Raw genomic sequence first — 57,671 nt, forward strand, 5'->3', positions numbered from 1 at the left:
TGCTCGGCGACCCGGTCGATCGGGATCAGCGTGCCGTCCAGGATCGCGTACGCCAGCAGCCGGATGCGTCGCATCGCGGTCAGGTCGGCGGCTGCCGAGCTGAGCAGGGCAATCGCTTCCTGGACGTAGCGCCAGGCAGTGGCGACGCCGATCTCGAAGCCGGCGGCAAGTCGGGTATAGGTGTCGCCGTTACGCAGATGGGCCAGGGCGAGCAGCGCCTGCCGGCCGGGCTCAAGGCGCCGCCAGTGGGATCGGCGCTGCTTGCGGTGGTCGCGGATGCGTTCGGCGAGGTGGTTCAGAGTGCGGCTGGACAACGGAATCGTGGCGGGGTAGGACAGCATGGCGAGGCTCCCGGTCGGGCTTCGAGTCTTGCTCGACAGCTGTCCTACCTGGAGCCTCGCACCCATCGATCACCGGGCCTGCCACACCAACCCTGAGCTGCAAAATCAGCTTGGAAACGGCTCGGTGTTGTCGATGGCGCTGGCGGCGGTGACGATGACAGCGAGAAGGAGGCCGAGGGTGTCGGTGATGATGCCGCGTTTGCGGCCGAACTTTCGGAGTCTCCGCTAGACCACAACGCTCTCACCAGCGACAGGACCGGCAGAGGTGTCGCAGAAACCCGATCACCTGTGGAACCCGGGACTGAGCGATTGAATCAATAATCAGCATTGATTCAATCGCAAGACACTGGCACGATGGTTGTCTATACGGCCTACGGGAGTCGGCCGCGCTGATCATCGGAGCCGAGGGCAACGGCGACGAATCGAACCCAGACATTCCTGATTACCTGCAGCTGGTGGCCGGCGGCAGCGTAGGTCTTTTGGCCTTCTGCAGAATTGGATTCTCCGAGTCGCCTCCAGTTGCCCGATGCTGCCGTCTATCGCACCGTGACGGCAGCAGAGAGGAAGCCCGATGAGGCTTGTCCACCGCCGTACCGTCCCACCGTCACGTCTACGTCGCGGAGCCATCGCGGCCACTGCTCTCGTCGTCGCGTCCACCGGGGTCGTCGCGGGTGCCACCCAGGCCAGCGCCGCGGCCGGGTGCCGCGTCGACTACACCATCACCAGTCAGTGGTCGGGTGGCTTCGGCGCCAACATCGCCGTCACCAACCTCGGTGACCCGATCTCCGGCTGGACACTCAAGTTCTCCTTCGCCGCCGGGCAGACCATCACCCAGCTGTGGAACGGCACCGTCAGCCAGTCAGGCGGCAACGTGACGGTCACGAATGCCTCCTACAACGGCAACCTCGCCACCAACGCCACCGTCACCCCCGGCTTCAACGGCACGTGGAACGGCAGCAACCCGGTCCCCACCTCGTTCACCCTCAACGGCACCACCTGCACCGGCAGCCTCCCACCCACCACGCCGCCACCGACCACGCCGCCGCCACCGACCACGCCGCCACCGACGACCCCGCCACCGACGACCCCACCGCCCCCCGGGGAGTCGGTCAAACCTCGTGTGATCAACATGACGGATCTCGGTGCCGACCCCGACGACCTGCAGTCCCTGGTCCGGATGCTGGTGACCGTCAACGAGGTGGATCTCGAGGGCCTGATCGGGACGACGGGCTGCTGGCGCACCACCCAGAGCTCGTCCAACATGGCCAACCTGCTCAATCCCAGGCTGAACGCGTACGGTCAGGTACTTCCCAATCTCCAGAAGCACGCCGCTGGCTTCCCGAGCCTCGCCTACCTGCAGTCCATCTCGAAGCTCGGCCAGACCGGCTACGGCATGGGCAGCGTCGGTGCCGGTAAGGACAGCCCCGGCTCAGAACTGATCATCGCCGCAGTGGACCGGCACGACCCCCGCCCCGTGTGGGTCAATTTCTGGGGCGGTGGGAACACGCTGGCCCAGGCGCTGTGGAAGGTGAAGAACACGCGAAGCCAGGCCCAGGTGGACCAGTTCGTCAGCAAGCTGCGGGTGTACGACATCCTGGGGCAGGACGACGCCGGAGCATGGATCACCAAGAACTTCCCCAGCCTGACCTACATCCGCGCCAAGAACCTGGTCTACAGCTGGCAGCCCTCCGACAGTTGGCTGGACACCAACGTTCAGAACCACGGGCCGCTCGGGGCACAGTACCCGGACAGGAAGTACGCGACCGAGGGCGACAGCCCCGCGTTCATGCACCAGCTGACCAACGGCCTCACCGACCCCGACCGCGTGGACTGGGGCGGCTGGGGCGGACGTTTCGGTCCGGCCGAGAAGACCGGTGTCCGCGGCATGTCGTGCGCCGGCAGGCTCAGCAACGAACCGTCGTACGACCCGTACTACATGTACAGCGACGCCTCGGACGGTGGCAGCTCGATCAGCCGCTGGGGCACCGCCATCCACAACGACTTCGCCGCCCGGATGGACTGGACCATCACCGGCACCTACTCCGGCGCGAACCACCACCCGACCGCCGTGGTCAACGGTGACAACACCAAGCGAGTCCTGCGGATCTCCGCCGCTCCCGGTTCCAGCGTCAGCCTCAGTGGGGCCGGATCCAGCGACCCTGACGGCAACGCGCTGACCTACTCCTGGTCGTACTACGACGAACCCAGCTCGCACAACGGAGCCGTGACGATCAACAACAGCTCCAACGCGAACGCGACCGTGCAGGTTCCGTCCAACGCGGGCGGTCGCGACATCCACATCATCCTGCAGCTACGCGACAACGGCTCACCCAACCTGTACTCCTACCGCCGCGTGGTCATCGACGTGCGATAGCCACGGACCTACTCGCATCTCCTTGGACGCGTCCTGCGGCAGAGCCGTACCAGCGATCCGCTGGTAGCCAAGGAAGGCAGCCTTAACTGACCTTTGTGGGTTGTGGCTTCGTCGCAGGACGTCCTGCAGGGCCCCGGCAAATTCGTGATGTCAGGCCCTGGGTTTGGTGGAGAGTTGGTTGCAGATCTTGAATGGTTCGGGTTCGTCCGATGTGGTCTTCTTGACGGCGTTGGTTGGGGTAGTACTCCAACGTCACTTGACTTCGGCGTTGGGCGTGGCGCGGGCATGAAGACGGCCATCGCGTTGATCATCGATGGTTTGTGAGGACAACCGAAGATCACGCGATGGCCGTGGGCCACAGCTTAAACCCCGCCGGGTGGCGGGTCATCCTCGACGAGGCGGTGATGCGTGTCGCTGACCGGTTCGTGCGGGCGGAGCCACGCCGGACCGCCGGGCAGTTCGTGGAAGGGCTGCTGTCGGGCGTGGAACGAAAGACCTGCTGGTCCATCGCCGAACGGACGGGCCACGCTGATCCGCAGGCGATGCAGCGGCTGCTGCGCACGGGGTGTGGGACGCCGACGCCGTCCGCGATGACGTTCGGGCCTGGCTGATCGCGCAGCTCGGCCACCCTGACGCGGTGCTGGCCTGCGACGAGACCGGTTTCCTGAAGAAGGGCGTGTGCTCGGTCGGGGTGCAACGGCAGTACACCGGCACCGCCGGCCGCGTCGAGAACAGCCAGGCGGGGTGTTCCTCGCCTACGTTTCACCTGCGGGGCGGGCGATGATCGACCGCCGGCTCTACCTACCCGAGACGACCTGGTGCGAGCGGTCCGAGCGTCTCACCGCCGCCGGCGTCCCCGACGAGGTCGGGTTCGCCACGAAGGCGGCTCTGGCCCGGCAGATGATCGCCGCCGCGGTCAACGCCGAAATCCCGTTCGCGTGGGTGACCGGCGACGAGGTCTACGGCGCCGACCCTGGCCTGCGCGCTGACCTCGAACACTGTGGGATCGGCTATGTCCTGGCCGTCGGCTGCGACCGACGCGTGGCGGTCAACGACGGCCGCACCCTCATCCGCGTCGACGACCTCGCCGAGCGGATACCCACCCGCGAATGGCAGCCCCGCAGCTGTGGGCCGGGCGCGAAAGGTCCCCGCGACTACCTGTGGGCCTGGATCACCACGGCCACCCAACCTGGTGAACACCGGTGGCTACTCATCCGCCGCAACCGCACCACCGGCGAACTGGCCTTCTACCTCTGCTGGTCACCCCGCCCCGTCCCGCTGAACACCCTCGTGCGAGTGGCCGGCTCCCGTTGGAGCATCGAGGAGCCGTTCCAGACCGGCAAAGGCCAGGTCGGCCTGGACCACTACCAGGTCCGCAGCTGGACCGGCTGGCACCGATTCATCACCCTGGCCATGCTCGCCCTCGCCGTCCTGACCATCCTCGCCGCCACCGCACAGCAACCCGACACCGACGCGGAGATCATCGCGCTGACCATCGCCGAGATCCGCCGACTCCTCAACGCCTTCGTCCTCGCCACATCGCTCCCACCAGAGCACACCCTGTCAAGCCCCGGGTTTGGTGGAGAGTTGGTTAGCTGGTTTTCAGGGGTGCGGTGACCGGCTGGGTCATCGCGTGTAGTGCCTCGTGTTCGGCGGGCGGGACGTGTCCGAGTTCGCCGTGCAGGCGCCGGTTGTTGTACCAGTCGATGTACTCGACGGTGGCCATCTCCAGGTCATCGAGCCCGCGCCACGGACCTCGGTTGCGGACGAGTTCGGCCTTGTAGAGGGAGTTGAACGCCTCGGCCATCGCGTTGTCGTACGAGTCGCCCTTGGACCCGACCGAGGCGACAGCGCCGGCCTCGGCGAGCCGTTGGCTGTAGCGAATCGCTCGATACTGCCCTGGACTCCCCTGTCCGAGTGATGGACCAGTTTGCGCAGGTCAGCGCCCTGATTCTCGCGACGCCAGATCGCCATTTTCAGCGCGTCGAGGGCCAGATCCGTGTAGAGGCTGGTGGCGACCTGCCAGCCGACGATCATGCGGGAGTGCACGTCGAGGACGAACGCGGCGTACACCCAGCCCACGCTGGTGCGCACGTAGGTCAGGTCGGCGACCCACAGCTGGTTCGGATGTTCTGCGGTGAAGTCCCGTTTGACCAGGTCACCCGGGCGTCCGGTCTCGGCTGCGGGCCGGGTCGTGCGCGGCGACTTGTCACGCAGCAGCCCGCGCAGCCCGGACTCGCGCATCAGCCGCTCGATGGTGCACCGGGCCACTCGCACACCGCGTCGGCGCAGCTCGTGCCAGAGCTTGCGAGCGCCGTAGACGCCGTAGTTCTCCGCGTGGATCCGCTCGATCATCGCGGTCAGCTCCTCATCCCGCCGGGAGCGGGCGCTGGCCGGTCGGGTCTTGGCGGCGTAGTAGGTCGACGGTGCGATCTGTGCCGGCGTGTCTTCGAGCGCCTGCAGGACCGGCTGGACACCGTGTTCGACCTTCTGAGAGGCCGGTTCGCAGTACTACGTCCGTTTCGGGTTGAGGGTGAACACGCCGGGTTGGTCTTCGGTGAGGACGTGGTGGTTGACCATGCGTTTCAGCTTTGCGCGGGTGCCTTCGACGTTCTTCGGTAGGGGTTCGACGCCGAGTGCGAGGCAGATGCCTTTGGCGCGCATACCGGTGGGTGCGGTGCTGAGGATGTGCAGGATCTGCTGGTAGGGGGCGCTGGCGATGGTGGGGTCGTCGGCGGTGAACTCGGCGGCGGCGAGGGTTTGCAGGGTGGTGCGGGTGGTGGCCAGGTCGGCCAGTTCGTTGTCGAGGCGGGCGAGTTCGCCGGTCAGCGCGGTGATCTGCTCGCGGAGCCGGTCGGTGTGCCGGCGTGTGGTGGTCTCCCGTTCGGTGATCAGGTCGAGAACGGTGGGGAGGTTCACCGGTGCCGCCAGGAGGGTGTGCTGTTCCGGTCAGCCGCCGCACGATGTTCGCCGTCGAGGCCCACAGGGTTCGGGACACCGCCGATTCGGGTCGGCTTTCGTACTCGCGTGTGAGGCGGCGGTGCAGCATCAGGGTGCCGTTGACCTGCTCGACGATCCACCGCTTACGGATCGGTACGAACCCGGGACGGGTGTCGGAGCGTTTGACGACCTCGACGTCGATGCCCAGGATGGCGCCGTGCAGGGCGAGGTCCTGTTTGAACCCGGCGTCGACCCAGGCGCGGCTCACCGTCGGAGTGTGTTCGACGACCTTGTCGAGCAGCCGGATACCGATGGCGTTGTCAGTGACCGACGCCGCGGTCACCACCACCGCGATGATCAGTCCCAGGGCGTCCACGGCCAGGCCCCGCTTACGCCCCGACACCTTCTTCGCCGCGTCTTTGCCGGTCGTCGCGGCCGGGACGTGGTTCGCCGCGCGGATCGACTGGGTGTCCAACACGACCGCGCTCGGATCCTCCCGACGGCCGACTTTTTCCCTGGCCTGGCAGCGCAGCAGATCGTGGATCACCTGGTCGGTGCCGTCGTCGCGCCACAGGGCGAAGTAGTAGTAGGTGGCCGACTTCGGCGGCAGGTCGTGCGGCAGGTACGTCCACTGACAGCCCGTCCGATTCTGGTAGAAGATCGCGTTCACGATCTCCCGCAGGTCGTAGTCACCCTCACGACCAGACACCGACACCGCGACCCGCTTGGCCTTCCACGCCTGCAGAAACGGTCCAATCAGCTCCCACTGCTCGTCGCTGACGTCACTGGGATACGGTTTTCGATCACCCATGACCGGGCTAACGCCACAGCCGTCGGACGGTCACGACCAGAACTCACATTCAACGCATCGACCGGCCACTATCAGCAGCTAACCTGCCGGAAGGTCACCAACCGGACGCAACGCATAGATCAGCTCAAGTTACTGCGGACCGGCCTCTGAGAGTCGACGAAGTCGACCTTCATCGCGACGGACGGTCCAGCTCCGCCGCGAAGAAACTCGCCGCGGACTTCAGGATCTGGTTGGCCCGCCGCAGCTCACGATTCTCCCGTTCCAACGCGGCGAGGCGTTCCGCGTCGCTGCTGGTGGTGCCCGGACGGTCACCGGCGTCGGTCTCGGCCTTCTTCACCCACGTGCGCAACGCCTCTGGATGAATGCCGAGCTGCCCGGCGATCCGGCGGATCGCCCCGACCGCGGACGCCGGATCCCGGCGGGCCTCGACCGCCAACCGGGTCGCACGCTCACGCAGCTCATCGTTGTACTTCTTCGGTGCCGGCATCGCTGGTGTTCCTCCCAGGTTTCGATGTCTCCATCAAACCCGGTGCGGGACAAACTGCGGTCCTTCAGCGAGGCCCGCAGCCCGTCGAGGAACTCCTCGACGCCGACACGCAGCACGACCGACAACGCTGTCCGGCCGTCTACCCCGGCGGTCTTGGCACCCTTGTTGCTCCGCACCCGGTTCCACGCCACCAACAGGAATGCGGGATCGGTGACAAGAACAGGTCGCCGAACTGGCGACGATGATCATCACGAGCCCAACGGTGCAGCTTGGCCTGGATCTCCAGTACCCGATCCTCAGCCCGTAACAGGGCCAACTCCGGATCGTCGGTGTTCACCGGCGACATCCCTCCTGGCATTCCAGCATCCGCCCTGCCTGACTTGCTGGCCCCCGCACAGATGTTGGGTATCGACCCAGGACGGCGTCCGTCGGAGGCGATGCTCCGCCGGTTGCTACAGGCCCTGGATCCGGACCAACTGACCGCGGTGATCGCCGCGTGGCTGAGCACCCGCAGCCCCGCGACGGGTACGAGGCGGGCGATCGCCGTCGACGGCAAGAGCATTCGCGGGTCCCGCGCCGCCCACAGCACTGCCCGACACGTCCTGGCCGCCTGCGACCAGGCCACCGGCGCCATCCTGGCCAGCACCGACGTCAACGGCAAGACCAATGAAATCACCTGCTTCCAGCCGTTGCTCGACCAGATCGACGACCTCACCGGTGTCGTGGTCACCGCCGACGCCCTGCACTGCCAACGCGAGCACGTCGCCTACCTCGCCCAACGCGGCGCCAACTGGATCCTCACCGTCAAAGGCAATCAGCCCCACCTGCACGCCCAACTCGCAGCCCTGCCCTGGCGAGCCGTCCCCAACGCCGACCGCGCAAGCGACCGCGGGCACGGCCGGCGGGAGATCCGCAGCCTGAAGATCCTGTCCATCTCCACCGGCATCGACTTCCCCCACGCCGCGCAGGCGCTGCAGATCCGACGCCGCCGACGCCGCCTGGACCAGCCGAAACGCTTCACCACTGAAACCATCTACGCGATCACTGACCTGCGTGCGCACCAAGCCAAGCCCGCACATCTGGCCGGCTCGGCCCGCGGCCACTGGTCAATCGAGAACAAGGTCCACTGGGTCCGCGACGTCACCTACGACGAAGACCGATCCCAGATCCGCACCGGCACTGGACCACAGGTCATGGCCGCCCTCCGCAACGCCGCCATCAGCGCACTACGCCTGACCGGCATCACCAACATCGCCGCCGCCAACCGCCACCACGCCCGCGATAGCCATCGACCGCTGGCTCTGCTCGGCATCACCTAACGACTTTGCCGGGGCCCTGGGTCCGGGACACAGACGGAAGCATCAGCGGAAACTCCCCTAAAAAGCTGTTTGTAGGAAGCGCTGATGCTTCCGTCCATCTACCGCCCAGACCACCACCCCCGACCACCCACGTGTCACGCCACCAAAGATGATCTGCAGGACTCCGAAACGGAGTGACGACGGGAAAGGCAGAATCGAGTGACAGCAGGACGGTGGATCCTTCGCATATGGGTTAACCGGTTGCACCCTGCAGCGAACACCCGGCCCGGTGCGTGGTGTTATCTAGGAAGTCCGATGGACCGACCGTTCAAGTTTTTGGGTGCGGTGGCGGCGCTGCCACTGACGGGGGCGTGCGGAAGAGCCGTGGTCGGGGCCGAGGTAAGTTGGACGAGGTACGTCCTACCGGCCTGAACGAGGAAATCAAATGTCCCGTTCGTCTGCGTGCTGGTCACGATGGTGCCAGTACTGTCGACGACGGTGACATTCTGCCCCGGCCATGGGTTCCGGACGGTGATGGTTCCGGTGGCACCGCTTTCCAGAGCGACAGTCGTCAATGTTCCGTTTCGGATCTGTACGTGGGCCTTCCCCCGGTGCTGGATGTAGACGGTGCCGTCGACGTTCCATCCGTTCGGCCAGCCGGGTGCAACGCGCAACGTGCCGTCGTAGTGCTGCACGAGGCCCTCACTGATCGCTGCGGCGATGACACCCTGCTCTTCAAGGTAGGGCGTGGTGGGCTGGGCGTTCCAACTGGCGAACCCGTTGGGGAAGACCTGGTATTTACCGATGTTGGCGAGCATTGCGCTGCGCATGTCGTTGCCAAGCCCCAGGCGCGCGGCGTGGAGTGCGTCGTAGCTCCACGTGCTGCCGGTGACGTAGCTCCGATTGCTGAAGGTCCGTTTGGCCAGGTCGGACAGGTGGCCGGCGTCGCCGATCAGGTTGTACGGCCAGACCGGTTCGAGTTCGACGTTTTCCTGGTTGTGCTTGGTCGCGGTAGGTTCGGCCGACATCGCGAGCATGTTCCTCCCGGCCGCGTCTGAGGCCGGGGTCAGCACCTGCGACTTGGTGGCGATGTCGGTACGCGGCAACGGACGGATCTTCGGGATGGCCGAGTTGAGCCGACTGACCAGGTCGGCGTCCACACCCAGCGTCTGCGCGGCCGAGACGACGACCGGGAAGAGGGCCTGCATAGCGGCGACGTCGTTGATCGGGTCGTTGACGTCCCACTGGTTCTCGTGGGCATTGGAGAAGGTGTGCAGCAATCCGTCGGAGCCTGTCGTGGCGTGCGAGAGCAGGAATCTCGCGGCACCAGCCATGATCGGGTAGTGGGCTGACAGGAACGAACGGTCATCGGTGGTGAGGTAGGTCTGCCAGATCCACAGGCCGATCTCGGCTCCGGTCGTCACGTTGCGGGCGTTGTAGTTCGGCGCGATCCGCGAGTCACACGAGGCGTTGCTGGCCGCGTTGCTGCCGCCGTAGTAGCCGTTGCCGTTGAAGCGCATGGTCTCCGGCACGCAGAGGCCCTCGCGGCCCGGGAAGTGAGCCCCGGTCCACGCGGCGATGTTGGATACGTTGGTGCGGTAGAGGTTGAACACCGGGGTGTTCTGCGCGAACGCTCCGGCGGAGAGGTTCGCCTGGACCATCATGCGGGTGTTCCAAAACCAGTATCCGGCCGGATACCAGGGCTGTGAATCCTGATCGAACACGAACAGGTTGGCCACGCCGGCCTGGCTGCCGGGCAGGGCGCCGCGGTTTGTCGCGGCGATGTTGTACAAATACAGGGTCCGCATGTTCTCGAAGTACTCGCCGGACCCGTCACCGGAGGAGATCCTGATGAGGCCGACCGTGGCCCAGTAGTTGTGCCACCAGGACAGGTGGCCGGCGGCGAGGTCGCTGGCGCTACGGGTCAGATCACTGCCGAGCAGCGTACGAGCGGTGGCGATCGGGTCGCCGCCTGTCCAGGTCGGGGAGACCGCGATGACCCGGAACGAGCCGTCGCTGTTGGGCCGGAAGTTGACCTGGGCGGTCGTCGAGTTGGGTGTGGACGCGGTCACGTTGCGGCCACCGGCGCTGATACCCGCCATCGCACCGAAGCGCTGACCGGAGGCACCGGTCGCGGTGTTGTCGGTCCAGGTTTGCGAGAGAGTGGCCACCGACCCGGAGGCGGTCGCGGTGGGTGTACGGCCGCTCCACAGTTCCACCCGTGCGGTCTGCGAGGTGTTCGGGTCCGCGCCGGTGACGTCGACGACAAGCTGCGCGGTGTCCGCTCGCACATAAGCGGTCAACGACATGCCGCCGCCTGACTGGCGCAGCGTCCCGTCGTAGAGGTCGAGGTGACCCCGGAAGTCGCTGGCGTTGGTCAGTCTGCTCAGCCCGGGGATCACCACCCGCCCCGGTGACTTGCGGTCGGGAAACGTATCGGCGCGATTCAGTTGGGCGGTGAACCCGTTGGCTGACCACGCGGCAACCCCCAGCGTGCCGTTACCCAGTGGCGCGAACTGGCTACTGGCGCTGCCGGGCCGGTTGAACACGATATTTGACCGGCGTACGACGTTGGGAGTGTCCACCACGAACCGGCCACCCTGCCACGCGGTCGTCGTTCCGGTCGGTGGCGGGGACGTCGGTGGCGGGGATGTCGGTGGCGGGGATGTGGTCGGGGCCGTGGTTGGGGTCGACGGGGGCGGGTTTGACGGGATGGAACCGGTACAGTGTGTGCCGTTGAGTGTGAAGCTCGCCGGAACCGGGTTGCTCGACGTCCATGAGCCGTTGAAGCCGAAGCTGACGTTACCTCCGGTGGGAATGTTGCCGTTCCAGCTGGCGTTTGTCACGGTGACCTGCGCGGCGGACTGCGTGTACGTACCGCTCCAGAGCTGGGTGATGCTCTGCCCGGCGGCGAAGGACCAGGCCAGCCGCCAGCCACTCACGGGGTCACCCAGGTTGTCGATGGTCACGTTGGCGCCGAAGCCACCCTGCCACTGGTTGGTGACCGTGTAGGTGACTTTGCAGCCGGCGGCGTGGGCGGCCGCTGTCGTCACGACGCCGGTGGTGCCGACGGCGGCGACTGTCGCCGTGGCCAGCCAGAGGCGCGATCGTGCGAAGTGCATGGAGATCCTCCGGTGCATCAGGCTGAGAGACAGAGCGGCTAGCAGGTGGAGTTCGTCTGGGTGAGCAGACCGAGCCGCCAAGGCAGCAGGTTGTACGAATCGGTCGCAGCGGGATCCTTGCCCTGGTACAGGTACCGGATGTTGCAGGGGCTGATGAGCATCGTCTGGTCAACGCCGGCGCGGACCATCTCTCCGTGGCTGATGTCCTTCGTCCAGGCGGTACCGGCGAAGGTGGTATTGCTGACACCGGCGAACGGATTGGCCTGCGTATCGGCCAACGCGGACCATGGACCGGTGATCGCCGGTGCGGTCCAAGACCGGAAGTAACGCACGCCGGCAGCGCCGATCGCTTCAACAATCAGCAGGTACTGGTTGCCACCGGAAACTCTGTATACGTTGGCGGCTTCCCAGAGCGGGTACCGGGCCGCGTCCCGCATGGCGATGACCGTATTGCTCATTCCGTTCGGGAACTGCGCCAGGCTGGTCTCGGACCGGTACAGGTGCCCGTTGTCGTCAGACGAGAACAGGTGACACTTGACGCTGTCACAGATCACCCAGAAATCTACCCAATGGCCGTTGCCGATGTTGTCTCGGATGATCTGAGGCATGCCGCCGGCGTAGAAGCGTCGTGGCGCGGTCCAGCCCCGCGGGTTGCTGATGTCGGTGTTGGTGGAGTACGCGGCGTTGTCACCGACCTGGTAGACCAGGTACCAGAGTCGCTGCGGCGCGAAGTAGAACACGTGCGGCGCGGCCTTGTATCCGGTGCCGATCGCAGTCGTGTCCAGGAAGTGGTGCTGCGCTGCGGCAGCCTGCGACCAGTCGGTGAAGTTGAGATACACCATGCTGTACGAACCACTCTGGTTCGTCGTAGTGGCGATGACGTGCCACCGCCCGTTGTGGTATACCACTGACGGATCCTTTACCGCACGAATGTTGTGCGAGGCGTCTGACTTCGGCCCGATCAACACGCCACTGGAACTCCACCGGAAGCTGTTCGGCAGGCCGCCACCGGGCGGCGGCGTGGTCGTCGGGGGTGTGCTGGTGGGTGGCGTCGTCGTGGGTGGCGTGGTGGTCGGTGGCGCCACGGTGGGGACGACGGCTCCAGTGCAGGGAGTGCCGTTCAGGGTGAACGATGCGGGTGCCGGATTACTTCCGTTCCAGGTGCCGTTGAACCCAGGGGTAACGGTGGCGTCCGTCGCCAGCTCGCCGTTGTAGGGGGCATTCGTGATGGTCACGTTGCCTCCCGACTGGCTGACGTTGCCGTTCCACAAATGAGTGATGGTCTGCCCCGAGGTGAAGGTGAATCTCAACGTCCAGCCAGAGATGGAGTCGCCGAGATTGGTGATGGCGATGTTGGCGCCGAAGCCGCCCGACCATTGGCTGGTAACGGTGTAGGCGACCCGGCACCCAGCTGCGGTGCCGGCTCGGGCGGCTCCTGCCACGGCAGCTGTGGCCACGACGACGAGCGCAATAGTGGCAATGGCTCCACGGCGCAGGTGGGACGGCGACGAACTGGAACGGTGGGTGAACCTCATCGGGATCCTCTCCGCTGCCGCTCATGGAGAGGCGGCAGGCTGGCGCAGATGGGTGCCGCCTCGGTGGAACCGGGCCGCCAGGCAGGCAAGCGGCGTGCCGCTCACCATCGCCTCCCAGCTGAAAGTCAAGGGACTGTCTGCGTCCGCCGCCGTTGCCCTCGGCCGAACGCTCTCCCGCTGCCGCTCCCGCAGATATCGATGACCATCGTCGCACTCGAGTGCCGAAGATGCAAACAGAGTTAGCACTGCATATGTATTCAGTGGCCGCTTCGCCCTTTCTGAGGCCCAAGGGCTTTGCGTAGTCGCCTATGGGCGTTTCCGGCCTGGGCTTTCGCTCGGGTTCCGCAGCTTGTAGTTAAACGATCGTCGGAATCTGGGCACGGAGCAGGGAAGATCGATGCTCGGCGTGAGGGGTCGTGTGTCCACGCCCTCTGGACTGCCCTTCCCCTCGTAGCGTGGAGGCCAGAACTTGAGGGATAGAGGTTCATGGCTGAGACGAGACGCCGGTTCGATCCGGAGTTCCGCGCGGGCGCGGTTCGGATCGTGCGGGAGACCGGGAAGTCGATCGCGCAGGTAGCTCGTGATCTGGGGATCAACAGCGGCACCCCGGCCAACTGGGTTCAGCAGGATCGTGCCGCTCGTGGCGAAGCCGCTGCCGGGCAGTTGTCCGAGGACGAGCGGGCCGAGTTGGCGCGGTTGCGGCGGGAGAACGCGGAGCTGGCGATGGAGCGTGATATCCTCAAGCGATCCGTGGTCCTGTGGGTCAAGGAAGCGACGGGCCGGTGAGCGTGGCCGCCTTCATCGCTTCCCAGAGGACCGAGCACAACGTGCCGCACGCGGTGACCTGTCGGGCACTCGGGGTGTCCGAGTCATGGTGCTACAAGTGGCGGGACCGTCGGCCGACACCCCGCCAGGACCGTAGGGCCAGGCTGACGGAGGCGGTCCGGCGCGTCTTCGACGCCTCGGGCGACACCTACGGCAGTCCACGCGTCGGCGACGAGTTATGCGAACAAAGGGTGGCGGGTGTCGGACAACACGGCCGCCGCGCTCATGGCCGAGCTGGGCCTGGTCGCCAGAGCGAAACGACGCCGGCGTGGGCTGACTCGGCAGGGCAAGCGGCCAGCCGCCCCGGACCTGGTCAAGCGTCAGTTCACCGCGACCGCGCCGGACGTGGCCTGGTGCGGCGACATGACCGAGATCATCACCGGCGAGGGCAAGCTCTACCTCGCCACCGTCACCGACCTGTACTCCCGGCGCATCCTCGGCTACGCCATGGGCGACCGGCACGACGCCGGCCTGGTCGTCGCCGCGCTGAACATGGCCGCGGTCACCCGCGGCGGCGACGTCGCCGCAGTGATCTTCCACAGCGACAGAGGCAGCGAATACTGCTCGGCCGACTTCGCCCAAGCCTGCAACCGGTGGAAGGTACGCCAGTCGATGGGCCGGGTCGGCTCGTGCTTCGACAACGCCGTCGCCGAGGCCACCTTCTCCACCATCAAGGTCGAGTACGTCCACCGCCACCAGTTCCGCACCCGCACCGAGGCCCGACTAAAGATCGCCACCTGGATCACCGACTTTTACAACCGTCGCCGCAGACACTCCGACTGCGACGGACGCTCACCGAACGACTACGAGCGATCGACAATCCGCGTCCTGGAGGGCCAGGCCGCATAACCGAGTCCTCCACGATTCCAGGGGATTGACAGTTATGCGCCAAGGCGGCGTAGCGCACCACGCTGCCGTCGGCGTTAGCCCGCGACGTGAACCGCAGATACATGACTACGAAGAAACTACATCACCCATGACTACACAGAATGTGAACCGCTAATCGTGTTACTACACCTTCTGTCGGCGTACGTGTTCGGATGCTCAGGTAGGTACGCGTGGCTCTGTCGCTGATCTTGTGACGGCAAGTACAGTAGCCGGCGCGATGGGCTGCGTCGGCGGGGAGTGTTCTGGTTCAGGCTGCGGCGTGGATCGCTGGTGCCGGTCGGGTGAAGGTTTTGCGGTCGCGGATGAGTGCCCAGAGGACGTCGACGCGTCGTCGGGCGAGAGCGAGGATGGTTTGGCGGTGGTTCTTTCCTTCGGCGCGCTTTCTCTCGCAGTAGGCACGCGAGGTGGGGCATTCGCGGGCGGCGGTGAACGCGGCCATCCACAGAATGTGCCGCAGCCGCCGGTGAAAGCGGCGAGGCGGGCGATGATTCCCCGAAACCGTTCCGGAGTCGCGGGAAACAGGCGCCAAACCTGCGTGGGCGGCCAACTTCGCCGGGCTGTCGTACTCGGTCATGCGGTGGTGTGAACGAGTAGTTCGGCGGTCAACAGGGGGCCCATGCCGGGCAGGCTCCCGATGATCTGCGCGAGGGGATGCTGGTCGAGGTGTTCGGCGATGAGGTCGTCGACGGCGGCGATGCGCTGCTCGATGGACAGGATCTCGGTGGCCATCTGCCCGACGACCACGGCGGCGGCCCGTTGTCCGGGCAGGGTGACGGTCTGTTGCCGGGCGGCGGCGACCATGGCCTCGGCGACCTGGCTGGCGTTCTTGACGTGGCTGCGGCGGAGCAGGGCGGTGATGCGGTCGACTCCGGCGTGCCGGATCGCGGCCGGTGTCTGCCAGCAGGCGAGGACCATCATCGGGGCCTTCCGGTTCAGGTCCACGGCCCGTTCGAGGGCGGGGCTGATCCCGGTGAGCAGCTCCTGCAACCGAAACAGGGTGGCGACACGCTGCCCGACAAGGTCGGCGCAGTAGCTGGTCAGGACGGTGAGTTCGGCCAGGAGCCGGTCGGAGGGTTCCAGGATCGGAAGGTCGGGACGCAGGCGGATGGTCTGAGCACTGACCACCGCGTCGCGGGCGTCGGTCTTGTTCTCCCCGGCGAACGCGGCAGCCATGTGGAAGGAGACCGTGCCGGAGACGTAGCGGACCTGAACCTGGCGCCGCCACAGCAGGGTCAGCAGCAGCGCGGACAGGCCGGTGGTGACGTCGACCGCCCAGCACACCGGGCGGCCGTGGGTCGAGACCTCGGCCATGACGGTGAGCAGTGAGGTCTCGTCGTTGGCGACCCGGCGGGAGTAGACCAGCCGGCCGTCGCCGTCGACAGCGGCGACGTGGTGGTGGGTCTTGCCGATGTCCACGCCGATCCACAGCTTCGCCACCCTCGCACTCCTTCACTTGATCGGTCTTCTCAGTCGGGCCCGTCGTCTGTGGGTTCGGGTTTGCCGGCACCTTCTCACTACCGGCCCTACGGCGACCGGAAGCCCTACGTGGTGGCCGAGAACATCGCCGCACTGCACGGCCCGACCGAAGGCACGGTGACGCTTCCGCGTCACCTTGACTGGTCCGGACACGCCGAGTACGACCTGAACCGGGCCGCACGCCTGGCCAACATGTACAAGGTTGTGCCACCGAGGCCAGCACCGTCGAGGATCTGCACACCTGGCTCGACGCCGACCTCCTCCGGCGGCTCTGGCCCATCCTCTGGCTGCCACCCCAGCTCCGCCAGCGCTGGGAAGAAGCTTCCCCGAACTCGCCGCGACCCGCAGCAACACGGCGTAGCGGTGGACCTCTTCCACGGCCGCCCCGCTGACAGGGCCCGCAGATCGAACAGCAGATGACCGCATAACGAACGCACCTGGTGCCGCAGATCGAAAGCCGAGGTCCCCGCAGATCGAAGGTTCGTCCGTTATGATGACGCCGTGCCCACGCCGCACCTGATCCCCCGCCGCACCGCCGCGCAGATCAATGCCGCTCTGGCGGACACTCGCGTCGTCTTGATCAGCGGAGCGCGCCAAGCAGGCAAGAGCACCCTGGTCCGCCTCGTTGCCGGCGATCGTCTGGCCGAACGCCGCGATCTTGATCGGGCCCAGGACCGGGCGGCGGCCATCGCCGATCCCGTCGGGTTCGTGGACTCCTCCGAACTCCTGGTCATCGACGAGATCCAACGTGCTCCGGAACTGCTGCTGGCCATCAAGTCGGCAGTCGACGAGGACCCCCGTCCCGGCCGGTACCTGCTCACCGGATCATTACGGCTGTTCGGCATGGTGGCCGCTCCGGACGCGTTGCCCGGCCGGATGGAGACCGTCGAACTCTGGCCGTTCTCCCAAGGCGAACTCGACGCAGCACCGGACGGATTCGTCGACGCCGTCTTCGCGTTCGGCCCCGACCTGCGACACGAGTCGGACGTGACCCGCGCCGACTACGCAGCCCGAATCGTGCGCGGCGGCCTGCCCGAGGCCACCACCCGTACCGACCCGCGCCGCCGCCGACGGTTCCTCGACGCCTACGTCCAAGCGCTCATCGACCGTGATGTCCGGCAGCTGTCCGACATCCAGCACAAGGGCGAGCTACGCAAACTGGTACGCCTGCTAGCGGCCAGATCCGCGACCATCATCGCCGCCAACTCCCTCGAATCCGCCCTCGGGCTGAGCCGGCCGACGATCGCCCGCTACCTCCAAGCCCTGGAAGAGATCTTTCTGATCAAACGGATCCCGGGCTGGTCCCGCAACCTGGGCACCCGGGCCACCTCCGCGTCGAAACTGATCTTCGTCGACTCGGGCATCGCCGCCAACGAGATCGCGACCGACGCCCGGGCACTGCTCCGGCCGGGCGCACCGTTCGGCCCGCTGCTCGAATCATTTGTCCTTTCCGAGCTGTCCCGGCAGCTCACCTGGTCCGAGCAGTTCGTCGACCTGTCCCACTACCGTGACCAGAGCAGGTACGAAGTCGACGCGGTACTCGAAAACAGAGCCGGTCAGGTCGTCGGGATCGAAGTCAAAGCAGCCACCACCGTCGGACCCGACGACTTCCGCAGCCTACGCCGACTGGCCGACCGCCTCGGCAATGACTTCGTCGCCGGCATCGTCCTCTATACCGGAACCGCCACGCTGCCATTCGGCGACAGACTCCGTGCCATGCCGGTCAGCGCCATATGGCAGGTTTCCGCCTCGACAGCAGACTGACCTGACAGCATCAGCGCTCCATCGAGCCCGGGGCAGGCGTACGGCACGGCGGCCCATGACGGCTGGTCGCCGGACGCCACCGGTCTGGCTCCTGGCCAACCGACGCTGCAGCGGCTTGAATGGCGGTGTGCAGGTCGGCAAGCACGGGCGGAGCTGGCGCGTCGGCACCGCCGCCGACGTGAGTTGGATCGCCGGTCACACCACTGCCGGCGTCTCGATCACCACCGCCATCCCACCGGTCTTCGACGCCTACGCCACCACGTACCAGGCCGACGAGGTCACCGCCGCCACCTATGAGCACGCCCTGGTCGAGGACCTCATCACGCACACTCCGGACCAGCCGTGGTGGCTGGCCTACCTCGACACCGGCGCCCACGACGTCGTCTTCCCTCAGGCCCCGAGGGTGTTCCTCTACTGGGACTGGCCGTACGTGCTGGTCGAGGCCGGTCCCGAGCAGGCCCTCACCTGGCGCACCGGTGGGCACATGCGCCACGGCCGCGGAACGCTACCCGATCTGTTCTTTCCCGCCGACCGGTCATGGCTTGTCTCCGCGCTCTGGGACGACACCTGGACCTGCGTCGGCGGTCCGACACCCGTGATCCACGCCCTCGAACGCAACCACGTGGCCAACGCCCGCCAGGTCCGACCCGGCGAAGACGCGCTGCCACCAGGACTGGTCCGCGAGTAACGACCAACGCCGAAGTGGAAGTCGCCCTCCGCCAAGGCCGCTGGCCTTCGGGATGTGTGGCGGGATGGTGCCAGTCTTCGTACTCCGGTAGCCGATGGCGGCGTTCGACGGCCGTGGCGGTCAGGTACCCGTCGTAGCCGTCGCCGTGGCGTGTCACCGTGCCCTGACCGACGTCCAGGATCGTGTCGGTGACCCGGCTGAGGAACTCCCGGTCATGGGTGACCGCGAGCAGTGTGCCGCGGTGCTGCCGCAGGCGCGCCTCAAGCCAGCCCACGGCCTGATCACCGAGGTCGTTGGTCGGCTCGTCGAGCAGGAGCAGTTCCGGCTGTGCCCCTGATCTGGCTGATTGACAAGGACATGCCGGGTTGACCATGCGGCCGCGACGGCCGAACGCCGAGCGCAGGTGCTCCCGACCCGGTGCGGCGCCGCCTCGTCGGGCTACGTTCCCCGAGACGGCGCCGCAGAGCCCCACACCGCCCGGGTCACGCTCGCTTCGTGAAGGCGGAACGCGCCCACAGGTAGCCGACGAGGGCGATCGCCACGCACCAGGTGACGGCGACGGCCGCGTCGGTGGTGTCGGGTGCGCTGTCGAGCAGCCCGCGCACGGTCTCGATGATCGGCGTGAAGGGTTGGTACTCGGCGAACTGCCGCAGGCCCGGGCCCATCTTCTCCGCCGGGACGATGGCGCTGCTGAAGAACGGCAGCATGACCAGCGGCACGGCGGCCATGCCCGCTGTCTCCGGCGACTTCGCCGACAGTCCCAGCGCGACCGTGAACCAACCCGCCGCGAACGCGAGCAGAACGACGACGCCACCCACGGCGAGCCAGTCGGTCAGACTCGCCTCCGGGCTGAACCCCAGCAGGAAGGCCACTCCGACGAGCGCCGCGATGGCGATCACGTTGGTCAGCACGCTGGTGATGACGTGGCCGGTCAGCACCGCGCCGCGGGAGATGTCCATGGCCTTGAACCGGTTGATGATGCCCTTGGTCATGTCGGAGTTCACCGCCGTCGCGGTGGCTCCTAGCCCGTAGCAGACGGCCAGCAGGATCAGGCCCGGCGTCGCGTAGTCGATGTAGTCCACGCCGACGCTGAAGGCGTCACCGAACATGTACACGAACATCAGCATGATGATGATCGGCATCAGGACGGCGTTGAACACCGAGGTCGGGTTCCGGGTGAGGTGTTTGAGGTTGCGGCGCAGCATGACCAGCGAATGGGACTGGGCGCTCATTTCGTGTCGACCTCCGTGGCGTGGCCGGTCAGGGCGAGGAAAACGTCGTCGAGGTCCGGGGTGCGCACGGAGCACTCCTCGGCGCTGAGGGAGTGCTCGTCGAGCCGGTCCAGCAGGGCCCGCAGTGACTTCGTGCCGCCGTCGGCGGGCACCCGCAGGGCCAGCGCGTCGTCGTCTCGGGTGGCCTCGGGGAAAATCCCCGCGGCGGCGTAGAGTTCGGCGGCGGTGGAGAACCGCAGCCGTACGTGTGTTCCGGGGATGAGGCGCTTGAGCTCTTCCGGCGTGCCCTGGGCGACCAGGCGGCCCTGGTCGAGCACCGCGAGGCGGTCGGCGAGTTGGTCGGCCTCCTCCAGGTACTGCGTGGTGAGGAAGATGGTCGCGCCGTCGTCGACCAGGTCACGCACGATCGACCACATGGTGCGGCGGCTGCGCGGGTCCAGGCCCGTCGTCGGCTCGTCGAGGAAGATGATCCGCGGATTGTCGACCAGCGTCATCGCCAGGTCGAGCTTGCGGCGCATGCCCCCGGAGTAGGTGGAGGTCGGCTTGTCCGCCGAGGCGGTCAGCTCGAACCGGTCCAGCAGGTCCGCGACGATCCGCTCGCCGTCGCCGGCGACCCCGCGGTTGAGGTCCACCATGAGCTGGAGGTTCTCGCGTCCGGTCAGCAGCTCGTCGACGGCCGCGAACTGGCCGGTGACGCCGATGGCCGCGCGGACCGCCCTGGCGTCGGTGGCAAGGTCGTGGCCGGCGACCCGCACCGCGCCGCCGTCGGCCTGCACCAGCGTGGTCAGCACGTTCACCGTCGTCGTCTTGCCCGCGCCGTTGGGGCCGAGCAGACAGAACACCGTGCCGGCGTGGACGTCGAAGTCGACGCCGTCGAGGACGATCTTGTCCTTGTACGCCTTGCGCAGGCCGGAGACCGAGATCGCCGGGGTCGTCACGTGGTCACCTCCGAGGTGGCCTCGGCGGCGTCGAGCGCCGCGATGATCTTGTTGGTCATGTCGGCGACGGTGGGACCGGGTGCGCCCTGCCGGGTACGGACGGCCGCGTCGAGGGCGACGACGACAGTGCGGCGGAAGTTGTCGGCCTCGGCCGGCGCCTGCTCGGCGAGCAGGCGCATCGCCTCGGTCAGGGCGGGCAGAACGCGGTCGGCGATCTCGGCCACCGACCTGCCGCCCAGGTCGATACCCCTGGACTGCTCCGCGAGCACGTGCCCGACCAGGCCGGTTGCCGAGGCCAGGGCGATGGACCCATCGGTGGCGATCTTGTGGGGTGAGCCGCCGGCGGCTCCGGCGGCCGACAGCAGCGTGACCGCACCGTACGCGGCCGTACGAAGCGTGAGTTTGTCCTGGGTGGAAAGGTTGACGTACACGGTGGTGAGCTCCTTGATGTTGACGTTGACGTGGGCAGGTGGCGACCGCCGGGTGGCGGCCACGGATCACCGGGCGGGTCTCGGCTCCCGACCGGGGAGGCCCACGTCCGGGGGCGGACAGGATCTTCCATGACAAACCTCTCTTCATCGGGCACGGATTGGCCCGGACGTGCCACTGGATCGGAGTCAGGGCCGCCGGTTACGGCAGGGTGAGTTCGTAGCGGAGACGCCGCCCGAGAGGGCGGAAGCCCAGGTGTCGACGCAGGGCGACCAGGTCGGAATCCTCGGCGGTGCGAGCCTCGATCTCCTCGACGTGTGGGTGGATCTCGCGCAGTCGCGTGAGCAGAGCGGCGTTGACCCACAGCCCCAACCGCCGGCCGCGATGACCGACGAGCACGGCAGGGCCGTACTGGCGGGCGCGAACCTGCGGCAGTGCGCCTGTCATCGCCACGACATGGGCGACCACCCCGCCGTCCGCCTCGGCGGCGCTCACCACTGCGGCACCGGGCCTGCTCGGATGCCGGAGCAGTTGCTCGACGCTGGTCGCGCCGCACGGATTCCCGGTCCAGTGACGCAGTCGGTATCCGGGGTGCTCGACATCGACCAACTCACCCAGCCAGGCATGGTGGACGTCGCAGTAGGTGAGCAGATCATGGCTCCCGGATCCGGTGCGCCGAAATCCGTGCCGCTCACAGAACGACTGCGCGGCGGAACCCGGGCCGGTCTCCACGATCAACCGCCGGCCCACGGCGTGTGCGCCGACGGCGGCCAGCAGCCGCGATCCGATCCCTCGACGACGCCACTGCGGCTGCACGTACAGGTTCAGCTCGAGGGTGTCCGGCTGCGGAGCGGTCGGTGCCGGCAGCTCGTACTCGAACGGCATGATCGGACGTAGATCGGCGACCCCGGCCACCGAACCGGGCGACGTCACAGCGTGCCAGCGTGGGGTGCCGAGATGATCCGGCGCCGCCACGAGGTCGATCACGCTTTCGCTCATGCGTCCACCATCGCCCGGCCCACCCGGCCGAACAACGCAGAAGATCGCATCGCCGCATTAGCCAGTGGTGATCGATCGACGACAGAACCCGCGACGGCCGACGGTCCGAGCCACGCCCGCGCCGCCCGGTCTCGTCACGGCCGTAGACTGCCCAGTCCCAGGCCGCAATGATCGAAGGTAGGGCCGTCTGGTGGAACTACGGGACATCGAGATCTTCCTGACGCTGACCGAAGAGCTTCACTTCGGTCGCACGGCCGAGCGTCTGCACGTGTCCCAATCGCGGGTCAGTCAGTCGATCAAACAGCAGGAACGCCGGATCGGCGGGGGCCTGTTCGAGCGTACGAGCCGCGCCGTTCGACTCACCCCGCTCGGCGAGCGGCTGCGCGACCGCCTCCGCGCCGGCTACGGCGAGATCATCTCCGGCATCGAGGAGGCCACCGCCACCGCACGCGGCCAGGCCGGCACGCTGACCATCGGCACCATGGGCACGCACTACCAGTCGGTCGAGGCCGTCCTCGACCTGTTCCGGCAGCGGCACCCGCAGTGCGAGCTGCGCCTGCGCGAAATCCTGCCGACCGACCCGCTCGGGCCGCTGCGGGCCGGTACGGTCGACATCGGAATTCTCTGGCTGCCCATCCGCGAGCCCGACCTCACGGTCGGGCCGGTCCTGCACCGCGAGGAGCTGGTGCTGGCGGTGGCCGCCGGTCATCCGCTGGCCGGCCGGGGCAGCGTCGAGCTGGAGGATCTCGGCGATCATCCGGTGGTCTACCCCGAGGGACCCATTCCCGACTACGTGTGGGAGGCGCACACCCCGTCCACCACCCCGTCCGGGCGGCCCGTCCGGCGCGGACTGGGCATCGCCACCCTCGAGGAAGCCTTCCAAGCGATCGCCGGCGGCAGCGTCGTGTCCCCGATCGGATCGGACGTGGGAACCACCCGGCAACGAGGCGACATCACCTTCCTGCCCATCACCGACGGACCGGTGCTGCACTACGCGCCGGTGTGGCGCAAAGGCGGAGAGAATGCCCTGGTACGCGCCTTCGTTCAAGTCGTCACGAAGGCGCAGCAAACGACGTAGCCGGACCTGGCCCCCTTCAGTCGATCTTCAACGATTCGGCGATCGCGTCGGCGACGGCTGGATCTTCGGCGACCGCGATGACCACGACCCGCCGATCCACCACCACGACCCGGCGCGCCCGGCCGTCGGGCAGGACGTCTGCGCCTCTGTGCACGACGTGGCCGGCGGTCTGGCGCTCTTCCGTCGCGATCGCTGCGGCGGAGTCGAGGGCGAGATCCGCAGAGAGCCTTATCTCGGCGTAGTCGACCCGGGGCGTCGGCGTCAGCGCACAGCCCGCGACCGCCTCGACGTCCACGACGTACGTGTCCCGAACCGGCGTACCACATCCGATGGCGTTGCGTGACCAACCGGCAGGAACCTCGATCCGTACGCCCTCGCTCGCGACCTCCTGCACGCCCGAGGGCTGGCTCACGCGAGCGGTTGTCAGTGCCCAGGTGACCAGGAACAACACTGCCGTCGCCGCGAGGGCGACCAGCACGATCCATGGACGACTGCGCAGGTTGACGCCGACACTCATCGCCGACTCCTCCCCGGCTGACCATGTGGCACCGTCGAGCTTGGGTGGTTCCGCCGGAGCCACCCGAACCGCCTGATGCCGGCTGGCTGGTTGTGCTACGCCAGCAGAGTCTCCCGCATCCGGGCGCCCAGGTTGATGCCGCCGACCACGTGATGGCCGGTTGGATCGTGGACGGCGAGGGTGTTGTTGCGGCGCATCACCTCGCGGACCGGAGGCGGCAGCCGGGGCGGGTCGTCGATGGCCGCGAGAACTCGCCCGGCGGCCGCGATCAGTCGGTCGGCCAGGGCTGCGGCGTCGGTGTCCACCCGTACCTGGTGGTACTCGCAGCCGACGACGGTGAGGTCGAGCAACTCGAACACGCGGGCCAGGAGCAGGTCCGGGTCGGTCACCCGGCCGAGCCGTGGCGCGCGGCTGCCGACCACCGCGACGGCGGCGGTCACCTGCGCGTACGGGTGGAGGCCACCCGGCAGCGCGAACAGTGGCCACCGCAGCGCCGGTCCGGCCTCCTTCCACAGCGGCCGGTAGTTCCGGCGATGCACCGAGAGTCGCCGGCCCGTGCGTCGGTGCACGTCGTGGGCCTGGGCCTGCAGGTCCGCGTGAGCCTCGTCGGCGGCCTCGCACACCATCCGGGCGGCCACCGCCAGGCCGTCGTCGTCGCCGAGCATCCGGGTGATCGCTTCGACCTGTTCCGGAAACCGGACCGGCGAGCCGGCGCCGTACCGGTGCCGGACATCCCGCAGCAGTTCCTGCTGCCGCCCTGGATCGAGCTGGACCCGCTTGCTACCCAGCAACCGCCGGAGCCAACGCATCTCGCCTCGTTTCAGCCGCCGCAGAACGCAGCAATGCTAGTGCGCCGGACGCCGCCTGCACCTCGTGGGGTGCGGAGCTGGCTCGCCCTGCCCGCGGTAACGAGCCGTAACTGCCCGACGAGGTGGTGCGAAGGGCGCGAGCTGCGCGTCCGGGGCTGCTCTTTCCACCCTCGGTCAGTACTTGCTCTCGGCGGACGGGCCCTGACGAGGTCCGTAGGGCGCCGTCTCCAGCCACCGGCCGAGCGCCGGGACCACCGGTGCCAGGGTGGCGCAGCAGCGCTGCCGGATCCGCATCGCCCGCCCCGGCCGCAGGTGACGCAGCGCGGCCCCGGCCGCGTCCCGGTTGTAGCGGGCCGCCGCGTGTCGTCGCGCGGCGTACCTGGGCACCGCCGTCGGATCGGCGTCCGCCGCCGCGACCGCCTCGGCCGCAGCGACGGCGTCGGTTATCCCGCTGTTCATCCCGCGGGCGCCGAACGGTGGGAACAGGTGCGCCGCCTCCCCCGCGAGCAGCACCCGGTGGTGCCCGTCGGTGAGCCGGTCGGCCACCACCTGGTGAAACTGGTACCGGGCGACCCACAGGATCCGATCCCGGTACCGCTCCGGCACCACGGCGGGCAGCCAGCGCCGCGCCGCCTCGACGCTGTCGAAGGTCTCCGGGGCGTCGGTGTCGCGGCACTGGAGGTCGATCTGCCAGCCGCCGGCGAAGGGCACCTGAAGCACGGTACGACCGTCGAGGGCCGGATGTTCGTAGCGGAAGATCCGGCGCGGCGGCATCGGCCGGTTCGGATCTTCGGCCAGGTCGACGACGACGTGGAAGCCGCGCGGTCGGGGGCCGTGCAGCCGCACCCCGAGCGAGCGGCGGACCGCCGAGCGGGCACCGTCGGCGGCGATGACGTACCCGCTGCTCCACCGCCGACCGTCCCCGGTTTCCAGCGTGACCGCCTCCGGCCCGGTCGAGACCGTGGTCACCCCGGTGCCCCACTCGAACCGGACCCCGGCCCGCTCGCAGGCCGCCAGGAGCAGGCGTTCCGTCTCCACCTGACGCAGGCTGGCGAACGGGGGCAGCCCGCCGGAGTGCGGCGGATAGCTACGGGAGTAGACCAACCGCCCCCGGTAGTAGGTCTCGCGGGTCGGCCAGACCACGGCCCGGTGGGCGATCTCCTCGGCGAGTTCCGGGTTGAGCCCGGCGAGCAGCCGCAACGTCCGGTTGTGCACGAACAGGGCGCGGCTGCCCGGGCGGACACGGTCCACCGGCTCCGCTTCCAGCACCGTGGCCGGCAGACCCGCCGCCCGCAGCGCCAGGGCGGCCGTGAGGCCGGTCGGACCGGCGCCTACCACGATCATCGGCCACGCTCCGCGCTGGTGGAGCCGGGCTGCGCGCCGGTGAGTTCGCGGATCCGCTCCCGCAGCCGCCGTTTGTCCACCTTGCCCACCGCGGTATGCGGAAACGACTCGACCACCTCCAACCGGTCCGGCAGCTTGTACGCCGCCAGCCCTCGGTCCCGCAGGAACGCCACCATCTCCGCCAGGCCGGGCGCCGCACCACGTGGTCCTGGCACCACGAAGGCGCAGGTCCGCTCGCCGATCAGCGGGTCCGGCATGGCGACCACGGCGCACTCCCGCACGGCCGGATGAGCCAGCAGATGGTCCTCCACCTCGTCCGCGGCCACCTTGTCGCCACCCCGGTTGATCTGGTCCTTCACCCGGCCCTCCACCACCAGGTGCCCGCTGGGCAGCAGCCGGACCAGGTCGCCGGTGCGGAAGAACCCGTCGGAGGTGAAGGCGCTGGCGTTGTGTTCCTCCGCCCGGTAGTAGCCGCGCGGGGTGTACGGCCCCCGGGTGAGCAGCTCCCCCACCTCGCCGTCGGGCACCGCGGCACCGCTGGCGTCGACGACCCGGATCTCGTCGTCGGGAGAGAGCGGCCGGCCCTGGGTGGTGGCCACGGTCTCCGGCGGATCGTCCAGGGCGGTCTGGCAGAGCAGCCCTTCGGCCATGCCGAACGACTGCTGCACCTTGCAGCCGAGGGCCGGGCCGAACCGCCGGGCGGCGTCGGCACCGAACTTCGCGCCGCCCACCTGGACCAGCCGCAGGCTGGACAGATCCGCCCCCGCGATCCCGGCCATCTCCAGCCAGAGCAGGGCCAGCGGCGGGACCAGCCCGGTCACCGTCACCCGCTCCCGCTCGATCAGCGGGAAGACATCCTCGACGCTCGGCGTCGGAGCGAGCACCACCCGACCGCCGACGTGCAGGGTACCGAGCACGCCCGGGCAGGCCAGCGCGTAGTTGTGCCCGATCGGCAGCACCGCCAGGTAGCTGTCGGCGGCGGTCAGGCCGGCGTTCTCGGCGCTGATCCGAAGGTTGTAGCCGTAGTCCTGGTGGGTTCGGGGAATCAGCTTCGGCAGGCCGGTCGTCCCGCCGGAGAGCAGGAAGAGCGCCACGTCCGCCGGATCCGGGGCGGGCAGCGGCTCGGGCTCGGCGTCCACCGTGTCGAGGGCCACGAACTCCGCCGGCTCACCCACGACGAAGACGTGCTCCGGCCCGGTCACCCGACGGGCGAGTTCGCGGTGGTCGAAGCCGAGGTAGTTGTCCGGAATCACCAGCGCGGTCGCGTCACTCATGGCGCAGAGGTGGGCGAGTTCGCTCTCCCGGTGGGCGGGCAGCGCGAAGACCGGGAGCGCGCCAAGCCGGAACAGGGCATGGCACAGCGTCACGAAATCGATCACGTTGGGCAGTTGGATCACGACCCGGTCCCCGGGGGACAGGCCGGCCCGGCGCAGGCCCGCGGCCAGCCGGTCGGCCCGCCGGTCCAGCTCCCCGTAGGTCATCCGGCGGGCCGGCTCGACAAGTGCGACCCGGTCGGCGTCGGCCCTGGCCAGGGTCCGCAGCCTGGTGCCGAGCGGCTCCGGCCGCCAGTAGCCCCGCTCGGTGTACCGCCGGGCGAACTCCGGCGGCCAAGGTACGCACCCGGCCAGCATGTTCAGCTCCCCCCGGTCGTGGAGACGTGCCGGTCCAGCCAGTCGACAAGCGGTCCCAGCGCGTCCCAGCCGTCCCGGACGAGGCGTACCGCTGCCTCGCCGTCGATCCCGTCCGACACCCGGTGCACCCGGTCGGCGGCCAGCGACCGGTACCGCAGCAGCTCCACCCGGGGATGATCGGCCGGGCAGTCGCGCGGTTTGGTCTTGAGCCGTTCCCCGATCAGGTTCCAGTCGTCGGCGGTGAGTTCGTCGACGATCCGCTGCAACGCGGCGCCGGAGCGGCCGTCGTCAACCGCCTCGCGGTAGCGCTCGACCTGTTCGGAGGAGAGGCCGTGGTAACCGCCGCCCAGCCGCAGCCCTTCGGCGTCGAGCTGCAGGTAGTAACCGACGCTGTCGGCCGAGCCGGCGGTCAGTCCCTGGTACGTCTTGTACGGCGACTTGTCCTTCGCGAACCGGACGTCGCGCTGCGGTCGCCACACCTTGACCGCGCCGTACTTCTCTCCGAGTTCGGCGGCGAGCGCCTCCATCGGCTCACGAACGCACGAGTCGTACGTGTCCTTGTGCCGGTGCCAGTGGTCGCGGGTGTTGTGCTTCTCCAGGTCCTGGTAGAAGCGGAACGCCTCGGCCGGGAAGCCGTCGAACGTCTTGACGTCCGCGCTGCCCTGCTGTCGTCTGCTCATCGCTGGTTCACCTCCGTCGGGTCAGGCCCGCGAAATGGGCCACGAGTTCGTTTGCCTGTTTCCGGTTGAGCCGCGGGTCGCAGGCGCTTGTGTACCGGGGCTGCGCGACCCGCGCCGGTGACACCGGCGTGTCGGCCGGTGCGGCGACGCACTCGGTCACGTCTTCCGGGGTCACCTCCAGGTGCAGCCCGGCCGGGTGCAGCCGGTGGGCGGCGAGGATCCGGACGAAGGCGGTCACCTCGTCGTGGATCGCCTCCACCGGCCGGGTCTTCCCGCCGGTACGCAGCCGGTACGTGTTGCCGTGCATCGGGTCGCACAGCCACACCACCGGTACCCCGTGCCGGCGGACCGCCAGCACCACCTCCGGCAGGATGCGCCGGATCCGCTGTGAGCCGAGCCGGACGATGAACGACACCTTGCCGGGTCGACCCTGCGGGTTCAGTACCCGGCTCAGTCGGACCGCCTCGGCGGCGGTGATGGAAGGTCCGATCTTGACACCGACCGGGTTGCTCAGCTCCGCCGCCCAGCGCACGTGCCAGCCGTGCGGTGCCCGGGTCCGGTCGCCGATCCACAGCAGATGCCCGGAGGAGGCGTACCGACCGGCCCTTCCGGGTCGCTCCAGCGCGGTCTCGTAGTCGCGTAGCAGCGCTTCGTGCGAGGTGAAGACCGGGGCGGACATCTGACCCACGGCACCGGCCGGGTCCGGCCACTCCACGTCGGGCACGGCCCGTCGCCGGAGCTGGCGCAGCACGACTGCGGCGCAGTCGTACCCGGTCAGCATCCGGTTCGGATCCGGGGTACGGGCCACCCGGTTCGCCTCCGGCCGGTTGACCAGGTCCCCCCGGTACGCGGGCAGCACCGTACCGTCGGGCAGCCGCTCCCACGCCGACGAACGTGGTTTCGCGTACTGACCGGCGATCCGCCCGACCGGCACCACCGGCAGCCCGGAGCCTCGGTGCAGCAGCGCGGCGAGACTGGTCAACTGGTTCAGCCGGGCGGCGATCGGCTCCGGGGCGGCCTCGGTGAACCGTTCCGCGCAGTCGCCGGCCTGCAACACCAACGCCTCGCCCCGGGCCGCCCGGTCGAGCCGGGTGGCGAGGATCTCGCACTCCGCTTCGGGGACCAGGCCGGACCGGCTGGCGAGGATCTCCCGGACGTTCGCCACCACCGCCGGATCCGGCCACTGCGGCTGTTGCAGCGCCTCCGGCTCGACGAGGGATCCGGTCACGGCGCGATCCGTTCGCCGGCCCAGCCGTCCCCGGTGCGCCGGTACCGCAGCCGATCCGGCGCACCGGCCGGGCCGCCCTGCCAGAACTCGATCTGCTCCGGTAGCAGCCGTAGCCCACCCCACTGCGTGGGCCGAGGTATCTCCTGCCCCGCGAAGCGCCGCTCGGTGGCCACGATCCGGTCGGTCAGCGACTCGTCGAGCACCGACCGTTGGTCGGTCGACCAGGCCAGCAGTTGCACCGGCCGGGGAAGCCGGGTGTAGTACTCGTCGCTGGCCAGCGGGTCCAGCCGCTCCACCGGCCCGTTGACCCGGACCTGCCGGGATGTCTCCAGCCAGCCGAAGCAGAGTTCGGCGTACGGGGAGACGGCGAGATCGGTCGCCTTTCGGCTGCGGTAGCTGGTGAAGAAGACGAAGCCGGTGTCGACGTAGGCCAGGTCGACGTAGCGCGCCGTGGGGCGTCCGTCCGGCCCGACCGTGGCCAGCACCACGGCTGCCGGGTCGGTGGGACATCGGGCGACCCAATCCGCGCGCCAGTCCTGGAACCGTCGCAGCGGGTCGGCTCCGATCCACTGGGGATTCTCCGCCTGTTGCCTGGGTACTCGCCGTTCGACTCGCACCGTACCGTCCTCCTGTGTTTATGCTCCCGGTACCGGAAAGGGGGCAGATACTTGGATTCCCGGAATCAAGACCTGGTCCTGCGCCTGCGGGACCGGCATCAGGACATCGTCGAGCCCCAGACCTTCGAACTGCTGGGGCAGGAATGGGATCTCCTTCCCGGGGTCTACGCGCCACACCTGACCCCCTCCGCCGCCCTGTACGCCGAATGGCTCAGCTACCCCACCGGCGGATCGTTCTGTGAAATGGGCTGCGGTACCGGCTATCTCTCCGTCATCGCCGCGCAGCGCGGCTGCGCGTCGGTCACCGCGCTCGACATCAGTGCCGCGGCCGTGGAGAACACCCGGCGCAACGCCGAGCGACACGGCGTGGCCGACCGGGTGGCCGTGCGGTGCGGCGACATGTTCCAACCGCTGGCCGAGGACGAACGCTTCGACCTGATCTTCTGGAACTCCAACTTCGTCGGTACCTCCCCCGGTGAGTCGCCGGACGACCAGCTGGACCGGGCCTTCTTCGACCCGGGGTACGCGGCCCACACGGCGTTTCTGGGTACCGTCGGGCGGCACCTGGCCCCCGGCGGCCGGGTGATGCTCGGCTTCGCCGACCTGGGTGATCCGGCGATGCTCGGCCGGATCGCCGCCGAACACGGCTGGCGGCCGGTGACCCGCCGGTGTGCCGTCGGCGAGTACCCGGACGGCGAACTGCGGTACGAGCTGATCGAGCTGCTCCACTCGTGAGACCGCCGGCGCTGAGCCACCCGTCCGCACGGGTGGCTCGGCGCGGTCGGCGGTCATCGCCGGCTGAGCCGCAGCGCCAACGGACCCAGCAGCAGCGTGGCACCGAGCACCCAGGCCAGGGTCTGCAGCACCGGCACCAGGACCGGCCCTCCGGAGGAGAGACCGACCAGCGCGGCGTGCGCGCAGCTCAACGGATTGGCCCGGATCACCGGCTGGGCCCACCCCGGGAACGCCGACAACGGCACCAAACAGGTGGATACCAGCAGGAGCAGGGTGACCGGCGCGTTCAGGGCACTCGCCGCCGCCTCCGCGCTGCGGGCGGTCAGGGCCACCACCAGGGCCAACCAGAGAAAGATCAGCGCGAACAGCAGCACCACCAGCAGGAAGCCGACAGCCGCCGCAACGCCCTGTTCGAACCGGAACCCGAGGAGGTAGCCCACCGCGACGGTCACCACGGTGACCAGCACGAACTTGACCACGTCGCCGGCTATCCGGCCGAGCAGTGGGGACATCCGAGCGATCGGCATGGTCCGCAGCCGCCCCTGGAACCCGCCGTGCACGTCGGCGTGGAAACCGACGGCCGTGCCCACGCAGCTGTAGGCGACGCTGAACAGCACGATCCCCGGGGCCAGCCGCGCGATGTACGGCTCGTCGGTCGCCCCGCCGACCACCTCGCCGAACATCACCAGCAGCAACACCAGCAGGATCAGCGGAAAGGTGATGGCGTCACCGAGTAGCCGTGGGCTGCGCAGGAACCGGCGCAGGTTCCGACCGGCCAGGACCGACGCTTCGTACCCGACACTCATCGAGCCCTCCTGAATGCGCGCGCGGCGGCCCACGAGAAGATCACCAGCAGCCCCGCCAGCCAGGCGACCGCCGGCCAGACCTGGCCCCAGGACGGCGTCGTCGAGGCGAGCGACCGCAGGGCCTCGATGACCACCGAGACCGGGGAGTACCTGATCACCGGCTCCAGCCAACCGGGGAAGGCGTCGGCCGGCACGAACGCGGTGGAGAGCATGATCAGGGCCAGGTACGGCAGGTTGAGCGTCGCCGCCACGGCCTCCGGATCGGTCGAGGAGAGGCCCACCGCGGTCGTCGCCGCGGTCAGGGTCAACGCGAACGCCACCGCGAGCAGCACGAAGCCGAGTACGGCCAGGGCTCCACCCTGGAACCGGAACCCCGCGACGTACCCGGTGGCACTGATCACCACCACCGCGAGTACCGCCCAGACCGCGTCCGAGGCGAGCCGGCCGACCACCACCGCCGCCCGGTTGACCGGCATCGACAGGCACCGGGTGAGCATCCCCGAGGCCCGGTCGGCGGCGGAGGCGGCGCCCGACGTGTTCGCCACCGTGAACATCCACTGCGCGACGATCGCCGGCGGCAGGAACTGGGCGTAGTCCAGCCCACGCTCGGCGAAGAGCCGGCCGAAGAGCAGCAGGAACCCGAAGACGAAGATCACCGGGAACACGCCGAACACGACAAGCATCTCGGCGTTGGCCCGCTGCCGCAGGTTCCGGCCGGCGAGTGCGGAGCCCTGGGCGGCCAGGTTTCCGATGCCGTGCTCGGTGCCGGTCGCCGCCGTCATACCCCGGACCTCTCCGCGTTCGGCCGCTGCGTCCCGTCCGAGGTGAAGGCGAAGAAGACCTCGTCCATCGTGGGTTTGCGCAGGGCCACGTTCTCGGCCTCGATACCCGCCTCCTCCAGCAGCCGGACCACGTCGGCCAGCGTCCGGGCACGAGGCGCCGGCACGACGAGCGCGCCGCCCCGCTCGGCGACCTCGCCCAGACCGGAACGGAGTGCGGCGGCGGCAGCCTCCTTCTCGGGAACGGGGACCTCGATCTCGCACACCTGGCCGCCGACCCGCTCCTTGAGTTCGTCGGTGGTCCCCTCGGCGATCACCTGCCCGTCGTCCAGCACCACCACCCGATCGGCCAGCCGGTCGATCTCTTCGAGGTACTGAGAGGTCAGCAGGACCGTGCTGCCACCGTCGCGGAGCTGGCGGATGAGCTGCCACATCTCCTCCCGGCTACGCGGGTCGAGCCCGGTGGTGGGCTCGTCGAGGAAGAGCACCGGCCGCTCGACCACCAGACTGGCGGCCAGGTCCAGGCGACGGCGCATCCCTCCCGAGTAGCTCTTGACCGGCTTGTCGGCCGCCTCGGTCAGGTGAAACCGGTCGAGGAGTTCCTCGGCGCGCTGGCGGGCCCCGGTCCGGCCGAGCCGGAGCAGGCGGCCGAACAGGACGAGGTTCTCCCGTCCGCTCAGCACCTCGTCGAGGGCGGCGAACTGGCCGGTCAGGGCGATCGACTCGCGGACCTGCCGGGGCTGTGCCACCACGTCGTGGCCGGCGACGGCCGCCCGGCCGCCGTCCGGCTCGACAAGCGTGGTGAGGCAGTTGATGACCGTGGTCTTGCCGGCTCCGTTCGAGCCGAGCAGGCCGAGCAGGGTTCCGCCGGGCACCGTGAAGGAGATGTCCGCCACGGCGACCTTGTCGCCGAACTCCTTGCGGAGGTGTTCGACCTCGATGCCGGGTTGTGTCACCGCTTCGTCCTCTCCGGGGCCGCCGGCCAGCGCGGGGGCCGGCACCGTCGTTGGTCTCAGCTCTCCTGGTTGGACATCGGCGTCTGCTGGTGGAACAGCAGCTTCCAGCCGTCCGCCTGGCGCTGCCAGAGGCTGGACATGTAGAGCCGGAAGGTGCCTCGGCCGCTCACCTCGGCGATCGCCCGATAGGTGATCACGGCGGTGTCGTCACTGACCGGCACGATCCGCTGCTCGTCGAGGGTGAAGCCGGTGAACGGCGAGGTGTTCCCGTCGATCTCGGCGACCAGGTCGTCACCGGTGGAGATCCCGTCGTGCTCCACCACGAGGGTCTGCTCGGTGACCAGTTGGCGATAGAAGTCGCCGTTGGCCGACGAGATCGCCCGCCACCCCTCCTGCTCCAGGGCGAAGAGTTCCTTCTCCAGATCCTGAGTGATCGTTGTCATGATTTATCCTTTCGATAGTGTTTCCTGGTCTATTTCACCGAAAGTTGCTGGCGAAACCCAATGAGCCGTTTTGATCTGAGTTGATCACGGTGTCGACGGCCACGCCGTCGCCAGTGGAAAGCGTGGTCGCACGTCCGCCAGGACCGCCCGGACCGCCGCGACCGGCCGTTCGGTGACGTAGAAGTGGTCACCGTCGATCACCTGGGCGCGGAAGTCGCCACTGGTCTGCTCCCGCCAGGCCGCCGCCTCCTCGGGGCTCACCTCCGGATCACGGTCGCCGCAGATCGCGGTGATCGCGGTCCGCAGCGGTGCCGCCGTGGCGGGCCGGTGCCGCTCGATCAACCGGTAGTCGGCGCGCAGGCTCGGCAACACCATCTCCCGCATCCCCGGCTGAGCGAGCAGGGACTCGTCGGTCCCGCCGAGCCGGCGCAGGTCCGCCAGGAGCGCCTCGTCACCACCGGAGTGGACGGCGGTGGGACGCTGCCGATGCGGAGCGGGGCGGCCGGAGACGAAGAGCCGCAGCAGGGGACGCCCGATCCGCTCCTCCAGCCGTCGGGTGACCTCGACGGCGACCGCCGCACCCATGCTGTGTCCGAAGACGGCCATGGTCGGCCCGGCCATCGACGCGAGCGCAGCCGCGATCGGGTCGGCCAGTTCCGGCATGGTCACCGCGCACGGCTCGTCGGCGCGGTCCTGCCGGCCCGGGTACTGGACCGCCATGAGCTCCACATCCCTCGGCAGCAGCCGTGCCCATCTATGGTAAAAGCTCGCGGCCCCGCCGGCATGGGGAAGCGCCACCAGTCGTACCCGCGGCCGCCCACCCGGCGCGTCCGCGGTGGTGAGCCGGCGCAACCAGCGCTGACCAGTTGTGATCATCACGGGACTTCGACCTCCTTCACGGACAGCGGTCGCGGTGCGGGCCCGTCGAGCGACTCCGGCGGGCCGAGACGGCGGCTCGCGTCCCGCCAGGCTCCGGCGACGGCGAGTTGGGGCTGCCCGATCGGGAGCGGGTCGGCACCGTCCCGGGCCGCGCGGTGCAACCCGGCCAACGCCCGGCCGGCCGCCGCCGGCCACAGCTCCCCCACGATGCTCCGGTAGCTGGGTGCCTCGGCCGGCCCGAGCGGGCTGGCACTGGGATAGTCCAGGTGCTCACCCGGACTCTCGTCCAGCCGACTGCCGGCCTGTCCCTGCTCCGGGAAGTGCGGACGCGGGCTCCAGATGAGCGGGCCGTGGGTGTTCAGGAGGGTCAGGTTCCCGCCCGAGGCGCCGACACTGATTCGGTGCAACAGGTGGGCGTGATTGTCCGGATCCCTCAGGTGCAACTGGTTCTGCACCCGCAGGGTCACCGGCACCCCGTGCACCTCACCGACCAGGGTGGCGAACCCGCCAGCCGACGGCACCGACTCCGCGAACGACCACGGACGGAGCCCGCCCAGCGCCAGCCGCAGGATGTCGAACAGGTGATAGAAGACCTGGAGCCCACAGGTCGCGTCGAGATGGAGCAGCGGCTGCTTGTCGGCGAGCGCCCGGGTCACGGCGATGAACCGCCGGACCGGCTCCACCTCCACGTAGTGGGTGCTGACCTGGTACATCACCCCGGCCCGGCGGGCGGTACGCAGGGCGGCGGTCAGCTCGTCCTGATGCACCGGCCCCTCCTGGAGGACATGGATGCCGCGCCCCATCAGCCGCTGCGCGAGTTCGGTGCCGGCACCGCCGTTCACCCCGGCGTAGACCGCGACCACCGCGAGGTCGACCTCCGGGGGGAGATGGTCCGGATCGGTGTAGAGCGGCACCCCGGACCGCTCGGCGCAGGCCACCGAGCGTGCGCTGCCACGGGCCAGCACACCGGCCAACCGCAGCGACGGCTCGGCACGTTCCAGGGCCCGCAGGTAGACCCGGCCGAAGCCGGTTCCGCAGACCACCACGTTCCCGGTCACAGCGCACCCTCCTCGACCATCGCCGGCCGGTCGACAACTTCCAACTGGCGTACGCTCGGCGCGGCCGCCAACCGCTGCATCACCCGGGCCGGATCGAGCACCTCGCCCGCGTGGTGCGAACCGGGCGGCACCTCGCCGGCGAGCACCGCCCGGACGGTGAGCACCGCCGCCTCCGCGGTCAACCGGTAGCTGTCCGCCGCCCGCAGCGCCAGCGTCCGGGTCACCGGGCGACCCTGCGCGGCCCCGTCGAGTTGCAGGACGATGAGCTGGTACGTCGACCTGCCGAAGGTCTCCAACTCGGCCGCCCGCACCAGTCGGTCCGCAGCCGGGTCGATCTCTGCCGGGTCCACGGTGCTCAGTGCCCGCAGCGCCTGCTCCCCGTCGAAGACGTGGTACCAGCGCACCTCGGCGAGCCCGAGCGTGGCCGCCAGCCGCTCGGCCTCGGCGCTGAGGAACGGATGCGCGGTGACCCGGCCCGGGAAGTACGGCAGCTCGACCCGGTCCAGCGGGGTCAGGGCACCCGGCACCCGGCGACCGCCCCGCCACGCGGCCAGCGACCGACCGGCTCCCTCGACCATCCCGGCCACGTAGTCCCGCGCGGCGCCGGGAGTGAAACGGTCCCGCCCGCCGGTGTAGGCGGTCAGCCGGTCGAGCCGGTCGAATCCCGCAGCGGCCAGCGCCCGGGGCAGCACGAAGGTCAACCCCGGCGTCATCCCCGCGCCGACCACGACGCGGCGGCCGGTGGGCAGGCCGGGGTACCGGTGTTCGCCGGCCGCACCGACGTAGTCGGCCCCGGCGGCCACCGCCGCCCGCACCACGCCGGCCTCGGCCCGGTACGCCGGGGCGGTGCAGTCGACGACGACCGCGCAGCCGGCCGCGAACTCGGCGAGGCGGTACCGGTCGGCGGCGTCCACGAGGGCGGTGGCCTCCCGGGGTACGCCGGTCTCCCGGGCGACCTCGGTCAGCGGCCCGGGCCGCCGACCGCCGAGCCGCAGCCGGACATCCGCCGACGCCAGCAGCTCGACCACCGCCGACCCGACCGCGCCGTAGCAGCCGAGCACCCCGACCACCGGGCTCGTCACGGCGCCTCCCGATGCACCTCGGCCAACACGTCGGCGACCCGCCGGACGTGCGGTGGCCGCAGGCAGGAGAAGTGGTCGCCGGGGACATCCACCACGGAGAGGTCGCCCAGACAGACGTCCCGCCAGTAGTCGGTCATGTCCCGCCGCAGCCAGGGCAGGAACCCGGTGTCCTCCCGCTCCCGCAGGAACGTGATGTCCCCGGCGTACGGCGTGGCCTCGTGTCGGGTCACCGCACTCATGCTGTGCCGGTAGAGGTCGTAGAGACCGCCCAGTTCGACCGGGACGCTCGCGGCCTCGGACCGACCGGCCAACAGCCGCTCCACGGCGGCCAGTCGGCCCGGCTGAGGCGTCTGCCGCAGCGCCGCGAACTTCGCCGCGGCCCCGGTCAGTGCCGGGTCACCGGTCAACCCGTCCAGCGCCCCGCTCGGGACCCGGCCGGGGGTACGCGCCAGGACCTCCTGGAAGGCACGGGCGGTCGCCTCGTCATCCGGGTAGCCCAACTCCTCGGTCTCCAGGTCGAGCAGCCGGGCGAAGACGTACTCCAGCACCAGCTCGTCCTCGATGGTGTGCGGCAGGCTGTAGCTGCTGATGATGGTGAGGCTGGCCACCGTGGCGCCGGACTCGGTGAGTTGCCGGGCGACCTCCAGCGCGAGCAGGCCGCCCATGCAGTAGCCGACCACGTGGAACCGGGCGGCGCCGGTCTCCAGCAGCCTGCGGGTGTAGTCGCCGGCCCGGCGCTCGACCAGCCCGGCCGGGTCCTCGCTCTGGTACGGGTCGTCGCCGGTCACCGCCAGACCGACCACCGGTCCGGACCCGCCCAGCAAGGGCACCAGGTTCCGGTACGCGGCCAGCGTCCCGACCCCGTCGTGCACCAGCACCCGCACCTCGTCACCGGGCGTGTCGACCAGCGGCAGCAGGGGAGAACTCCGCTGCGCCGGGGTGCTCTGACCGTCGACCGGGTGTCGCCCGGCCCGCAGGTGCTCGGCGAGGGCGGCCACCGTGGGCCGGTTGAGGACCACCCGGAGCAGGGTGTCGTAGGGAACCTCGCCCGCCTCGGGCACCTCCTCCCGGAGCCGGCCGGCCAGCCGCGCGGTCAGCAGGGAGTCGCCGCCCAGCTGATAGAAGTCCTGCTCCCGGCCGACCCGGGGCACCTGGAGCAGGTCCGCCCAGACCGCGGCGATCCGCTGTTCCAACTCGTCGGACGGGGCGGCGTCCACCGGCTGGGCGGCGGTGCCGTCCCGGACGACCCAGTCGGTCAGCGCCGCCGGATCGACCTTGCCGTTACCGGTCAGCGGCAGCGCGTCGACGACCTGCACCTGCGCGGGGAGCATGTATTCGGGTACCCGCTCGGCGCAGTGGCGCAGCAGGTGGTCCGGGCGGACGTCCGCCCGGTCCGCCTTGAACCGGGCGGCGAAGACGTGCTGGCCGAGCGGTTCGGTCACGTCGCCGGCACCGGGCAGGTCGAGCAGTAGGTCCGCGCCGGCGTCGGTGAGCAGTCCTCGCCACTGCGCCACGTCCAGGAAGGTCTGGTCCCGACCGCGCCGCAGGTCGTCGTAGTCCCATCTGGCCGGATCCTTCTCCGGCATCATGAACTCCATCGACGTCATGATCTGCACGTTCTCCCGGGTGGTCTCGATGAAGACCAGCCACCCACCGGGAGCGAGCAGTTCACGGAGCCGGTCCAGCACCACCGCCGCGTCCCGGGAGTTGTGCAGCACGTTGGCGCAGAGCACGACGTCGAAGCTGTTCGGCAGGTAACCCTGGGCCCTCGGGTCGGTGTTGATGTCCAGCAGCCCGTACGACGCCCGGTCACCGAAGCGCTGCTGTGCCTCGGTGAGGAAGAACTGGGACACGTCGGTGAAGAGGTAGTCCACATCGGCGTCGGCGAGAGCCGGGATCAGCACCGTGCTGGTGCCGCCCACACCGGCTCCGACCTCCAGCACCCGCAGCGTCTCCGGCCGGCTCTCGGTCAGCTCGCGGAGCAGGCCCACCACCGCGTGGTTGACGTACCGGCTGATCACGTTGTCGCGGTAGGCGGCGTAGGAGATGTCGAGCCGCCCCTCGGGGAAGAGCAGCGGCAGCGGGTCCAGTTCGTCGCGCAGCAGCCGCGGCAGCGACTCGGTGCTGGTCCGGAAGTAGTCGATCAGCTTCGCCGGATACTGGTCCTCCCGCTGCAACTCGTCCACGGCCGCCCAGGCGTCCCGCAGATCGTCCGCACCGATCCGGCGGCAGGCGGAGTACCGGCCGTCGCGTTCGGTAAGCAACCCGGCCCGGACCAGGGCGTTGAGCCAGCGCCGGACCAGCCGGTGGTGCCGGGGGGCGGTCTCGGTCCGGTCGAGAATCTCCGCCGTGTCGTGGGTCTCCTCCGGCGACCGGAAGAGGCCCCGCTCCGCGAGCGCACGCAGCATCCCGAGCAGACCGGCCCGGTCCAGCCGACGCATGAACTCGGCCAACTCGGCCGCGTCGACGGCGTCGGTGGTCGCCGCGCCGGCGGTGGCCGCGGCGGCGAGCAGCCGGTGCCGCTCGTCGTTCGGACGGTCCGCGACTCCGGCCGCGGTCTGTACGAAGGCGACGAGGCGTCGACGCATCGCCTCCGTCCCGTCCACCAGCACGTGCGCCGCCGCCACCCCTTCGGCGGTGGCCAGCGCCGCCTCGACCTCGGCCAGCTCGATCCGGTGTCCCCTGATCTTGACCTGGCGGTCCTGTCGACCGAGGAACTCAAGCGTCCCGTCGGGGTGGTAGGTCCCGACGTCTCCCGTGCGGTAGAGCCGGCCGTGCTGCGGGTGGTCGACGAACCGCTCGGCGGTCCGCTCCGGGTCGCCGAGGTAGCCCAGGGCCAGACCCGCCCCGCCGATGTGCAGCTCACCCGGGACGTGATCCGGGCTGGGGCGCTGCCAACGGTCCAGGACATGGAAGCTCTGGTTGGTCAGGGGCCGGCCGTACGGGATGCTTCGCCAGCCCGGGTCCACCTCGCCGATCGGGTGGAAGATCGACCAGATCGCCGCCTCGGTCGCACCACCGAGGCTGACCAGGCGCAGGGCGGGCAGCAGTTCCCGGGCCCGGTCGGGGAGGCCGACCGGAATCCAGTCCCCGCTGAGCAGGGCGAGCCGCAACGCGTCGAGATCCGCCCGGGGCTCCACCGCCAGGTAGTCAGCGAGTAGCTGCAACTGCGCGGGTACCGAGTTCCAGACGGTCACCCGGTGCTCGGCGAGCAGCTCCGCCCAGTGCGCCGGGTCGCCCCGCCGGTCCGCCGCCGGCAGCACCAGCTGTCCGCCGAGGCCGAGAAGTCCGAAGAGGTCGTACACCGAGAGGTCGAAGCCGAGCCCCGCGAGGGCGAGCACCCGGTCGTCGGCGGTGACGGCGAAGCGGCGGTTGACATCGTGGACGGTGTTCAACGCCGCCCGGTGCGAGATCATCACGCCCTTCGGTGTACCGGTGGAGCCCGAGGTGTAGATCACGTAGGCCAGGTCGTCCGGGTGGCGGCCGGGATCCGGGACGTCAGCCGGGCCGGGGTCGACCGCATCGACGAAGAGCGTGCCCGGCGGTGGCGGCGTCGGCGACCAGGACTGGCCCAGCACCCGCCGGACCCCGGCGTCGGCGAGGATCCGGTCCCGCCGGGCCGGCGGCTGGGCGGCGTCCAGCGGCAGGTAGGCGCCGCCGGCGAGCAGCACGCCGAGCACCCCCACCACCTGCTCCCAGCCCTTCTCCATCGCCAGGGCCACGATCTCCCCCGGCTGACAGCCGTCGGACCGGAGCGCGGCGGCCACTGCCGAGGCCCGGCCGAGCAGTTCCCGGTAGGTCAGGTCGCCGCCGGGTCCGGTCACCGCGACCCGGTCCGGGTACCGCCGGGCGGCCGCGACCACGTCGTCGGTCAGCAGCCCCTCGGGCAGTGGCCCGGCGGTGTCGTTGGCGGCGGCCCTGACCCGGTGCTGCGTGGCCGGCAGGTCGATCGGGGACGGTAGCTGCCAGGCGGCCGGTTCGGTGGCGAGCCGGTGCAGCAACGCGGAAAGCTCGCCGAACATGTCGTCGACCACGCCATCGGGGAAGATTCCCTCGCGGACGTCCCAGCGGACGGTGAGCGCACCCCGCTCGACCAGGGCCTGGGCGTCGATCCAGACCTGGGGGGTCTGGCTACGGCCGTAGCCGACCCGGCCGCTCAACCCGGTGGCGGGTTCCGATTCGGACTCCTCGCCCAGACCGAGGGTGCTGGTGAAGACGACCGGCATCAGCGCCGCCGACCTGCCGCGTTCGCGGGCGATCTCCCGCATCACCGACACGCCGCTGAACTGGCGATGGTCCATGTCCGCCCAGAGCCGGTCCTGCACCGCGCGGGCCCGCTCGGCGAAGCCGCGCTCCGGCGCGGTCTCCACGGCCAGGAGGCTGACCGTGGTGAAGTCACCGACCAGCCGCCCGATCTGCGGATGCACCGGCTCCCGGTTGAGCAGGGTCAGGTTGAGACAGAACCGGGGGTTGCTGCTCCACCGGCCGATCACCTCGGCGACCGCCGCGAGCACCACGGTCGAGGGGGTGAGCCGCTGCTCCCGGGCCGCCCGCCGCAGCGCCGTCCAGCGCTCCGCTGGCAGGGTGGTGGCCAGCCGGCGGAACCGGCCCGGTGTCCGCTGATCCGGCCGGCCGGCGTGCTCGGCGTCGCCGCGCTGCCGGACCGGCAGCTCCGGCGCCCCCGGTAGCTCAGGCAGGCGGTCCAGCCAGTAGGCCCGGTCCCGCTCGTACCGGCTCCCCTCCCGGTTGCCGCGCTCGGCGAGCAGGTAGTCCCGGAAGGTGATCTCCAGCTCCGGCAACTCCAATCCGTCGTACGCCTGGTGCAGTTCGTCGAGGAGCACCTGGATGCTCAGGTAGTCGGCGATCAGGAAGTCCACCGAGACGTGCAGGATGGTTCGATCGTCGGTACGGGTCAGTCGCAGCTCGAACAGCGGCCACTGGCGCGGGTCGTACGTCCGGTGGTCCAACTCGTCCCGGGTGGCGCGCAGCGCGGAACTCACCTCATCCGCTGCGGCGCCCCGCAGGTCGGTCACCACGATCCGGTACCGGGGCACCTCCGGCCGTACCTGCTGGTACCCGTCGAGGTCGAAGCTGGCGCGCAGCATGCCGTGGCGGCGCACCAACAGGTTCCACGCCTCCTCCAGCCGCGCCGGATCGAGCGACTGATACTCCATCTCGGCGTAGACCTGGCAGGGCACGTCGCCGTAGTCGAAGGCGTCCCGCCGGCCGAGCAGGTACGCCAACTGCACGTCGGTGAGCGGGAACGGATCGTGCTGGTGCTCCGGATCGGGTGTCACGGTGGCGGTCTCCGCGTCCAGGCACGCCAGCACGGCCTCCCGGTTGGCGGTGAGCTGTTCCCGACGCTCCGGGGTGAGGACCCCCCTGGGCGCCCGGAAGCGGAGCTGGCCGTCGTCCGCCCAGAGCTGCATGCCGAGATCGCGCAGGTCGGCGATCAGCTCGGCGGGCGTCGGTGTGGTCGTCGAGCGGGTCATAGCGCGCCTTCCTCAAAACCATCGATCAGCCGTGCCGTCCCGGCGACGGTGGGAGCGGCGAAGAGCTGCCGCAACGGAATGTCCACCCCGAACCGATCGCGCAGCGCGGCGGCGAGCCGGGCGGCGAGTTGACTGTCCCCGCCGAGGGCGATGAAGTTCTCCTCCCGGCCCACGCCGGGCAGGTCCAGCAGGCTGGCCCAGATCGCGGCGACCGCCTCCTCGACCGGGCCCCGAGGCGGCTCGCCGGGCTCGACCGGTGCACCGTCCTCCTCGGCCAGCTTCTCCAGAGCGGACCGGTCGACCTTGCCGTTGGCCGTCAGCGGCAGCTCGTCGAGCAGGAGGCAGACGCCGGGCACCGCGTAGCTCGGCAGCCGAGCGGCGACGAACTCCTCAAGACCGGCGAGGTCCTCGTCGCCGCGACCGACTTCGGGTACGCCGAAGGCGACCAGCCGGGGCGGCCGGCCGACCGCGACGGCGGCGGCCGCGCTCAGCGCGGGGTAGGCGGCCAACGCCGCGGTCACCTCGCCCAGTTCGATCCGGTGCCCACGAACCTTCACCTGGTGGTCGGTCCGACCGAGGAACTCGAGCGTGCCGTCGGGCCAGTAGCGGCCCAGATCCCCGGTGCGGTACCAGCGCTCTCCGGCGTAGTCGACGAAACGTTCCCGGGTGCGTTCCGGGTCGTTGCGGTACCCGGTGGCCACTCCGGTGCCCCCGATCCACAGTTCCCCCGGGACCCAGTCGGGGCAGTCCCGGCCCCGGTCGTCGACCACCCGGTACCGCTGATTGCGCAGCGGCAGGCCGTACGGGACGGCGGTCCACGTCTGCGGCACCTCGGTGACCTCGATGGCGTTGGACCAGATGGCGGCCTCGGTGGCACCGCCGAGCGCCACGAACCGGCAGCCGTCGAACGTCGCCGCCACCCGGCCCGGCAGGTCCACCCCCACCCAGTCGCCGGAGACCAGAACCAGCCGCAGCCCCGGTGCCGGGGCTGGTGCGTCGCCGGAGAGCGCCACCAGCAGCATGTCCAGCAGCGCCGGGACGCTGTTCCACAGCGTCACCCGGTGCTCGCGGCACAGTCGCAGCCAGGCCTGGGGTTCCCGTCGCTCCCGTTCGGCGGGGAGCACCACGGCACCACCGGCGGCGAGCGGTCCGAAGATGTCGTACACCGACAGGTCGAAGTCGAGCGCCGAGACGGCGAGGACCCGATCGGTCTCGCGTACCCCGAACCGCTCGTTGACATCGTCGACGGTGTTCCCGGCCGCGCGGTGGGTGAGTTCCACACCCTTCGGCTGGCCGGTCGAGCCGGAGGTGAAGATCACGTACGCCGGGGAGTCCGGGTCCAGCGGCACCGGACCGGCTGTCGCGGTGGCCCGGACCGCGTCGGTGAGTGGCAGCGCCCGCACGGTCTCCGGCCAGTCCCGGGCGGCGGTGTCGGTGAGGACCAGGCGCACCCCGGCGTCGGCGAAGATCCGATCCCGGCGCAGTGCCGGCTGCTCCACCCCGCACGGCACGTACACCGCCCCGGCGGCCAGTACGCCGAGGACCGCGACCACCTGCTCCGGCCCCTTGGGCAGCGTGATCCCGACCGGGTCACCAGCGCGGACACCGTGCCCGAGCAGCGCACCGGCCACCCGCAGCGCTTGTCCGGCCAGTTCGCCGTAGGAAAGCTCACCACCCGCGCCGAGCAGCGCGACCCGCTCCGGGGCCTCGGCGGCCCGCCGGAAGAACGCCGTGTGCAGCAACCCGTCGGGTACCGGTCCAGCCGTCGCGTTCACGTCGGCCCGCACGATCCGCTGCTCGGGTGGGAGCAGCGCCGGCACCGGCACCTCCCAGCGGCCCTCGGCGAGCCACTCCAGCAGCCGCATGTACGCCGAGAACATCGCGTCGAGAACGCCGGCGGGGAACAGCTCCTCGACCGCGTCCCAGACCAGCAGCAGGCCGCCGGCCCGCTCCACCACCTGATGGTCCAGCCAGACCTGCGGGGTCTGCGAGATTCCCCAGACCCGTTCGGCGAACGAGGGCTCGACGACGACGTCGTCGGTGACCCCGAGCGTGCTGGTGAAGACCACCGGCATGCTGACGTCGAGGTTGCCCCGGCGCCGGGCCAGCTCCCGCATCACCCACACCGCCGAGACGTCGCTGTGCGCCAGGTCCTCGCCCATCCTCCGCTGCATCCGGCGGGCGGCGTCGAGCCAGCTCTCGCCCGGTTCGGGCTGGTAGCCGACGAGCAGCAAGGAGGTGAAGTCACCGAGCACCGCATCGATGTCCGGGTGCACGTCCCGACGGTCGAAGAGGGTCACGTTGACGGTGAGGTCGCTCCGGGCGCTCCAGGCGCCGAGCACCTCGGCGAAGGCGGTGGCCAGCAGGGTCGAGCCGGTCAGCCCGTACCGCTGCGCCAGCTCCCGCAGCCGGCGCCACCGCGACTCCGGAAGCTGCTGCTCCCGGCGGAGGAAGCGGGGCCGCTGGACGGTGGCGGGATCCCGGGCCAGCGGCAGGGCCGGTCCCTCGGGCAGGTCGTCGACCCGGCCCGCCCAGTACGACTCGGACTCGGTCCGGCTGGTCTCGTCCGGCCCGGCGGTGAGCACGTAGTCGCGGAACGAGACGCCGACCGGCGGCAGCTCGGCGTCGGGCCGGCCGTAGAAGGTGTCCACCTCACGCATCAGGATCATCGCGCTGAGCGCGTCGATGAGGATGCTGTCGATGCTCACCGCCAGCCGGGTCCGGTCGCCGTAGCGCACCGCCCGGACGTCGAACAGCGGCCAGCGGCCGGCGTCGAGAACCTGGTGCGACATCGCGTCCCGCTGCCGCGCGAGCACCTCCTCGGCGTCGCCGGGCCCGACCTCGACGACCGGGATCTCGAACCTCGGCACGCTGGGGAGAATCCGTTGCTCGCCGCTGGGCAGGAAGACCGCCCGGAGCATCTCGTGCCGCTCGATGACCCGGTTCCAGGCGTCGGTGAGCCGGTCCAGGTCGATCCCGGCGCCGTCGTACTCGGTGTAGAAATGGCAGCCGACACCGCCGAGGGCGAACGTGTCCGTACGGCCGACCCAGTAGGCCCGCTGCACGTCGGTCGGCGGGAAGGGGTCGTGCCGGTGCTCCGGATCGGGCCGCAACGTCGGCGTCGGCCGCTGCGGGCCGCCGTGCCGGAGGTCGGCGGCGAAGCTGGCCAGCTCCGCGGTGTGGAAGAGCCGGCCGAGTTCGGCGTCGACGAAGCCCGCAGCGTGCAGCTTGGAGATCATCCGGGTGGCGAGCAGGCTGTCCCCGCCGAGTGAGAAGAAGTTGTCCCACCGGCTCACGGCGGGCGTGCCGAGCAGTTCCGCCCAGATCCCGGCTACCGTCTCCTCGATTCCGCGCCGGGGCGGTTCCGCCGGTACCGGTGCCCAGGCATCCTCGACCCGGGCCGCGAGAGCCCGACGGTCCACCTTTCCGTTGCTGGTCAACGGCAGTTCGGTGACGCTGGTGACGCTGGCCGGGACCGAGTGGGCGGGAAGCCGCTCCCGGAGGAAGGCGAGCAGCCCCTCCTCGCTCCCGGACGGCCAACCCTCCTCGGCGCCGTCCGCCGCGGCCTCCTGACGCGGGACGATCGTCGCGGCCAGGCGGGTCGGCTCGCCGACCGCGAGCACCACGGCGGCGGCCACCGCCGGATGGGCCAGCAGCGCGGCCTCGACCTCGCCCAGCTCGATCCGGTGGCCGCGGATCTTAACCTGGTGGTCGGTCCGGCCGAGGAACTCGAGCGTGCCGTCGGGCCAGTACCGGCCCAGGTCACCGGTGCGGTACCAGCGGGTGCCGGCAACGGTCACGAAGGAGCGCCCGGTCGCCTCCGGATCCCCCCGGTAGCCGGTGGCGACCCCCAGGCCGCCGATCCACAGCTCGCCGGGAACCCAGTCGGGCCGGTCCCGGCCCTGGGCGTCGACGACCCGGTACCGCTGGTTCCGCAGCGGCCGGCCGTAGGGAACGCTCGGCCAGTGGGCGGGCACCTCGGCCACCTCGACGTGGTTCGACCAGATCGCCGCCTCGGTGGCCCCGCCGAGGGCGACGAACCGGCAGTCACCGGTGGCGGTGACGGCGCGTCCCGGCAGGTCGAGACCGATCCAGTCGCCCGAGACCAGCACCAGGCGCAGCTCCGGCAACGTCCGGGCCGGCCCGTCGGGGTCGCCGGCGGCCAGCAGCAGCATGTCCAGCAGCGCGGGGACGGTGTTCCAGACGGTCACCCGGTGGGTGCGGCACAGCTCGACCCAGCGGTACGCGTCCCGCCGCTCGTCCTCCGCCACCAGCACCACGGCCCCGCCGACCGAGAGCAGTCCGAAGATGTCGTACACCGACAGGTCGAAGTCGAGCGCCGACACGGCGAGCACCCGGTCACTCCGGTCCACGCCGAACCGCTCGTTGACATCGTCGATGGTGTTCCGGGCCGCGATGTGGGTGATCTCCACCCCCTTGGGCTCGCCGGTCGAGCCGGACGTGAAGATCACGTACGCCGGGTCGGTCACCGGCATCGGGACGCAGCCGGCGAGGGGTTGCCGGGCCGCCGTCGTCGCGACCGGCACCAGCTCGATCTCGTCCGGCCAACCGGCGACGTCGCCGTCGGTGAGCACCACCCGTACCGACGCCCGCCGCAGCATCCGGGCCCGGCGGGCCGGCGGCTGCTCCGGCCCGGCCGGCAGGTACGCCGCCCCGACGGCCAGCACGCCGAACACCGCCGCAATCTGCTCCGGGCTCTTCGGCAGGGTCACTCCCACCACGTCGCCCCGCCCGATGCCCCGGTCACGCAGGGCAGCGGCGATCCGCAGCGCGCGGTCGGCCAGCTCGCCGTAGCTGACCACGTGGTCCGCCGCGATCAGCGCGGCCCGACCCGGGTCGGTCGTCGCCCGGTCGAAGAAGTCCACGTGCAGCGGGCGGTCCGGCACCCTCCCGTCGGTGGCGTTCGCCGTGTCGCGCACCGCCGACTGCGCCGCGGGGAGAAGCGCGGGGACCGGTCCGTCCCACTCGTCGCGGGCCAGCCAGTCCAGCAACCGCAGGTAGCCGGCGAACATGTCGTCGAGTACGCCGGGAGGGAAGAGCTCAGCCACCGCGTCCCACACCAGGTACAGGCCACCGTCGCGCTCGGTCACCTGGTGGTCCAGCCAGGCCTGCGGAGTCTGCGACAGCATCCAGCCGAGCCGGCCGAAGGTCCGTTGCACATCCTCGCCCACCAGGTCGCCCATGCCGATCGCGCTGGTGAAGACGACCGGCGCCGGAATGCGGTCGTCGGTTCGGGTACGCGCGAGATCCCGGAGCACCTCGACGCCGGTGTACGAGCTGTGTCCGATCCCGGCTCGCAGCTGCTCCTGCAGTCCGCGTACCCGTTGCCGGAACGAGCTGGACTCGCGCAGGTCGACCTCGATCGGGAGCAGGTTGGTGAAGTCGGCGACGATCCACGCCACGTGCGGGTCGACGACCTCCCGGTCGAAGAGCGGCAGATTGAGCAGGAACCGCTGCTCGGCGCTCCAGGCGCCGAGCACCTCGGCGTAGGCGGTGGCGAGAACCATCGGCAGGGTGACCCCGTGCTGCCGGGCCAGCTGCTCCAGCCGCCCCCGCGCGGCCGGATCCAGCAGGTGGTCGCGTCGCTGAAAACGGGTCGTCTCGACCAGCGCCGGCTCGACGGCGAGCGGCAGTTGCGGACCGTCCGGCAGGTCGGGCAGGCGCTTGCGCCAGTACTCCCGGTCCCGCTCACGGGCCGGCCGGCGCCGGCTCTCCTGGTGCGCCAGGTACGTCGGGAAGCCGTACGGCAGCGGCGGCAGGTCCGCCTGCGGGCCGGCGCGGTAGAGACGGGTCAGGTCGGCCAGGATGATCTGGATGCTCAGGACGTCGGCGACGAGCAGGTCGAAGTTCAGATGCAGCCGGTGGCGCCCGCCGGGCAGCAGGCTGAGGCGCAGGTCGAACACCTCGCCCAGTTCGACCGCGAGGCGCCGGTGCGCCAGTTGGTCCCGCTCCGCGGCCAGCGCCGCGTCGACCTCGGCCGCACCGGCGGTACGCAGGTCGTGCACCAGCAGACCGAGCCAGGCCGGTTCGCGCTGGATCTGCTGGGTGCCGTCGTCGAGGAACCGGGCCCGCAGCAGGCCGTGCCGGCGCAGCAGGGCGCGCACCGCTTCCGCCAGCCGGTCCGGGTCGACGGGCCCGGTACCGACGGCTGCGCCGCCGTCGAACTCGACGTAGAAGTGGCAGCCGACCCCGCCGAGGACCTGGTCGTCCCGGCGGCCGATCCAGTAGGCGTGCTGCACCGGGGTCAACGGGAACGGCTCGGTCTCGTCGACCGGGTCGCCGTCGGCTGGCTCGGCCGATCCGGACTCCGCTGCGGGCCCGGCGGCCGCGAGCAGTTCCCACCATCGGTTGAGTACCGGCCTCTCGACCAGCTCCGCGAAGGTCAGCTCGGTGCCGCCGCGCCGCCACTGGTTCACCAGTTGCATCGTGCGCAGCGAGTCGAGGCCGAACTCGACCAGGTCGACGTCCGGATCGATGTCGGCCGGTTCGACCCCCAACAGGCGAGCCACGTCGGTGCGCATCGCCTCGGCGGTCAGGCCGGGACCGGCCTGCGTCGGGGAGGCGTCTGAACCGGGTCCGCCGCCGGCCACGACGGCGGACGGCGAGTCGCCGGTGCTGCTCGACGCGGACCGACCGCCGGGCCGAGCCTCGTGCCGGTAGGCCACGGTGAGTTCGCCGGCCCGGAGCCGCCGCAGCACCTCGTGCCGCCAGGAAACGGCGCCATCGCTCGTATCGGCCGGCGGACCCGAACCGTCCAACTCCCCACCGGGGACCAGGCAGACGGTGCCGGGGGCCAGTCCGTGCCGATCCACCACTGCGCCCATGACCCGGCGGGCCAGCTCGGGTCCGCTGGCGCCGGCCGTTTCCAGAATCAGCGTCAGCTCCCCGCCGTACTCCGGCTGGATGGCGCAGACGTTTCCGGCGGCGGCCACGCACTCACGCACCGAAGCTTCGATCTCCCGCGCGTCGTATTGCACACCGTGCAGCTCGATTGCGTAATCGCTGAAATTGACCTCGTGGTATCTGTACGACACCCGACTCACGGTGCCACGGGATCGCACTCCACTCAACTCGAACAAGCGCGAGGAATAGCCTGTCTGCTACCACGCGAGGTACCCGAACGGGCACCAAGGATTACCTAAGTTATCGGCGTCGCACGCCTTGTCGCAGGCCGCTGAACCGGTTTCGAACAGGAACCATGCCGGCGCATAGCATATTTCTCGGGAGTGCACATCCGATGGCGGAAAAAATTCGTTCGAGCTGCTCGGGGTATCGCATCAGACACTTGCCGCCCATCTTCAGAGCGATCTACGGTCGAGATCGAATTGAATTCTCCACGGACTTCCGCGCCCGTCGGCATTCCCCGGACTCGCGCACCCGCCAGCAGCAGAAAGGGCTCTCGCCATGAATCTCGCGGCCACCCTGGAACGGCGCTGCGCGGAACGCGGCTGGGCCCAGCGCCCCGCCGTCCGCGAACCGGGTCGGACCTGGTCCCACGGAGCGATCCACGATCTGGCCGGCCGAGCCGCCCGGGTACTGGCCAGCGAAGGGATCAGACCGGGTGACCGGGTGCTCCTGGCGCTGCCCGACAGCGCCGCCTGGGTGGTCTCGTTCCTGGCCGTGGCTCGGGCCGGGGCGGTCGCTGTCCTGGTCAACCCGGCGCTGGCCGCTCCGGAGCACACGGCGCTGGTCGCCGACTGCACTCCGGCTCTCGTGCTCTGCCCCGAGTCGCTGGCGGACCGGTTCACCGTCCGTACGCTCTCGCCGAACCAGTTGCTCGACCGGGCCGGTCGGGTGAGCCGTGCCCCGGCGGTGCCGGTGGCCGGCACCGACCCCCTGTACGTGCAGTACACCTCCGGCACCACCGGTGACCCGAAGGGAGCCGTCCATCGGCACACCGACCCGGAGGGGTACTACCGGTACGCCGGGCTCGCAGTGGTACGCAGCAACGCCGACGACGTCACCCTCTCGATCTCCAAGCTGCACTTCGCCTACGGCTTCGGCAACGCCTTCGTGTTCCCACTGTTCTCCGGATCGTCGGCGGTGCTGCTGCCGGAGCGACCGAGTCCCGAGGCGGTCGCGGAGCTCGTCACCGAGCACCGGGTCACCCTGCTCTACGGGGTGCCCACGTCCTACGCCCAGCTCGTAGCGGCCGGTGACCGATCCGCCTTCGGCAGTGTGCGGGCCGCGGTCTCCGCCGGTGAGGCGCTGCGACCGGACCTCGCGGTGCGGGCCGGGGAACTGCTCGGCGTCCCGCTGCTCGACCAGGTCGGTTCCACCGAGGCCGGGCACGCCTTCTGCGCGAACACGGTGGAGGAACACCGGATCGGCACGGTCGGACGCCCGGTCCCGGGCTATCGCCTCCGGCTGCTCGACAGCGACGGGGTGGCGGTGCCCGACGAGGTCGAGGGGGAACTCTGGGTCACCGGGGAGACGGTCATGACCGGGTACCTGAACCGGCCGGAGGAGACCGCCCGCACACTCGTGGGTGGCTGGCTGCGTACCCGGGATCTGGCGGTACGGCACGGCGACGGGACGTACGCGCTGCACGGCCGGGTGGACGACCTGGAGATGGTCGGCGGGATCACGCTGGCACCTCAGCCGGTGGAGCACCTCATCGAGGAGCATCCGACGGTCGCCGAGGCCGCGGTGATCGCCCGGATGGATCAGACCGGTGCCACCCGGCTGCACGCCTTCGTCGTACCGGTGCCCGGCGCCGCCACCCCCACCGTGGACGAACTCGCTCGCTGGCTGGACGGCCGGGTGGCGCCGTTCAAGGTTCCCCGGGGCGTCACCGGCCTCCCCGCCCTGCCCCGCACGCCGACGGGGAAGCTCCGCCGCTTCGCCCTGCGGGAGCAGGACCCTCGGGAGCAGCGCGGCGCTGGCGCAGCCACTCGGCAGCGCGCCGGCGCCGACCGGGGGGAAGCACACCCCGTCGGTCGGGCAGGGGTGGCGTGACGGTGCGGACCCTGCTGATCGACAACTACGACTCGTACACCTTCAACCTCTATCAGTTGATCGCCCAGACCTACGGCGTCGAACCCCAGGTGCTGCGGAACGACAGCCCGCAGTTGACGTCGGAGTTCGCCCGGCAGTTCGATGCGGTGATCATCTCGCCTGGTCCCGGCCGACCGCAGGTGCCGGAGGACATCGGCCGCTGCCTCGACGTCATCCGCCACAGCGGCCGGCCGGTGCTCGGCGTCTGCCTCGGCCACCAGGCCCTGGGCCACCTCTGCGGGGCCGCTGTCGGGCCGGCACCTGAGCCGCGCCACGGCCACCTGAGCCAGGTACGGCATGACGGCGGGCTCTTCACCGGTCTGCCGCAGAACTTCGTGGCCGTCCGTTACCACTCGCTCTGCGTCGCCGAACCACTGCCAGCCGAACTGGTCGCCGACGCCTGGGCCGAGGACGGGGTGGTGATGGGCCTGCGGCACCGCAGCCGCCCCTGGTTCGGGGTGCAGTTCCATCCCGAGTCGGTGAGCACCGAGCACGGCAGCCGGTTACTGCTGAACTTCCGCAGTCTGGTGGGCGGGGACGCCACGAACGGTTCGCGGCCGGTCGGCGGCGCCGGGCTGGGCGCGGCATCGAGCGACACCGCCGTTCGGGCCGGCGGTTGGCTGCTGCGTCACCGACGGCTGCCCGGCGTCGCCCCGCGGAACGCACCGCCACAGCAGCCCGCGACGGTCGACCCGGAGTGGGTCTTCCAGCGGATCGCCGGCGACCGGCCGTACGCCTTCTGGCTGGACAGCAGCCGGGTCGTGCCCGGCGTGTCGCGGTTCTCGTTCCTGGGGCACCCGGGCGGACCGGACGGGGAGGTGCTGCGGTACGTCAGCACCACCGGCACGGTCGAGGTGCTCGACCCGACCGGCGTCCGGATCGGCGTCGAGCCGGGGGACATCTTCACCGTGTTGCAGCGCCGCCTCGACGAGCGCCGGCTCGCGGATCGCGGGGAGTTTCCGTTCGACCTGCCGAGCGGCTACGTCGGCTACTTCGGCTACGAGGTGAAGGCCGACTGCGGCGCACCGAACCGACACGAAGCCGAGACCCCGGACGCGGTCTGGATGGCCGCGACCCGGATGGTGGCCGTGGACCATCAGACCGGTGAGGTGTGGCTGCTCGCGCTCTGCCGCGCCACCGACGCCCAGATCGCGGCGGCGGACGGCTGGCTGGACAGCACGACGGCCCTGCTGTGCACCGGACCCGTCGGCCACCGCCCGGTCGACGACCGCGACCGACGCACCCGCCGGCCGGAGGAGCCGGGCCCGGTCCGGCCGACCGGCGGGCGGGCCGAGCCGGGAAGAACGTCCGACCCGGAGCGCTGGCTGTCCCGGGGGCGGGAGAGTTACCTGGCGGACATCCATACCTGCCTGGATCTGCTCCGGGCCGGAGAGAGCTACGAGATCTGCCTGACCAACGAACTCCGGGCCCCGTACGACGGGTGCGGTATCGAACTCTATCTGCGGCAGCGCCGTCACAATCCGGCACCGTACGCCGCCTATCTCCGCCTGGGAGAGACGCAGATCCTCTGCTCCTCGCCGGAGCGCTTCCTCAAGATCGACCCATCCGGGGTGGTCGAGGCCAAGCCGATCAAGGGGACCGCTCCCCGGGCCGCCGACCCCGCGCAGGACCATGCCCTGCGGGCCGAGCTGCGCGACTCTCCGAAGACCCGGGCGGAGAACCTGATGATCGTCGACCTGCTCCGGAACGACCTCGGGCAGGTCTGCGAGGTCGGCAGCGTCCACGTGCCCTCGTTCATGGTGGTGGAGTCGTACGCGACCGTGCATCAGCTGGTTTCCACGGTGCGCGGCCGCCGCCTCCGGTCGGTCTCACCGACCCGGATCGTCCGGGCCTGTTTCCCTGGTGGCTCGATGACCGGAGCACCGAAGCCGCGAACGATGCGGCTGCTCGGTGAGATCGAGGATCGGGCGCGGGGGGTCTACTCCGGAGCGCTGGGATTCTTCGGCCTGACCGGCGGGGCGGACCTCAACATCGTCATCCGGACCGCGGTACTGCACCGGGGAATCCTGCGGGTCGGCGCCGGCGGCGCCATCGTGCTCGATTCCGATCCGGATGCCGAGTACGACGAGATGCGGCTGAAGCTGAGCGCACCGCTACCCGGCTGGACGGGCGAACAGCGTCCCGGAGGGAAGCGGAGTCCGGCGAGTCAGCGCCTGGCGGGCAGCAGGCCCAGCTGATAGGCCGCCGTGACCGCCTCCGTTCGGTTGGTGCAGTTCAACTTCGCCAGGATGTGACAGACATGCCGCTTCGCACCGTGCTCGGTGATCCCCATCGTGCCGGCGATCTGGCGGTTGCTCAGCCCCCGGGCCAGCAGTTTCAGCGTCTCGGCCTCCCGGGGGGTCAACACCGGAGTGTCGGCGGGGCACTGGTCCTCCCGCAGCACCGAGAGCGCGACCCGGCCGAGAGCGAGCGGCATCGGCATCTCACCTCGCCACAGTTCGGCCAGGGCGTTGTTCAGCGACCGCCGATCAAGCTCTCCGGCCAGGATGAAACCGTCTGCCGCCAGCGGTACGGCCCGGTCGCGGAGCGCGTCACCGGCTCGGTTCAGGACCGCCAGGGTCGGAATGCCGGCGCTTCGGGCGGCGAGCACCAGTTGGTCAACCGGGACGTCGTCCTCGACGACCAGGATCAGCAGGTCGGGCCGGTACCGCCGGAGCAGCACCATCGCCTCGTTCACCGTCGGCGCGGTCCGGACACCGGTGACCATGTGCAGTTCGCCGAGCAGCGCCTCCAGCCCTTTGCGCAGCACCTCCGGCCCCAGAGTGACGAGAACCCGTAGCCCTATCGGCGATGTGCTGGATCGCCGCTTGGCCTGCGCCATGCTGCTGCCTCCTCCGCTGCGGTCCCCTGCCGCGGCCGCATGTCCGGCCCCTTCAACCAGGATCGATGCCCACCGACGCAGCATGCGATGATCGCCAAACCCACACCCACCTCCGGTCGCCACGCCGACCGGCGCCGGTTTCAACCGGCGCGCGTGCAACCTTTACCCCAGATCGGCGTCGCTGAATCATTCTCGACTGGCGACCACGAATCTTAGCCAAGCCTCCGGCGGGTGCCGAAAAATGTCATTGGTGGCACTCAGGCGGGTTCTCGCATTCGTGTAGGAATCCGCGTTTGGCGGCGTATAGAGCATCTGCTGGATTCGGAATGAACCGCCGCCGGCCCGCGTCAGGTGCGCAGTACGTTGGCGTAGATCAGCCAGGCCAGCGCGGACTTGGCCACGAGGCTGAGCAGAATGTACGAGACCTCGCCGTAGCGGTAGTCACGCCATCGACCGAGCTGGCGGTACTGCAGTGCCATGTTGACCGCGAAGCTGGCGAAGAGCAGGAACTGGACGATGATGATCGCCCACACGAATCCGGGGATCTCCGGCGGTTGTGCGACGTACACGGCGATCGCCAGCCAGGGCGCCAGGCCGACAAGTGTGCCGAACCAGAAGGCGCTCCAGTCGGCGCGTCCCGGTGTCTGCTGCCGCTCCATCAGCAGCCCGAAGAGGATCATCGCGGTGTTCGCGGCGAAGATCCCGATGACCGCCGCGAGGTCGCGGATCCCGACGAACAGGCCGATCAGGACGATCATGATGGAGGCGCTCACCGAGTACTCGATCCAGCGGGCGTAGTTGGCCCGCCGGTCGAGGTTGCGCTCGTACCAGCGGTGCACGACCGGGGCGGCGGTGATGAGGTGGTCGAGCGCGGCGAGGAGCAGGAAGACCGCTACCGCCGGGCCGACGGCGATCCGGAAGGCCACCTCCGGGAGCGTGGCGTCCCGCAGCGTCACCGGGTCCGCCGTGAGGTACGACGCGGTGACCGGCAGCGACAGGTCGTTGCTGGCCACCCACATCCAGCCGCCCTCGGCGGCCAGGAACAGGCCGACCAGCACGTTGAACCAACGTAGCCGCCGGTAGCGGTCGCGGCCGGCGGCGGCTTGGTGTCCCATGGGCGTCACCCTAGATACCGGTACGACTGTCGGCCGGCGCTTCGCACAAATCCGTCCCGCACGCCGGACGTGGGCGTCGGAACGTTCGCCGCGACCGGCGGCGCCCTCAGCCGGAGGCGACGGAGGTCAGGCCGCCGCGCGGCTGGGCCACGTCCTCCTCGATCGCGGCCTGGCAGTTCTCGGCGGCGCTGACCTTGCGGGCGATCACCCCGATCAGCACCCCGTAGATCACCTTCGAGGTGATGTCGGCAAGCGTGTAGGTGATCTGCCGGGCCACCACCCCGTCGGCGGAGTCCCACATCGCCGGCATGAGATAGGCCCCGGGATAGAGCATCCAGGAGACGAGGATCAGCCACCACACGGCCCGGGCCGGCCCCCGGGCGGCGCGGGGTAGCCGGCGCAGATTGCCGAAGATCAGGCGGGCCACCAGGGCGAGCAGGAACAGGAAGAAGACGGTGCTGACCAGCCCCCAGATCCAGAACGGCCAGGTCCTGTCCACCTCGTAGAACTGGCCCGCGTAGCCCGTGTAGATCATGGCCAGGCCGGCGGCGACGAACAACGCCCAGGTGCGGTGGAAGCGCCGACCGGTGACGCCCAGCACCACCAGCAACTGGATCAGCAGCACCGGGACGTCGATGGACCAGTTCATGTACCGGTAGCCGTTGGAGAACAGGGTCTCCGTCCTTACGAACGCGTTCCCGTCCCAGGCGAACGCCGCTGACCACCGCTGTGACAGCACCCAGAGTTCGAAGAACGCGGAGATCATGACCACTGCGGAGAGCACCGAGGCCAGCCGGTAACGCGCAGCGACACCCGACATGGTCAGCAGGAAATAGACGAGCCCGGCGGCCATGACGGCGTAACCGAGAGTCAGTACGTGCGACACCAGCGTGTACTGGATGACGTTGTAGCCGAACTCGTTCTCGAAGTTCATGCCGCTGACCCGCCTGTTCCGACCAGGATCGTCTCCGATCGCGGAGCCTGGCTGCCGCCTCGCCTGCGATCGGGGGCTATTCCGCCTTTATAGCCCTAAATGGCCTGATGACCATCCTAAGCTCACAGCAAGGGGGCGTCCCTCGTTCCCGGAGAGCCGGAGTAGGCCAGGGAGGTGCCGTGGGGTTCTGGCTGTGGTTCTACGTCGTCGCCATGGCGGCCGGCGTCGCGCTCTTCAGCTACTGGCGGGCCAACCCCAAGGGCGTCCCGCCGGTGGAGTACTCGATCGCCACGGCGATTCCGCTCTGGTCGGGGTTCTGGTACCTGGTGATGGCGGTCGGCGGCGGTCGGATCGAGGTCGCCGACCAGACGACCTTCTGGGCCCGGTACGCCGACTGGGTGGTCACCACCCCGCTGCTACTGGTGGCTCTCTCCCTCACCGCGATGCACGCGTTGCCCCGCAAGCGCTGGGGCCTGGTCCGCGCGCTCGTCGTGGCCGACATCATCATGATCACAAGTGGGTTCCTGGCTGACCTGATGGAGAGCCGGGCCGGGCGGTACGGGCTCTATGCCGTCGGGGTGGTGGCTCTGCTGGTGGTCTTCGGGCTGATCTGGGGACCGTTGCGGGCCACCGCCGCCCGTCAGCCGGCCCCCATGTCGCGGGTCTTCACCCAGGTGGCGCTCCTGCTCAGTGTGCTCTGGGTCGGCTATCCGCTGATCTGGATCCTGGGGCCGTCCGGGATCGGGCAGTTCGGAGACACCACCGACACCGCACTGTTCGTGATCCTGCCGATCCTGTCCAAGGTGGTGTGGAGCGCGGTCGACCTGGGTCTGCTACGACGCCTGTCCGACCGCCGCCTGCTCACCGTCGCGTGACACCAGCCGCCCGTCAGGTCGGCCAGTCGGTTCACCGTCCGCCCGGTGACTGGCTGCTGCGCCGGGTCGGCCACTCGGGCCCGATCGTCCTGGCCGGCCTCGCCTGCCTGTACCTGCTGATACCGACCGCGGGGACGTGGGCGGGGACCGTCCCACTGCTCGTGGGCCTGCTGATCGGCCTGCCGCACGGCGCCGTCGACCACCTGGTACCGGCCTGGATCTCCGCACCGGCCCGCTCTCTGCGGATCACCGTCGGGCTGCTGCTCGCGTACGCCGGGACGGCCGCCGCCACGGTCGCGCTGTTCCTCTGGGCGCCCGTCCCCGCCCTGACCGGTTTCCTGATCCTCACGGTGCTGCACTTCGGCACCGGTGACGTGGCCTACCGGGCCGAGCGGGACGGGCAGGCACCGGTCCGTCCCGTCCTCGCCGTCCTGGCCCACGGCGGACCTCCGGTGGTGCTGCCGATCGCGCTGTGGCCAGGGACGGTCGACCCGCTGCTGGACGCGGTCGCGCCAGGAGCCGCATCCGCGTTCGCACCGGCCGGGCGGCTGATCGTGCTGTGCGTCGTACTCCTGGCGGTCGTGGTGACCGGACTCCGCGAGCTGA

General features: G+C 69.9%; 42 protein-coding genes and 6 pseudogenes (2 of these 48 running past the window's edge). 15 read left to right on the forward strand and 33 right to left on the reverse strand.

Features of this window, described 5'->3' with window-relative positions:
• Window positions 1-341, reverse strand: a pseudogene (locus O3597_RS22170) (transposase family protein); it reaches 438 nt to the left of the window's first position.
• A 123-nt stretch (window positions 342-464) separates the two neighbouring features.
• Window positions 465-548, reverse strand: a pseudogene (locus O3597_RS28595) (IS5/IS1182 family transposase); the annotation flags it as partial.
• Between the two features lie 364 nt (window positions 549-912).
• Between O3597_RS28595 and O3597_RS22175 the strand changes: the two are divergent.
• Together O3597_RS22175 and O3597_RS22180 are read left to right on the forward strand one after the other, a co-directional pair.
• Window positions 913-2,715 carry a nucleoside hydrolase-like domain-containing protein gene (locus O3597_RS22175; protein WP_281602271.1) on the forward strand — a complete coding sequence of 601 codons (1,803 nt, stop codon included), beginning with the start codon at window positions 913-915 and terminating at the stop codon, window positions 2,713-2,715.
• 344 nt (window positions 2,716-3,059) lie between these two features.
• A pseudogene (locus O3597_RS22180) lies at window positions 3,060-4,332 on the forward strand (IS701 family transposase).
• Here the strand turns inward: O3597_RS22180 and O3597_RS22185 are convergent.
• From O3597_RS22185 to O3597_RS22200, 4 genes and pseudogenes are all read right to left on the reverse strand, one after another.
• Window positions 4,307-4,600, reverse strand: a complete 294-nt coding sequence (locus O3597_RS22185) for an integrase core domain-containing protein (RefSeq protein WP_281604613.1) — start codon at window positions 4,598-4,600, stop codon at window positions 4,307-4,309. The pseudogene O3597_RS22180 and the gene O3597_RS22185 overlap by 26 nt on opposite strands.
• Before the next feature lie 626 nt (window positions 4,601-5,226).
• Window positions 5,227-5,634, reverse strand: a complete 408-nt coding sequence (locus tag O3597_RS22190) for a hypothetical protein (protein WP_281602272.1) — start codon at window positions 5,632-5,634, stop codon at window positions 5,227-5,229.
• Window positions 5,631-6,466: pseudogene (locus O3597_RS22195) on the reverse strand (IS5 family transposase). The gene O3597_RS22190 and the pseudogene O3597_RS22195 overlap by 4 nt, the downstream one beginning before the upstream one ends.
• 169 nt (window positions 6,467-6,635) lie before the next feature.
• Entirely contained in the window at window positions 6,636-6,953 is a 318-nt protein-coding gene (locus O3597_RS22200) for a transposase (protein ID WP_281602273.1), read from the reverse strand.
• A 437-nt stretch (window positions 6,954-7,390) separates the two neighbouring features.
• On the opposite strand from O3597_RS22200, the gene O3597_RS22205 reads away from it, so the two are divergent.
• Window positions 7,391-8,272 (forward strand): ISAs1 family transposase, encoded by an 882-nt coding sequence (locus tag O3597_RS22205; protein WP_281602274.1) that lies wholly within the window; start codon window positions 7,391-7,393, stop codon window positions 8,270-8,272.
• A 278-nt stretch (window positions 8,273-8,550) separates the two neighbouring features.
• Here O3597_RS22205 and O3597_RS28600 read toward each other — a convergent pair whose 3' ends face one another.
• A complete protein-coding gene (locus O3597_RS28600; protein WP_332317134.1) occupies window positions 8,551-11,373 on the reverse strand; it encodes a cellulose-binding domain-containing protein in 2,823 nt (940 codons plus the stop codon).
• A gap of 38 nt (window positions 11,374-11,411) precedes the next feature.
• On the reverse strand, window positions 11,412-12,908 hold the full coding sequence (locus O3597_RS22215) for a non-reducing end alpha-L-arabinofuranosidase family hydrolase (protein ID WP_269740008.1): 1,497 nt from the start codon (window positions 12,906-12,908) through the stop codon (window positions 11,412-11,414).
• A 486-nt stretch (window positions 12,909-13,394) separates the two neighbouring features.
• Here O3597_RS22215 and O3597_RS22220 point away from each other — a divergent pair, with 486 nt between their 5' ends.
• Both O3597_RS22220 and O3597_RS22225 read left to right on the forward strand, forming a co-directional pair.
• Window positions 13,395-13,694 (forward strand): transposase, encoded by a 300-nt coding sequence (locus O3597_RS22220; protein ID WP_281602275.1) that lies wholly within the window; start codon window positions 13,395-13,397, stop codon window positions 13,692-13,694.
• A gap of 231 nt (window positions 13,695-13,925) precedes the next feature.
• Window positions 13,926-14,582 (forward strand): annotated as a pseudogene (locus O3597_RS22225) (IS3 family transposase); the annotation flags it as partial.
• A 286-nt stretch (window positions 14,583-14,868) separates the two neighbouring features.
• Here the strand turns inward: O3597_RS22225 and O3597_RS22230 are convergent.
• Both O3597_RS22230 and O3597_RS22235 read right to left on the reverse strand, forming a co-directional pair.
• Window positions 14,869-15,195, reverse strand: coding sequence for a transposase (locus tag O3597_RS22230; protein ID WP_281602276.1), 327 nt, complete (start codon window positions 15,193-15,195; stop codon window positions 14,869-14,871).
• On the reverse strand, window positions 15,192-16,058 hold the full coding sequence (locus tag O3597_RS22235) for an IS110 family transposase (protein WP_281602277.1): 867 nt from the start codon (window positions 16,056-16,058) through the stop codon (window positions 15,192-15,194). Before O3597_RS22235 ends, O3597_RS22230 begins: the two co-directional genes overlap by 4 nt.
• A 69-nt stretch (window positions 16,059-16,127) precedes the next feature.
• Here O3597_RS22235 and O3597_RS28605 point away from each other — a divergent pair.
• From O3597_RS28605 to O3597_RS22250, 4 genes and pseudogenes are all read left to right on the forward strand, one after another.
• A pseudogene (locus tag O3597_RS28605) lies at window positions 16,128-16,458 on the forward strand (hypothetical protein); the annotation flags it as partial.
• 140 nt (window positions 16,459-16,598) lie between these two features.
• Window positions 16,599-17,861, forward strand: coding sequence for an ATP-binding protein (locus tag O3597_RS22240; RefSeq protein WP_281602278.1), 1,263 nt, complete (start codon window positions 16,599-16,601; stop codon window positions 17,859-17,861).
• Between the two features lie 115 nt (window positions 17,862-17,976).
• Window positions 17,977-18,549, forward strand: coding sequence for a hypothetical protein (locus O3597_RS22245; protein ID WP_281602279.1), 573 nt, complete (start codon window positions 17,977-17,979; stop codon window positions 18,547-18,549).
• Window positions 18,550-18,643: 94 nt separating this feature from the next.
• Window positions 18,644-18,886, forward strand: a complete 243-nt coding sequence (locus O3597_RS22250; RefSeq protein WP_164446312.1) for a hypothetical protein — start codon at window positions 18,644-18,646, stop codon at window positions 18,884-18,886.
• 145 nt (window positions 18,887-19,031) lie between these two features.
• Here the strand turns inward: O3597_RS22250 and O3597_RS22255 are convergent, their stop codons facing one another.
• From O3597_RS22255 to O3597_RS22270, 4 genes are all read right to left on the reverse strand, one after another.
• Entirely contained in the window at window positions 19,032-19,781 is a 750-nt protein-coding gene (locus O3597_RS22255; RefSeq protein ID WP_164446313.1) for an ABC transporter permease, read from the reverse strand.
• Window positions 19,778-20,719: an ATP-binding cassette domain-containing protein gene (locus O3597_RS22260; protein ID WP_164446314.1), complete on the reverse strand. Its 942-nt coding sequence runs from the start codon at window positions 20,717-20,719 to the stop codon at window positions 19,778-19,780. Before O3597_RS22260 ends, O3597_RS22255 begins: the two co-directional genes overlap by 4 nt.
• Window positions 20,716-21,213 carry a hypothetical protein gene (locus O3597_RS22265; protein WP_281602280.1) on the reverse strand — a complete coding sequence of 166 codons (498 nt, stop codon included), beginning with the start codon at window positions 21,211-21,213 and terminating at the stop codon, window positions 20,716-20,718. Before O3597_RS22265 ends, O3597_RS22260 begins: the two co-directional genes overlap by 4 nt.
• A 136-nt stretch (window positions 21,214-21,349) precedes the next feature.
• Window positions 21,350-22,147: a GNAT family N-acetyltransferase gene (locus O3597_RS22270; RefSeq protein ID WP_281602281.1), complete on the reverse strand. Its 798-nt coding sequence runs from the start codon at window positions 22,145-22,147 to the stop codon at window positions 21,350-21,352.
• A 190-nt stretch (window positions 22,148-22,337) separates the two neighbouring features.
• Between O3597_RS22270 and O3597_RS22275 the strand changes: the two genes are divergently transcribed.
• Complete coding sequence (locus O3597_RS22275) at window positions 22,338-23,225, forward strand: LysR family transcriptional regulator (RefSeq protein ID WP_281602282.1); 888 nt, start codon at window positions 22,338-22,340, stop codon at window positions 23,223-23,225.
• A gap of 16 nt (window positions 23,226-23,241) precedes the next feature.
• Here the strand turns inward: O3597_RS22275 and O3597_RS22280 are convergent, their stop codons facing one another.
• The 7 genes from O3597_RS22280 to O3597_RS22310 all read right to left on the reverse strand — a co-directional run bounded on the left by O3597_RS22280 (window position 23,242) and on the right by O3597_RS22310 (window position 30,051).
• Window positions 23,242-23,742 carry a hypothetical protein gene (locus O3597_RS22280; protein WP_281602283.1) on the reverse strand — a complete coding sequence of 167 codons (501 nt, stop codon included), beginning with the start codon at window positions 23,740-23,742 and terminating at the stop codon, window positions 23,242-23,244.
• 95 nt (window positions 23,743-23,837) lie between these two features.
• Window positions 23,838-24,551, reverse strand: a complete 714-nt coding sequence (locus tag O3597_RS22285) for a hypothetical protein (RefSeq protein ID WP_281602284.1) — start codon at window positions 24,549-24,551, stop codon at window positions 23,838-23,840.
• 174 nt (window positions 24,552-24,725) lie between these two features.
• A complete protein-coding gene (locus tag O3597_RS22290) occupies window positions 24,726-25,895 on the reverse strand; it encodes an FAD-dependent monooxygenase (protein ID WP_281602285.1) in 1,170 nt (389 codons plus the stop codon).
• Window positions 25,892-27,526, reverse strand: coding sequence for a (2,3-dihydroxybenzoyl)adenylate synthase (locus tag O3597_RS22295; RefSeq protein WP_164446321.1), 1,635 nt, complete (start codon window positions 27,524-27,526; stop codon window positions 25,892-25,894). Before O3597_RS22295 ends, O3597_RS22290 begins: the two co-directional genes overlap by 4 nt.
• A gap of 2 nt (window positions 27,527-27,528) precedes the next feature.
• Window positions 27,529-28,206 carry a DUF2461 domain-containing protein gene (locus tag O3597_RS22300; RefSeq protein ID WP_164446322.1) on the reverse strand — a complete coding sequence of 226 codons (678 nt, stop codon included), beginning with the start codon at window positions 28,204-28,206 and terminating at the stop codon, window positions 27,529-27,531.
• A 7-nt stretch (window positions 28,207-28,213) separates the two neighbouring features.
• Window positions 28,214-29,434: a 3-deoxy-7-phosphoheptulonate synthase gene (locus tag O3597_RS22305; protein ID WP_281602286.1), complete on the reverse strand. Its 1,221-nt coding sequence runs from the start codon at window positions 29,432-29,434 to the stop codon at window positions 28,214-28,216.
• A complete protein-coding gene (locus tag O3597_RS22310; protein ID WP_281602287.1) occupies window positions 29,431-30,051 on the reverse strand; it encodes a pyridoxal 5'-phosphate synthase in 621 nt (206 codons plus the stop codon). Before O3597_RS22310 ends, O3597_RS22305 begins: the two co-directional genes overlap by 4 nt.
• Window positions 30,052-30,102: 51 nt before the next feature.
• On the opposite strand from O3597_RS22310, the gene O3597_RS22315 reads away from it, so the two are divergent.
• Window positions 30,103-30,786 carry a methyltransferase domain-containing protein gene (locus O3597_RS22315; protein WP_281602288.1) on the forward strand — a complete coding sequence of 228 codons (684 nt, stop codon included), beginning with the start codon at window positions 30,103-30,105 and terminating at the stop codon, window positions 30,784-30,786.
• Between the two features lie 53 nt (window positions 30,787-30,839).
• On the opposite strand, the gene O3597_RS22320 is transcribed toward O3597_RS22315, so the two are convergent.
• The 9 genes from O3597_RS22320 to O3597_RS22360 all read right to left on the reverse strand — a co-directional run bounded on the left by O3597_RS22320 (window position 30,840) and on the right by O3597_RS22360 (window position 49,336).
• Complete coding sequence (locus O3597_RS22320) at window positions 30,840-31,592, reverse strand: ABC transporter permease (RefSeq protein WP_164446326.1); 753 nt, start codon at window positions 31,590-31,592, stop codon at window positions 30,840-30,842.
• Entirely contained in the window at window positions 31,589-32,374 is a 786-nt protein-coding gene (locus O3597_RS22325) for an ABC transporter permease (protein ID WP_281602289.1), read from the reverse strand. The genes O3597_RS22320 and O3597_RS22325 overlap by 4 nt, the downstream gene beginning before the upstream one ends.
• Window positions 32,371-33,327, reverse strand: a complete 957-nt coding sequence (locus tag O3597_RS22330) for an ATP-binding cassette domain-containing protein (protein ID WP_164446328.1) — start codon at window positions 33,325-33,327, stop codon at window positions 32,371-32,373. Before O3597_RS22330 ends, O3597_RS22325 begins: the two co-directional genes overlap by 4 nt.
• A gap of 56 nt (window positions 33,328-33,383) precedes the next feature.
• Window positions 33,384-33,770, reverse strand: a complete 387-nt coding sequence (locus O3597_RS22335) for a nuclear transport factor 2 family protein (RefSeq protein ID WP_164446329.1) — start codon at window positions 33,768-33,770, stop codon at window positions 33,384-33,386.
• Window positions 33,771-33,854: 84 nt separating this feature from the next.
• Window positions 33,855-34,646, reverse strand: coding sequence for an alpha/beta fold hydrolase (locus O3597_RS22340; RefSeq protein ID WP_281604614.1), 792 nt, complete (start codon window positions 34,644-34,646; stop codon window positions 33,855-33,857).
• Window positions 34,646-35,707: a Gfo/Idh/MocA family oxidoreductase gene (locus tag O3597_RS22345; protein ID WP_281602290.1), complete on the reverse strand. Its 1,062-nt coding sequence runs from the start codon at window positions 35,705-35,707 to the stop codon at window positions 34,646-34,648. Before O3597_RS22345 ends, O3597_RS22340 begins: the two co-directional genes overlap by 1 nt.
• Window positions 35,704-36,789, reverse strand: a complete 1,086-nt coding sequence (locus O3597_RS22350; protein ID WP_281602291.1) for a saccharopine dehydrogenase NADP-binding domain-containing protein — start codon at window positions 36,787-36,789, stop codon at window positions 35,704-35,706. The genes O3597_RS22345 and O3597_RS22350 overlap by 4 nt, the downstream gene beginning before the upstream one ends.
• The gene (locus tag O3597_RS22355) at window positions 36,786-42,281 is read right to left on the reverse strand and encodes a non-ribosomal peptide synthetase (RefSeq protein WP_281602292.1); all 5,496 of its coding nucleotides are present in this window, start codon (window positions 42,279-42,281) and stop codon (window positions 36,786-36,788) included. Before O3597_RS22355 ends, O3597_RS22350 begins: the two co-directional genes overlap by 4 nt.
• Window positions 42,278-49,336, reverse strand: coding sequence for a non-ribosomal peptide synthetase (locus O3597_RS22360; RefSeq protein ID WP_281602293.1), 7,059 nt, complete (start codon window positions 49,334-49,336; stop codon window positions 42,278-42,280). Before O3597_RS22360 ends, O3597_RS22355 begins: the two co-directional genes overlap by 4 nt.
• Window positions 49,337-49,706: 370 nt before the next feature.
• Between O3597_RS22360 and O3597_RS22365 the strand changes: the two genes are divergently transcribed.
• Together O3597_RS22365 and O3597_RS22370 are read left to right on the forward strand one after the other, a co-directional pair.
• Window positions 49,707-51,260 carry an AMP-binding protein gene (locus O3597_RS22365; RefSeq protein WP_281602294.1) on the forward strand — a complete coding sequence of 518 codons (1,554 nt, stop codon included), beginning with the start codon at window positions 49,707-49,709 and terminating at the stop codon, window positions 51,258-51,260.
• Window positions 51,257-53,497, forward strand: coding sequence for a chorismate-binding protein (locus O3597_RS22370; RefSeq protein ID WP_281602295.1), 2,241 nt, complete (start codon window positions 51,257-51,259; stop codon window positions 53,495-53,497). Before O3597_RS22365 ends, O3597_RS22370 begins: the two co-directional genes overlap by 4 nt.
• On the opposite strand, the gene O3597_RS22375 is transcribed toward O3597_RS22370, so the two are convergent.
• From O3597_RS22375 to O3597_RS22385, 3 genes are all read right to left on the reverse strand, one after another.
• Window positions 53,467-54,141 (reverse strand): response regulator transcription factor, encoded by a 675-nt coding sequence (locus O3597_RS22375; protein ID WP_164446336.1) that lies wholly within the window; start codon window positions 54,139-54,141, stop codon window positions 53,467-53,469. The two genes, O3597_RS22370 and O3597_RS22375, sit on opposite strands and share 31 nt — an antisense overlap.
• Before the next feature lie 347 nt (window positions 54,142-54,488).
• Window positions 54,489-55,256: a heliorhodopsin HeR gene (gene heR, locus O3597_RS22380; protein WP_164446338.1), complete on the reverse strand. Its 768-nt coding sequence runs from the start codon at window positions 55,254-55,256 to the stop codon at window positions 54,489-54,491.
• Between the two features lie 106 nt (window positions 55,257-55,362).
• On the reverse strand, window positions 55,363-56,190 hold the full coding sequence (locus O3597_RS22385) for a bacteriorhodopsin (protein ID WP_164446339.1): 828 nt from the start codon (window positions 56,188-56,190) through the stop codon (window positions 55,363-55,365).
• Window positions 56,191-56,369: 179 nt separating this feature from the next.
• On the opposite strand from O3597_RS22385, the gene O3597_RS22390 reads away from it, so the two are divergent.
• Complete coding sequence (locus O3597_RS22390; RefSeq protein WP_164446340.1) at window positions 56,370-57,065, forward strand: bacteriorhodopsin; 696 nt, start codon at window positions 56,370-56,372, stop codon at window positions 57,063-57,065.
• Window positions 57,062-57,671 carry the start of a beta-carotene 15,15'-dioxygenase, Brp/Blh family gene (locus tag O3597_RS22395; RefSeq protein ID WP_281602296.1) on the forward strand. Its footprint extends 965 nt past the window's final position, so the window shows 610 of its 1,575 coding nt (coding positions 1-610); it begins with the start codon at window positions 57,062-57,064; its stop codon lies beyond the right edge, outside the window. Before O3597_RS22390 ends, O3597_RS22395 begins: the two co-directional genes overlap by 4 nt.

It is taken from the genome of Verrucosispora sp. WMMA2044, from assembly GCF_027497155.1.
Classification (GTDB): Bacteria; Actinomycetota; Actinomycetes; order Mycobacteriales; family Micromonosporaceae; genus Micromonospora; species Micromonospora palythoicola.

Bases quoted from the DNA above. Each gene is read 5' to 3' on its own strand.
- O3597_RS22205 (WP_281602274.1), top strand. From the start codon at position 7,391: ATGCTCCGCCGGTTGCTACAGGCCCTGGATCCGGACCAACTGACCGCG.
- O3597_RS22385 (WP_164446339.1), bottom strand. From the start codon at position 56,190: ATGAACTTCGAGAACGAGTTCGGCTACAACGTCATCCAGTACACGCTG.
- O3597_RS22280 (WP_281602283.1), bottom strand. From the start codon at position 23,742: ATGAGTGTCGGCGTCAACCTGCGCAGTCGTCCATGGATCGTGCTGGTC.
- O3597_RS22325 (WP_281602289.1), bottom strand. From the start codon at position 32,374: ATGACGGCGGCGACCGGCACCGAGCACGGCATCGGAAACCTGGCCGCC.
- O3597_RS22365 (WP_281602294.1), top strand. From the start codon at position 49,707: ATGAATCTCGCGGCCACCCTGGAACGGCGCTGCGCGGAACGCGGCTGG.
- O3597_RS22230 (WP_281602276.1), bottom strand. From the start codon at position 15,195: ATGACCGAGTACGACAGCCCGGCGAAGTTGGCCGCCCACGCAGGTTTG.
- O3597_RS22375 (WP_164446336.1), bottom strand. From the start codon at position 54,141: ATGGCGCAGGCCAAGCGGCGATCCAGCACATCGCCGATAGGGCTACGG.
- O3597_RS22355 (WP_281602292.1), bottom strand. From the start codon at position 42,281: ATGACCCGCTCGACGACCACACCGACGCCCGCCGAGCTGATCGCCGAC.
- O3597_RS28600 (WP_332317134.1), bottom strand. From the start codon at position 11,373: ATGCACTTCGCACGATCGCGCCTCTGGCTGGCCACGGCGACAGTCGCC.
- O3597_RS22250 (WP_164446312.1), top strand. From the start codon at position 18,644: ATGGCGGCGTTCGACGGCCGTGGCGGTCAGGTACCCGTCGTAGCCGTC.
- O3597_RS22335 (WP_164446329.1), bottom strand. From the start codon at position 33,770: ATGACAACGATCACTCAGGATCTGGAGAAGGAACTCTTCGCCCTGGAG.
- O3597_RS22175 (WP_281602271.1), top strand. From the start codon at position 913: ATGAGGCTTGTCCACCGCCGTACCGTCCCACCGTCACGTCTACGTCGC.
- O3597_RS22340 (WP_281604614.1), bottom strand. From the start codon at position 34,646: ATGATCACAACTGGTCAGCGCTGGTTGCGCCGGCTCACCACCGCGGAC.
- O3597_RS22255 (WP_164446313.1), bottom strand. From the start codon at position 19,781: ATGAGCGCCCAGTCCCATTCGCTGGTCATGCTGCGCCGCAACCTCAAA.
- O3597_RS22295 (WP_164446321.1), bottom strand. From the start codon at position 27,526: ATGCTGGCCGGGTGCGTACCTTGGCCGCCGGAGTTCGCCCGGCGGTAC.
- heR (WP_164446338.1), bottom strand. From the start codon at position 55,256: ATGGGACACCAAGCCGCCGCCGGCCGCGACCGCTACCGGCGGCTACGT.
- O3597_RS22320 (WP_164446326.1), bottom strand. From the start codon at position 31,592: ATGAGTGTCGGGTACGAAGCGTCGGTCCTGGCCGGTCGGAACCTGCGC.
- O3597_RS22300 (WP_164446322.1), bottom strand. From the start codon at position 28,206: ATGAGCAGACGACAGCAGGGCAGCGCGGACGTCAAGACGTTCGACGGC.
- O3597_RS22200 (WP_281602273.1), bottom strand. From the start codon at position 6,953: ATGCCGGCACCGAAGAAGTACAACGATGAGCTGCGTGAGCGTGCGACC.
- O3597_RS22215 (WP_269740008.1), bottom strand. From the start codon at position 12,908: ATGAGGTTCACCCACCGTTCCAGTTCGTCGCCGTCCCACCTGCGCCGT.
- O3597_RS22220 (WP_281602275.1), top strand. From the start codon at position 13,395: ATGGCTGAGACGAGACGCCGGTTCGATCCGGAGTTCCGCGCGGGCGCG.
- O3597_RS22285 (WP_281602284.1), bottom strand. From the start codon at position 24,551: ATGCGTTGGCTCCGGCGGTTGCTGGGTAGCAAGCGGGTCCAGCTCGAT.
- O3597_RS22290 (WP_281602285.1), bottom strand. From the start codon at position 25,895: ATGATCGTGGTAGGCGCCGGTCCGACCGGCCTCACGGCCGCCCTGGCG.
- O3597_RS22270 (WP_281602281.1), bottom strand. From the start codon at position 22,147: ATGAGCGAAAGCGTGATCGACCTCGTGGCGGCGCCGGATCATCTCGGC.